General features: G+C 64.5%; 50 protein-coding genes. 19 read left to right on the top strand and 31 right to left on the bottom strand.

Annotated features, from left to right (window positions below; all coding sequences use genetic code 11):
- Positions 1–12 precede the first annotated feature (12 nt).
- Positions 13–792: a putative hydro-lyase gene (locus P0D68_RS25740; protein WP_091802221.1), complete on the bottom strand. Its 780-nt coding sequence runs from the start codon at positions 790–792 to the stop codon at positions 13–15.
- A gap of 186 nt (positions 793–978) precedes the next feature.
- Between P0D68_RS25740 and P0D68_RS25735 the strand changes: the two genes are divergently transcribed.
- The gene (locus P0D68_RS25735) at positions 979–1,917 is read left to right on the top strand and encodes a LysR family transcriptional regulator (RefSeq protein WP_408301451.1); all 939 of its coding nucleotides are present in this window, start codon (positions 979–981) and stop codon (positions 1,915–1,917) included.
- Positions 1,918–1,946: 29 nt separating this feature from the next.
- On the opposite strand, the gene mdcH is transcribed toward P0D68_RS25735, so the two are convergent.
- The 8 genes from mdcH to P0D68_RS25695 all read right to left on the bottom strand — a co-directional run bounded on the left by mdcH (position 1,947) and on the right by P0D68_RS25695 (position 9,101).
- Positions 1,947–2,879, bottom strand: coding sequence for a malonate decarboxylase subunit epsilon (mdcH, locus tag P0D68_RS25730; protein ID WP_408301449.1), 933 nt, complete (start codon positions 2,877–2,879; stop codon positions 1,947–1,949).
- Positions 2,879–3,580, bottom strand: a complete 702-nt coding sequence (locus P0D68_RS25725; protein ID WP_408301483.1) for a malonate decarboxylase holo-ACP synthase — start codon at positions 3,578–3,580, stop codon at positions 2,879–2,881. The genes mdcH and P0D68_RS25725 overlap by 1 nt, the downstream gene beginning before the upstream one ends.
- Positions 3,580–4,398, bottom strand: coding sequence for a biotin-independent malonate decarboxylase subunit gamma (gene mdcE / locus P0D68_RS25720; RefSeq protein WP_408301447.1), 819 nt, complete (start codon positions 4,396–4,398; stop codon positions 3,580–3,582). Before mdcE ends, P0D68_RS25725 begins: the two co-directional genes overlap by 1 nt.
- Positions 4,395–5,288 carry a biotin-independent malonate decarboxylase subunit beta gene (locus tag P0D68_RS25715; protein ID WP_408301445.1) on the bottom strand — a complete coding sequence of 298 codons (894 nt, stop codon included), beginning with the start codon at positions 5,286–5,288 and terminating at the stop codon, positions 4,395–4,397. Before P0D68_RS25715 ends, mdcE begins: the two co-directional genes overlap by 4 nt.
- A complete protein-coding gene (locus P0D68_RS25710; RefSeq protein WP_408301443.1) occupies positions 5,285–5,599 on the bottom strand; it encodes a malonate decarboxylase subunit delta in 315 nt (104 codons plus the stop codon). The genes P0D68_RS25715 and P0D68_RS25710 overlap by 4 nt, the downstream gene beginning before the upstream one ends.
- Positions 5,587–6,522 carry a triphosphoribosyl-dephospho-CoA synthase gene (locus tag P0D68_RS25705; RefSeq protein ID WP_408301441.1) on the bottom strand — a complete coding sequence of 312 codons (936 nt, stop codon included), beginning with the start codon at positions 6,520–6,522 and terminating at the stop codon, positions 5,587–5,589. The genes P0D68_RS25710 and P0D68_RS25705 overlap by 13 nt, the downstream gene beginning before the upstream one ends.
- A gap of 113 nt (positions 6,523–6,635) precedes the next feature.
- Positions 6,636–8,318: a malonate decarboxylase subunit alpha gene (gene mdcA / locus P0D68_RS25700; RefSeq protein WP_408184897.1), complete on the bottom strand. Its 1,683-nt coding sequence runs from the start codon at positions 8,316–8,318 to the stop codon at positions 6,636–6,638.
- A 9-nt stretch (positions 8,319–8,327) separates the two neighbouring features.
- A complete protein-coding gene (locus tag P0D68_RS25695) occupies positions 8,328–9,101 on the bottom strand; it encodes a GntR family transcriptional regulator (protein ID WP_408301439.1) in 774 nt (257 codons plus the stop codon).
- Positions 9,102–9,282: 181 nt separating this feature from the next.
- On the opposite strand from P0D68_RS25695, the gene P0D68_RS25690 reads away from it, so the two are divergent.
- Complete coding sequence (locus P0D68_RS25690; protein ID WP_177205183.1) at positions 9,283–10,581, top strand: MFS transporter; 1,299 nt, start codon at positions 9,283–9,285, stop codon at positions 10,579–10,581.
- A gap of 168 nt (positions 10,582–10,749) precedes the next feature.
- Here the strand turns inward: P0D68_RS25690 and P0D68_RS25685 are convergent, their stop codons facing one another.
- Positions 10,750–11,673 carry a DMT family transporter gene (locus P0D68_RS25685; RefSeq protein ID WP_408184899.1) on the bottom strand — a complete coding sequence of 308 codons (924 nt, stop codon included), beginning with the start codon at positions 11,671–11,673 and terminating at the stop codon, positions 10,750–10,752.
- Positions 11,674–11,775: 102 nt separating this feature from the next.
- On the opposite strand from P0D68_RS25685, the gene P0D68_RS25680 reads away from it, so the two are divergent.
- Entirely contained in the window at positions 11,776–12,657 is an 882-nt protein-coding gene (locus tag P0D68_RS25680; RefSeq protein ID WP_408301437.1) for a LysR family transcriptional regulator, read from the top strand.
- Positions 12,658–12,748: 91 nt separating this feature from the next.
- Here P0D68_RS25680 and P0D68_RS25675 read toward each other — a convergent pair whose 3' ends face one another.
- The 6 genes from P0D68_RS25675 to P0D68_RS25650 form a co-directional block, all read right to left on the bottom strand.
- Positions 12,749–13,807, bottom strand: coding sequence for an ABC transporter ATP-binding protein (locus P0D68_RS25675; RefSeq protein WP_408301435.1), 1,059 nt, complete (start codon positions 13,805–13,807; stop codon positions 12,749–12,751).
- Positions 13,808–13,835: 28 nt separating this feature from the next.
- Entirely contained in the window at positions 13,836–15,440 is a 1,605-nt protein-coding gene (locus tag P0D68_RS25670; protein WP_408301433.1) for an ABC transporter permease, read from the bottom strand.
- Positions 15,441–16,472, bottom strand: a complete 1,032-nt coding sequence (locus P0D68_RS25665) for an iron ABC transporter substrate-binding protein (protein ID WP_091802179.1) — start codon at positions 16,470–16,472, stop codon at positions 15,441–15,443. It lies immediately after the preceding gene.
- A gap of 61 nt (positions 16,473–16,533) precedes the next feature.
- On the bottom strand, positions 16,534–17,841 hold the full coding sequence (gene efeB / locus P0D68_RS25660) for an iron uptake transporter deferrochelatase/peroxidase subunit (RefSeq protein ID WP_408301431.1): 1,308 nt from the start codon (positions 17,839–17,841) through the stop codon (positions 16,534–16,536).
- A 37-nt stretch (positions 17,842–17,878) separates the two neighbouring features.
- Positions 17,879–19,054, bottom strand: coding sequence for an NHL repeat-containing protein (locus tag P0D68_RS25655; RefSeq protein ID WP_408301429.1), 1,176 nt, complete (start codon positions 19,052–19,054; stop codon positions 17,879–17,881).
- 100 nt (positions 19,055–19,154) lie between these two features.
- Positions 19,155–20,678, bottom strand: a complete 1,524-nt coding sequence (locus P0D68_RS25650; RefSeq protein ID WP_408301427.1) for a carbohydrate porin — start codon at positions 20,676–20,678, stop codon at positions 19,155–19,157.
- Between P0D68_RS25650 and P0D68_RS25645 the strand changes: the two genes are divergently transcribed.
- The 10 genes from P0D68_RS25645 to hutC (P0D68_RS25600) all read left to right on the top strand — a co-directional run bounded on the left by P0D68_RS25645 (position 20,578) and on the right by hutC (P0D68_RS25600) (position 29,611).
- Positions 20,578–20,850 carry a hypothetical protein gene (locus P0D68_RS25645; RefSeq protein WP_408301485.1) on the top strand — a complete coding sequence of 91 codons (273 nt, stop codon included), beginning with the start codon at positions 20,578–20,580 and terminating at the stop codon, positions 20,848–20,850. The two genes, P0D68_RS25650 and P0D68_RS25645, sit on opposite strands and share 101 nt — an antisense overlap.
- Positions 20,851–21,014: 164 nt before the next feature.
- Positions 21,015–21,698, top strand: a complete 684-nt coding sequence (locus tag P0D68_RS25640) for a hypothetical protein (RefSeq protein WP_408301425.1) — start codon at positions 21,015–21,017, stop codon at positions 21,696–21,698.
- Positions 21,699–21,925: 227 nt separating this feature from the next.
- On the top strand, positions 21,926–22,762 hold the full coding sequence (locus P0D68_RS25635; RefSeq protein WP_408301423.1) for an arylamine N-acetyltransferase family protein: 837 nt from the start codon (positions 21,926–21,928) through the stop codon (positions 22,760–22,762).
- 12 nt (positions 22,763–22,774) lie between these two features.
- Positions 22,775–23,455 carry a methyltransferase family protein gene (locus tag P0D68_RS25630; RefSeq protein ID WP_408184907.1) on the top strand — a complete coding sequence of 227 codons (681 nt, stop codon included), beginning with the start codon at positions 22,775–22,777 and terminating at the stop codon, positions 23,453–23,455.
- 273 nt (positions 23,456–23,728) lie between these two features.
- Positions 23,729–24,589, top strand: coding sequence for a transporter substrate-binding domain-containing protein (locus P0D68_RS25625; RefSeq protein WP_091802157.1), 861 nt, complete (start codon positions 23,729–23,731; stop codon positions 24,587–24,589).
- 161 nt (positions 24,590–24,750) lie between these two features.
- Positions 24,751–25,473, top strand: coding sequence for an ABC transporter permease (locus tag P0D68_RS25620; protein WP_091802154.1), 723 nt, complete (start codon positions 24,751–24,753; stop codon positions 25,471–25,473).
- Positions 25,474–25,487: 14 nt separating this feature from the next.
- Entirely contained in the window at positions 25,488–26,243 is a 756-nt protein-coding gene (locus P0D68_RS25615) for an ABC transporter permease (protein ID WP_091802150.1), read from the top strand.
- 35 nt (positions 26,244–26,278) lie between these two features.
- On the top strand, positions 26,279–27,070 hold the full coding sequence (locus tag P0D68_RS25610) for an ABC transporter ATP-binding protein (protein WP_091802147.1): 792 nt from the start codon (positions 26,279–26,281) through the stop codon (positions 27,068–27,070).
- Between the two features lie 37 nt (positions 27,071–27,107).
- Positions 27,108–28,757, top strand: coding sequence for an HAL/PAL/TAL family ammonia-lyase (locus tag P0D68_RS25605; RefSeq protein ID WP_408301420.1), 1,650 nt, complete (start codon positions 27,108–27,110; stop codon positions 28,755–28,757).
- A gap of 170 nt (positions 28,758–28,927) precedes the next feature.
- Positions 28,928–29,611 carry a histidine utilization transcriptional repressor HutC gene (gene hutC / locus P0D68_RS25600; RefSeq protein WP_408301418.1) on the top strand — a complete coding sequence of 228 codons (684 nt, stop codon included), beginning with the start codon at positions 28,928–28,930 and terminating at the stop codon, positions 29,609–29,611.
- A 24-nt stretch (positions 29,612–29,635) separates the two neighbouring features.
- On the opposite strand, the gene hutC (P0D68_RS25595) is transcribed toward hutC (P0D68_RS25600), so the two are convergent.
- The 5 genes from hutC (P0D68_RS25595) to P0D68_RS25575 all read right to left on the bottom strand — a co-directional run bounded on the left by hutC (P0D68_RS25595) (position 29,636) and on the right by P0D68_RS25575 (position 33,669).
- Positions 29,636–30,439, bottom strand: coding sequence for a histidine utilization transcriptional repressor HutC (gene hutC, locus P0D68_RS25595; RefSeq protein WP_408301416.1), 804 nt, complete (start codon positions 30,437–30,439; stop codon positions 29,636–29,638).
- Positions 30,440–30,491: 52 nt separating this feature from the next.
- On the bottom strand, positions 30,492–31,361 hold the full coding sequence (locus tag P0D68_RS25590; RefSeq protein WP_408468766.1) for an amino acid ABC transporter ATP-binding protein: 870 nt from the start codon (positions 31,359–31,361) through the stop codon (positions 30,492–30,494).
- Between the two features lie 19 nt (positions 31,362–31,380).
- Positions 31,381–32,043, bottom strand: a complete 663-nt coding sequence (locus P0D68_RS25585) for an amino acid ABC transporter permease (RefSeq protein WP_408301412.1) — start codon at positions 32,041–32,043, stop codon at positions 31,381–31,383.
- A 31-nt stretch (positions 32,044–32,074) separates the two neighbouring features.
- Entirely contained in the window at positions 32,075–32,725 is a 651-nt protein-coding gene (locus P0D68_RS25580; RefSeq protein ID WP_091802129.1) for an amino acid ABC transporter permease, read from the bottom strand.
- 116 nt (positions 32,726–32,841) lie between these two features.
- Positions 32,842–33,669: a transporter substrate-binding domain-containing protein gene (locus tag P0D68_RS25575; protein WP_091802126.1), complete on the bottom strand. Its 828-nt coding sequence runs from the start codon at positions 33,667–33,669 to the stop codon at positions 32,842–32,844.
- 287 nt (positions 33,670–33,956) lie between these two features.
- Between P0D68_RS25575 and P0D68_RS25570 the strand changes: the two genes are divergently transcribed.
- Positions 33,957–34,946, top strand: coding sequence for an isopenicillin N synthase family dioxygenase (locus tag P0D68_RS25570; protein WP_091802123.1), 990 nt, complete (start codon positions 33,957–33,959; stop codon positions 34,944–34,946).
- Positions 34,943–36,355 (top strand): FAD-binding oxidoreductase, encoded by a 1,413-nt coding sequence (locus tag P0D68_RS25565; RefSeq protein ID WP_408301408.1) that lies wholly within the window; start codon positions 34,943–34,945, stop codon positions 36,353–36,355. The genes P0D68_RS25570 and P0D68_RS25565 overlap by 4 nt, the downstream gene beginning before the upstream one ends.
- 73 nt (positions 36,356–36,428) lie before the next feature.
- Here the strand turns inward: P0D68_RS25565 and P0D68_RS25560 are convergent, their stop codons facing one another.
- Positions 36,429–39,887, bottom strand: a complete 3,459-nt coding sequence (locus P0D68_RS25560) for a GMC family oxidoreductase N-terminal domain-containing protein (RefSeq protein ID WP_408301481.1) — start codon at positions 39,885–39,887, stop codon at positions 36,429–36,431.
- 203 nt (positions 39,888–40,090) lie between these two features.
- A complete protein-coding gene (locus tag P0D68_RS25555; RefSeq protein WP_408301406.1) occupies positions 40,091–40,882 on the bottom strand; it encodes a hypothetical protein in 792 nt (263 codons plus the stop codon).
- Positions 40,883–41,324: 442 nt separating this feature from the next.
- Between P0D68_RS25555 and P0D68_RS25550 the strand changes: the two genes are divergently transcribed.
- On the top strand, positions 41,325–43,364 hold the full coding sequence (locus tag P0D68_RS25550; protein WP_408301404.1) for an ATP-binding protein: 2,040 nt from the start codon (positions 41,325–41,327) through the stop codon (positions 43,362–43,364).
- A gap of 82 nt (positions 43,365–43,446) precedes the next feature.
- Here the strand turns inward: P0D68_RS25550 and P0D68_RS25545 are convergent, their stop codons facing one another.
- The 4 genes from P0D68_RS25545 to P0D68_RS25530 form a co-directional block, all read right to left on the bottom strand.
- Positions 43,447–44,217, bottom strand: coding sequence for a response regulator (locus tag P0D68_RS25545; RefSeq protein ID WP_408184915.1), 771 nt, complete (start codon positions 44,215–44,217; stop codon positions 43,447–43,449).
- Positions 44,218–44,547: 330 nt separating this feature from the next.
- Positions 44,548–44,745, bottom strand: coding sequence for a hypothetical protein (locus tag P0D68_RS25540; protein WP_408301402.1), 198 nt, complete (start codon positions 44,743–44,745; stop codon positions 44,548–44,550).
- A complete protein-coding gene (gene cydB, locus P0D68_RS25535; protein ID WP_408301400.1) occupies positions 44,720–45,724 on the bottom strand; it encodes a cytochrome d ubiquinol oxidase subunit II in 1,005 nt (334 codons plus the stop codon). The genes P0D68_RS25540 and cydB overlap by 26 nt, the downstream gene beginning before the upstream one ends.
- Before the next feature lie 40 nt (positions 45,725–45,764).
- On the bottom strand, positions 45,765–47,180 hold the full coding sequence (locus P0D68_RS25530; protein WP_408301398.1) for a cytochrome ubiquinol oxidase subunit I: 1,416 nt from the start codon (positions 47,178–47,180) through the stop codon (positions 45,765–45,767).
- A 635-nt stretch (positions 47,181–47,815) separates the two neighbouring features.
- On the opposite strand from P0D68_RS25530, the gene P0D68_RS25525 reads away from it, so the two are divergent.
- On the top strand, positions 47,816–48,652 hold the full coding sequence (locus P0D68_RS25525) for an NAD-dependent epimerase/dehydratase family protein (RefSeq protein ID WP_091802096.1): 837 nt from the start codon (positions 47,816–47,818) through the stop codon (positions 48,650–48,652).
- 29 nt (positions 48,653–48,681) lie between these two features.
- A complete protein-coding gene (locus tag P0D68_RS25520) occupies positions 48,682–49,974 on the top strand; it encodes an MFS transporter (protein WP_091802094.1) in 1,293 nt (430 codons plus the stop codon).
- A gap of 170 nt (positions 49,975–50,144) precedes the next feature.
- Here P0D68_RS25520 and P0D68_RS25515 read toward each other — a convergent pair whose 3' ends face one another.
- The 3 genes from P0D68_RS25515 to garL form a co-directional block, all read right to left on the bottom strand.
- Positions 50,145–52,160: a glycoside hydrolase family 28 protein gene (locus P0D68_RS25515; RefSeq protein WP_408301396.1), complete on the bottom strand. Its 2,016-nt coding sequence runs from the start codon at positions 52,158–52,160 to the stop codon at positions 50,145–50,147.
- Positions 52,161–52,403: 243 nt separating this feature from the next.
- Entirely contained in the window at positions 52,404–53,297 is an 894-nt protein-coding gene (locus P0D68_RS25510; RefSeq protein ID WP_408301394.1) for a 2-hydroxy-3-oxopropionate reductase, read from the bottom strand.
- A 31-nt stretch (positions 53,298–53,328) separates the two neighbouring features.
- Entirely contained in the window at positions 53,329–54,129 is an 801-nt protein-coding gene (gene garL / locus P0D68_RS25505) for a 2-dehydro-3-deoxyglucarate aldolase (RefSeq protein ID WP_408184920.1), read from the bottom strand.
- A 223-nt stretch (positions 54,130–54,352) separates the two neighbouring features.
- Here garL and P0D68_RS25500 point away from each other — a divergent pair, with 223 nt between their 5' ends.
- Positions 54,353–55,936, top strand: a complete 1,584-nt coding sequence (locus P0D68_RS25500) for an aldehyde dehydrogenase (NADP(+)) (RefSeq protein WP_091802081.1) — start codon at positions 54,353–54,355, stop codon at positions 55,934–55,936.
- A gap of 127 nt (positions 55,937–56,063) precedes the next feature.
- Here P0D68_RS25500 and P0D68_RS25495 read toward each other — a convergent pair whose 3' ends face one another.
- On the bottom strand, positions 56,064–56,807 hold the full coding sequence (locus P0D68_RS25495; protein WP_091802078.1) for a FadR/GntR family transcriptional regulator: 744 nt from the start codon (positions 56,805–56,807) through the stop codon (positions 56,064–56,066).
- Positions 56,808–56,923 lie beyond the last annotated feature (116 nt).

Raw genomic sequence — 56,923 nt, 5'->3', positions numbered from 1 at the left:
TGAACGTGTTGTCTACAGCACCGCGAGCGTGGTGTTGGGAATGTCGGTGACGAGCATGTGTCCCGGCTTGTGAGCGATCGCGAACGGCAGACGCGCGCTTTCGATGGCGGCTTGCGGTGTGACGCCGCAAGCCCAGAACACCGGCAGTTCGTCGCTGCGCACTTCGACAGCGTCGCCGAAATCGGGACGCGCCAGATCGCGAATGCCGATCAGCGACGGATCGCCGATATGAACCGGCGCGCCGTGCACGGCGGGAAAGCGGCTGGTGATCTGGATCGCGCGGATGGCGTCGGCGGCCTTCATGGGCCGCATCGACACGACGCGGTTGCCGCCGAATACGCCGGCCGCCACGTTGCGCTCGCGCGTGCGATACATCGGCACGTTGACCTGCTGTTCGATATGACGTAACGCGATGCCTTCGCGCCGCAGCATTTCTTCGAAGGAAAACGAGCAGCCGATCGCGAACACCACCAGGTCGTCGCGCCACAGTTCGTCGAGACTGCGCACTTCCTCGGCGCGCTCGCCATGCCGGTACACGTAAAACGCCGGCACATCGTTGCGGATGTCGAGATCGGCGCCGAGCGCGGGCACGCGCCAGTCGCCCGGTTCGCCGATACCCAGCAGCGGACACGCTTTCGGGTTGAGCGTGCAGAAGCGCAGAAAATCGTCGGCGTATTGATGGGGCAGGATGGCGAGGTTGGCTTGCGCATAATCTCCGCAGTAGCCGGCGGTGGGACCGGACAATCGGCGAGCGCGAATCTGCTGACGAAACTCGGATGGCGTGTAGGACATGAACTGCTCGGCTCCAGGTAGACCGGTGTGGCTGAAAACACTTCAGCGTTGCGACCCAGATTAGTAACGTCAAAAATATCCATCCAGCGAGTTTTTATTGCGTTTCGTTAAATTAAACTTAACAGCGCCGCAGCCGGTTTGCGGCGATGATCGCGTGCATTCCGCCGTTGTTGAGAGAGCTCCGCAATGAATACCCGCTTTGTCGAAACCTTTCTGACGCTCGCCCGCCTGGGCAGTTTTCGCGCGACCGCCACCGCCATGCACGCGACGCCCGCCGCGATTTCGTTGCGCATCAAAACGCTCGAAGCCGAGTTGGGCGTCGAGTTGATCGAGCGCGATGCCGCTGACTTTCAGCTCACCGCGAATGGCGAGCGGCTGCTCGCGCATGCGCGCTCGGTGGTGCAGGCCACGCGCTCGCTGCAACTGGCCGCTCAGGACGAGACGCAAGTGGCGACGCGTTTGCGCCTCGGCGTGATCGAGACGGTGGTGCATAGCTGGCTGCCGGACTACATCCGGATGCTGAACCTCGAATACAACCGCATCGTCGTGGACCTCACCGTCGATTCGAGCGCGATACTCGGACCGCGTTTGCGGGCGGGCGAACTGGATCTGGTGATTCAGGTGGACGAAACCGCGGAGCACGAGGCGTCGATCGTCTCGACCTTGCTGGCGAGCTATCCCGTGCGCTGGATCGCGCGCAGCGATCTGATACCGGCCAGCCGCGCGAAACATGTGCAGACGGTATTGAGCAAGCCCGTGCTGACGTTCGGCCGTGGCACCGCGCCTCAAATCGCGGTCGAAGGGATCGTGCAGGCGCTCGCAAAGCGCGCCGGCGTGCCGCTCGCGCAGACGCAGGTGACCTGCATGCCGTCGGTCGCGGTGATCGTGAAACTGCTGCGCGACGGTTATGGGGTGGCGGCCGTGCCCGCGTTATTCGTCGAGCCTTATCTGACCCGTGGCGAACTGGGCCAATTGCAGGTACGGCCATTGCCGCCACCGATCGACGTCGCGATGTACTACCGCGACGATGCCGACGTCGGTGTGCTCGCGGCATCCCGTGTCGCGCGCAACGCTTGCGATCAGTATGCGAAGGCGATGGGACGGCAGTTGATCGGGAAACGCTGAGGCATGCTGACGAACACGCCGTGGCTCATTCAGCGCGCGTCCAGACGCCGTCGCACAGTGGCCACGAGCCGATCGAACGAGAACGTGCTGGCGGCGAGCGCGGCGGTATCCGGAAAGTGCTCTCGCGCAATGTCGGTCAATACCTGTCCCGGCGGCGCTTCGATCAGCACGCGCGCGCCCATTTCCTGCATCACGGTGAGCGCGTCGAACCAGCGCACGGTGTAGCGCATGTTGGTCGCGAGATCGTTGCGGATCGCGTCCGCCGTGTACAAAGGACGTCCGCCGCGATTGCCGACATACGTGCTGTGCGGCGCGTGAAAAGGCACGTCCTTAGCGTAAGCGGCCAATTCGTCCGTGGCCTGCGCGAGCAGTTCGCAATGCGACGGCACGCTCACCGCGAGGCGCGTGGCCTTGCGCGCGCCGGCGGCCAGCGCGCGTGCGATGAAGGCGTCGAGCGCTTCGTTCGCGCCCGCTATCACGATCTGGCGCGGCGCATTCACGTTGCCGATGTAGACATGCTGGTGGTCTTCATCGGCATGCCGTACGGCGAGTGTTTCCACTTGATATTCGGTCAAACCGGATATGGCGGCGAGACCGTAGCCGGATGGGTAGGCCGTTTCCATCAGCTCGGCGCGGCGGCGAACCATCTTCAGCGTATCGTCGAAATGAATCGCGCCGCAGCTTACCGCCGCTGCATAGGCGCCGACCGATAAGCCCGCGCTGATCTCCGGCACGAGCTGTTCATCGGCCAGCGCGCGCGTGAGCGCCACGCCTGCCACCGTCAAGCCGATCTGCACGGCGACGGTCGAGCGCAGTGCGTCCGGCGTGTCCAGTGTGAGCACGTCGACGCCGAGCACCTGCGAAGCTTCCTCGAGCGTGTCGCGCACTGCATGATGCCGAGGCAGGCGATGCAGGAACCCATCGGTCTGCGCGCCTTGTCCGGGGAAAAGCAGGGCGAGCATCAGGCGTGGCTACCGTAAGTCGCGGTGGCCCACGGATCGGTAATCAGGCGCGGGCCGCTCGCATGGCGTGCCATCACGCGCGATTTTCCCGCGGCCCATTCGGCCAGCGCCACGCCACCCGCGGGTGTTTCGAGTTGCGCGTCCACGCGAACGCCCACACGTTGCGCCAGTACCTGCAGGTGATCCAGCAATTCAATCGCGTGGTTTCGCGCGAGCGGTTTTTCGTCCATTCGGATGAGCAGATCGAGATCGCTCGACGCCGTCACCGTCGCCACGCGTGTGGCCAGTTCAAAGCCGGCGCTGCCGCTCGGGCCCCACGTCAACGCGGCTAACGGGCCGGCCGCGTCGTCCTGCAACGCGGCGAGCGCGGCGAACGCGGGCAATGCGCCGCGCCCTTCGAGCGGGGTGCTTGACGCCAGCGCTTCCGGCGACACGGCGCTCACTACATCCGCCGACGACGCCCACGTCCCGTAGCGTTGCGAGCGCCCGGCACCGCGCATACCGATTGCAACGAACCCCTCAGCCGCCAGTGCGCGTCTTACGACCGCATACGGCGCGCGTCCGAAAGCCTCGCGCACCCACGCCGGTTCGCCCTCGAAAGCCTGCAAATGTCGCAAGCGCAGCAAGTCATGCGGCCGCCACCGCGCACTGCACGACAACGCGTGGTCGATTGCAAACGGCGGCGCGGCGCACACCTGCATCACGCGGCATCCCATTGTTCGGCGAGACGGCGGCGCACTTCGATCGACGCCGCGCGGTTCTTCTGCGCCGCCGCCGATTCCAGCCGATGCGCGAGGTTGCGGCGACCATCGTCGCGCACGCTGCGAATCTGTTCGCTCAGAACTTCGCGCACGCGCTCGATCTGCGCGGCGTCGGGCGCGTCGGCATCGATGCCGTCGATCAACTGGTCCAGCAGGCCGAGCTTGGCGAACGACGCCATCGAGTACGACATCGGCACGATGGTTTCGCCGAGCGCGTCGAGTGCTTCGACCGTGCGGCGCGTGACGCGCGCGGCGGCTTCCTTGCCCATGGCGTGAACCATGGTGCCGGGCGCGTCGAGCGCGACGATGCGGTTGGCCTGATAACCGTGCGCGAGGAAGGCGCCCGACATCGCCGGTCCGACGATCAGCGCGATCACGGGATGACCCGCGTCGCGCGCGGCCGCGTAGGCGTCGACGGCCGCCGCACACGCGAGGTGAATGCCGAGCATTTCCTCGCGATAGCCGTAAGCCTGACTTTTCACGTCGACGATCGCGACGATCGGGCGGCGCGTGCCGCTCGCTTCGTCTCGTGCAATGACGTCGCGCACGGCGCGAGCGAGCCGCCAGCCCTGTTCGAGGCCGACCACGTTGTCGGTGGCGCGAGGAAAGCGGTTTGATGGATCGGGCACCACCGAGAAGAAGTGGGCGGTTTCGTCGCCGAGTTGCGCGTCGCCGCTCCACACGGGCGCCTGGCTGGCCGATTCGCCGGCGAGCGCCTGGAACCAGCGCGCGCCGCGGCTGAGTTGTACGTCGCTCATGCTTGCTCCTTGCGCAATGCGTTCTGCTCGTTCTGCGCCTGACGGTTGAACACGTCGCGCATGGTTTCCGGCGTGACGCTGGCGGGATCGATCCGCGCGAGCCGGTTCAGAAAAAGGTCGACCTGTTCGGTGCGATGCGCGGCCGGCACACCTTGCGTGAACGCGGTACGCACGGCGGCGCGCACCGCGTCGGCATCGTCGTCGACCAGTTGATCGGCGAGCGCGGTTGCCGTTCGCTGTTCGCCGCCGATCAGTTGCCACACGCGGCGGCGATCGCTGGCGTCGAGTTCTTCGATGCCGGCTTCCTGTTCGATCACTTCGGGGCCGTTCATGCCAAGCCGCCCCTGCTTCGTGACGACCAGATACGAGCACAGCGCAGCCGCCAGCGACATGCCGCCAAAGCAGCCGACCATGCCCGCGATCACGCCGACCACCGGCACATGCCGGCGCAGCGCGACGATCGCGGCCTGAATCTCGGAGATCACCGCGAGGCCGAGGTTGGCTTCCTGAAGCCGCACGCCACCGGTTTCGAACAGCACGACCGGCCGCACGATCTTGCCGTTTTCGCAGTCGCGCAGGGCCAGTTCGAGCGCCGCGGCGATCTTGCTGCCCGACACTTCGCCGATGCTGCCGCCCTGGAACGCGGATTCGATCGCGGCGACCACGGCGGGCTCGCCGTCGATGGTGCCGCGCGCGATCACGCAACCGTCATCCGCCTGGCAGACGACGCCTTGCAGCGGCAGCCACGGCGACTCGATCCGGTCGAATGGACCGAGCAGTTCGCGGAAGGTGCCCGCGTCCAGCAGTGAGCGGGCGCGTTCGCGCGCCGGCAGTTCGATGAAACTTTCGCGCAGCATCGGCGCGGGATGGGTGCTCGCAACCGTATTCATGCGTCGTCTCCCTGTTCGGCGGCTTCGACGGCTTCCGCGAGCCGCAATGCGACCACGCCGGGCGTCGCGCCGAAGTCGTTGATTTCGATTTGCGCGGCGCCGTCGTAGCGAGTGAAGAAGCGGTCGAGCACGCTTTTCCAGATGTGGCTGTAGCCGTCCACGCTGGTGCGCACGACCACATGCGCGCTCAGCGCGCCGGCCGGATCGGCGGGCGAGAGCAATACTTCAAGGTCGCCCGAACCCACCACGCCGACATGCGCGCGGGTCGTGACGACGCGTTGCGCCGGATAGTCGAAGGTCAGATGTTCCATGAGTCCTGGCTCCCGCTGGCGTCGTGATGCGCCAGCATGTCGAGAAAGAGAGTGGCGGCGAGCAGATCGGCTGCGCCGCCGGGCGATGCATTGAGCGACAGCAATTCGCGTTCGAGCACAGCGAGGGCGGCGCGGCCCGCGGGCGTCGAGCTGCCGCCCGCGTCCAGTACGCGTTGCGCGCCGTGCTGTCCGGCGTGCAGGCCGGGCAACCCCGCGCGATGCAACAGGCAGGTGTCGTCCAGCAACGCCATGATCGAGAGCAGGGCGTCGACGCGCGCTTCGTTTTCGTCGATGCCTCGCGCGCGTGCCGCGAGCAAAGCGGGCAGCCCGACGTCGATGACGTGCGGGAAGCCGTCTTGCGCTTCGCGGCGCGCGCCACCGACGTGGTAGCGCTGACGCGCGCGCTCGCCATGACTGTCTGACGGTGCGGCAAAGCGATCCGGGAAGCACGCGATCTGCGCGGCCCCCGTGCAGATTCGCGATGCGTTCAGACCCATGGCGCCTCCAGGCAGCGACGCGCCCGCGACCAGCAGCCCGACGATCCAGATCGCGCCGCGATGCGCGTTGCTGCCGCCTGTGGCGTGCAGCATGTCCAGTTCGCCGGCGCGGCCGATCTGCGCGAGCTCGGTGCGCAGCAACGCGGACGGTTCGCACCGGCGGCGCGCTGCGCGTGCGAGTGCGGCAAAGGTCGGCTCGAGTGCGTTGGCCGAACGCAGCATGGTGGCGAGATCGAGGTCGCGATGCGCGCCGCTGCCGCGCCGGTCGACCAGCGCGGGCTTTGGCGTGAGTTGCGCTTCGTCGATTAGCGCGGAGACTGCGTAATGGGCGAGTTGCGCGTCGGAGGGCGCGGGCGCGAGGCGGGCGGTGCGCGGAGCGGTGTGCAGAACGGTCGTGCGGTCAGCGGCGCCGGCAAGTGCAGCCACTCCAGCCACTCCGGCAGGTCCGGCGCGAAGATCGGCCTGCGTCGCGCGTACGGCGCGAGCGCTCGGAGTCGACGCTTGCGCCGTACGCGCGAGCAAAGCAGCGGGCGCCATGCTTACCAGCTCCTGAAGCGCGCCGGCGGTTCGTACAACCCCCCCGACCACGTCACCAGATCGTCGATGCTGCGCGCCGCCAGCAGCGAGCGCTTGGCCTCGCCGCGACGAATGCCGAGATCCTCGGGATACGCGACGATGCCGCGCCGGCGCAGCTCCGCGGTCTTCTCCGGTTTGGCGCGCAGCCCGATCGGCGTCACGCCGGCCACGGCGGCGATCGCCGCGCGCCGCTCGTCGATACCTTCGGCCTTATGCAGATGCGCGATGCCTTCCTCGGTGACGACATGGCTGACGTCGTCGCCGTAGATCATCACGGGCGCGATCGGCATGCCGCTTTTCGCGCCGACCGCGACGGCGTCGAGTTCATCGACGAAGGTCGGCTCGCCGCCTTTCTTGTAGGTCTCGGCCATTTGCACGACGAGCTTGTGGCCACGCGACACCGGGCCCTGATCGCGCAGCAGCTTGAGCCACGCTTCGCTCGAATGACGCCGGCCGCGCGGATCGTGGCCCATGTTCGGCGCGCCGCCGAACCCGGCCAGACGCCCCCGCGTGACGGTGGACGAATTCGCGTCCGCATCGATCTGCAAGGTCGAGCCGATGAACAGATCGACGCCGTATTGCCCGGCCAGTTGGCAGAGCACGCGGTTCGAGCGCAGGCTGCCGTCGTTACCGGTAAAGAAAACGTCGGGACGCGCCTCGATATACGCCTCCATGCCGACTTCGCTGCCGAAACAATGAATGCTGTCGACCCAGCCCGATTCGATCGCGGGAATCATGGTGGGATGTGGATTGAGCGTCCAGTTACGGCAGATCTTGCCTTTCAGGCCGAGCGACTCGCCGTAAGTGGGCAGCAGCAATTCGATCGCGGCGGTGTCGAAACCAATACCGTGATTCAGCGATGTCACACCGTACGGTTCGTAGATGCCGCGAATCACCATCATTGCGGTGAGCACCTGCAGGTCGCCGATATGGCGAGGATCGCGCGTGAACAGCGGCTCGACGGCGAACGGCCGGTCCGCCTGCACGACCACGTCGACCCATGAGCCCGGAATGTCGACGCGCGGCAATTCGTCGACGATCTCGTTGACCTGAACGATCACGATGCCATGACGGAAGGCGGCTGCCTCGGCAATGGTCGGCGTGTCTTCGGTATTCGCGCCGGTGTACAGATTGCCGTGACGGTCGGCCTTTTCCGCGCACAGCAGCGCGACGTGCGGCGTCAGATCCACGAACATGCGCGCGTACAACTCGACATACGTATAGATCGCGCCGATTTCCAGCTGACCGTCTTCGAGCAGTTGCGCGACCCGCAGGCTTTGCGGCCCGGCGAACGAGAAGTCGACTTTATGCGCGATGCCGCGCTCGAACAGCGTCAGATGCTCAGGACGGCCAATGCTCGAAATTAGCAGATGCACGTCGTGAATCTTTTGCGGATCGACCTTGGCGAACGAGCGCGACAGGAAGTCGGCCTGTTTCTGGTTGTCGCCTTCGAGGGCGACGCGGTCACCTGGCTGAATCAGCGTTTCGAGGGCATCGACGATACGGTTCGACGGCAGCACGCCGTCTTCCAGCCAGGGTGCAATGGCGGCGAGGCGGCGGTTCTTTTCGTCGCGGCGCGTGGTCCACGAACGGGCGGCGGTAGGGGGCGACACTGCGGACGCAGCGGCTTGGGCGGGTCGGTTCATCGGCTTCTCTCAGCTCCCGGTGGCGGCGCGCGGGCGTCTGCCGCGCGGCTTGGGTTGATTCGCTAGCGCGGCTTCAGCCTGCGCGCGCTCGGTCAAAAAACGATAAAGCAGGTCGCCCGTGCCCAGCAGATGCGCGACAACCAACGCCTGCGCGGTGGGCACGTCGCGGCGTTGCACGGCGTCGAGCAGGGCGGCGTGTTCATTGTCGGACTCGCCCTTGTACGACGGCAAGCCGAACTTCAGGCGTAGATATCGTTCGCCGCGCCGGTGCAGCGTACCGATCATGTCGGCAAGCTGCGGACGCGCCGCGGGCGCGTACAGGCTCATGTGAAACGCCACATTGCGCTCGACATACAGCCAAGGGTCGGCTTCGCGTTCGGCGGCGCGGCACAGACCGGCGCTTTCGCGCAGCGTGGCGGCGGTGTGATGGGGAATCGCAAGACCGATCGCAAGGCTTTCCAGCGCCGAGCGGATCTCGTAGATCTCGCGCGCTTCTTCCGCCGACAAAGGGGCGACGGTCGCGCCTTTGTGTACAGCGGCTTTGGCCCATCCCTCGCTCTCCAACTGCCGCAAGGCCTCGCGCACGGGAATTGCGCTGACTGAGAAATGCCGCGCGATCGCGTCTTGCCGCAGCGGGGCGCCAGGCGCCAGCGTGCCGTTGACTATCGCCGCACGCAGCGCCTCCGCGATCAGGTGGGACGTGCTCTCACGCGGCGCGGCCGCAGGTAAAAGCGGGCTTTGCGCCGAAGCGTCCAGGGGAAAACCATCTATTGCATCGCTCATAATATTAAATATTATATATGAAAAGACGCGAATTACAGGCGGGCAAACCCGCAAAAGATTTTTGCCGTTCTGCTCGCCAATGCTCCTGACCCGTCGTGCATGGACGCCGTCAGGTCATCACAACCGCGCCATCTCTCGTCATTGCCGTTACGTACATTAACCGTTGGGCCGGAGGAGCATGATGAATTCACTAACCGACCGCACGTCGGTCACGCGGCGTCGCACGCCGCTCAATCGTTCGCAGATCGCAGGCTTCTGGGGAGCGTGGGCAGGCTGGACGCTCGACGGGATGGACTCGTTCATCTATGCGCTCGTGCTGACGCCGGCGTTGACCGAACTGCTGCCGCGCTCGGGTTATGCCGCGACGCCGGCGAACGTCGGCCTCGCCGGTTCGATCCTGTTCGCGCTGTTTCTGGTCGGCTGGGGCCTGTCGTTCATCTGGGGGCCGCTCGCCGACCGCTACGGCCGCACCAAGGTATTGGCCGGCACGATCTTCACGTTCGCGATTTTCACGGGCCTCGCGGCGACCTCGCACAACGTGTGGGAACTCGGCATCTATCGTTTCATTGCCGGTGTCGGTATTGGCGGCGAGTGGGCGCTGGCCGGGACGTATGTGGCGGAGGCGTGGCCGGAGGATCGCCGCAAGATGGGCGCCGGTTATCTGCAGACGGGTTACTACGCCGGCTTCTTCCTCGCTGCGGCGCTGAATTACACGGTCGGCGTGCATTACGGCTGGCGCGCGATGTTCCTGACCGGCGCGGTGCCCGTGGTGGTCGCGATTCTGATCCTGCTGCGCGTGAAAGAGTCGGAGAAGTGGCAGAAGGCCGAGGCGCGCACGGTGCGCACCAAACCGCTGCGCGAGATCATGGGACCGGCGTATCGGCGCCGCACCTGGGTGGCCTGCATTCTGCTGACGATCGCCATCATCGGGTTGTGGGCCGGCGCGGTGTACGAGCCGTCCGCCGTGATTCAACTGGCGACCAAGGCCGGCATGGCCAAGAACGACGCGATCAGAACGGCCTCGCTGGCCACGGGCTTGTTGTCCATCGCGACGATCCTCGGCTGTCTCGCGTTGCCGCCGCTAGCCGAGCGCATCGGCCGCAAGAAGACGCTGGCGATCTACTTCCTCGGCATGGCGATCGCGATCGTCGGCAGTTTCGGCTGGGCATTTTATTTGCCTAACGGTCTCGCGCCGTTCATTGCGTGGCTGTTCGTGCTGGGATTCTTCGGTGGCAATTTCGCGCTGTTCAGCTTGTGGCTGCCGGAGCAGTTCGAAACACGGGTGCGAGCGACGGCGTTTGCGTTCTGCACGTCGTTCGGGCGGTTCGTCGGCGCGGGCGTCAATTTTCTGCTCGGCGCGGCAGTGCTGCATATGCATACGCTCGGCGTGCCGGTGGCGCTGACGGCGCTGGCATTTATCGTCGGCCTGTTCGTGATTCCGTTTGCGCCGGAGACGAAGGGCGAGGTGTTGCCGCAGTGAGCTGGCGGCTTGGCTGAGTGGGGTGAGGCTGACCTCGCGCATGATTGCGTGCCGTCAGCCTTCGCAAGGGCGGTTCAATCGTCGGATCGTCGGCATGCATCTCATTCTGTGAAACTAATTCGGCATCCAGATGAAGTGGGTTGCGAACCTCTGCCAGGTTACCGGCGATTAATCGCACGAATGCCGTCGCGCCCGTCCACCCGGCCGCAGCAACGAAAGCAGCGGCCACCCGAGATTGACCCCCAGACTCGCGACCACGATCAACGCCATGCCGGCAAGCTGCGGCATCGATAACGCCCGCCCGTACACAACGGCATCCACCAGGATCGCCGTCAACGGGTACACGAACAGCAACACGGCAATGATCGGCGTGCTCAGCTTGGGCAACGCGCCGTAAATCAGCACATACGACAGTCCCGTATGCAGCACGCCCATGCCGACCAGCCAGAACCACTGCATCGGGCCGATATGCTCAGCGGTGAGCGGCGCAATGAACGGCAGGCACACGACGCCCACGGCACACTGCGCGAGCGTCAGCAGATGCGGCCGTAAATCGCCGAGCCCCTTGGCGATCACCGTAACGCTCGCATACAGCACCGAACCCGCGAGCGCTTCACCAATGCCGATCAGATAGCTCGTGTGGCCTTGCAGATGCTCAGTGGCCGCAACGCCCGACGCGAGCACGAGTCCCACGAAGGCAGTCGCAATCCATCCGAGCCGGTCCACGCCGAGTCGCTCGTTGAACAACGCCGCGCCCATCAGCACGACCCAGAACGGCTGCACGTGAAATACCACGGTAGCGACCGCGATGCTGGTGCGATGAATCGCATCGAAGAACCCGACCCACTGCGTGACCATCAGCACGCCCGAGATCAGCGCGAGCGCGACGGTGCGTCGCGTGAAATGCGCGTGCGTGAAGAAGCCTTTCCAGGCGCAATACGCGGCGAGCGCGAGAAAGCCGAACAGGCAGCGAAAGAACACCAGCGTCAGCGCGCCGAGCCGCGCTTCCTCGACGAAGATCCCGATGGTGCCCATCAACAGCCCGCCGCTGGCCAGCGTGATGGCGCCTTGTTGACGTTGGGTGAGGGACATGCGCAGCGGTCTCCGTGATGGGATGTCGCGAGTATTGCGCGGCTTGCACGGTACCGACAAACGAATTAAATTGAGCAATTCCATAAGCTGAATTGATAAATCATGCACCCGGAATTCGACGTCGATCTGTTGCGCACTTTCGTCGCGGTGGTGGAAACGGGCAGCTTCACGAAGGCGTCGGCGACCGTGCATCGTTCGCAGGCGGCCGTCAGCATGCAGATCAAGCGGCTCGAAACCATGCTCGGCACGACGCTGTTCGCCCGCAATACGCGCAATCTGTCGCTCACGCGGCCGGGCAATACGCTGCTCGAATACGCGCGGCGCGTGCTGGCGCTGCATGAGGAAGCGTGGTCGGCGATCGTGCGGCCCGAGGTCACCGGGCGCGTGGTGCTCGGTGCGCCGGACGATTACGTATCCTCGTTGCTGTCGCCCGTATTGCGGCGTTTTTCGAATCTGTATCCGCATGTGGAGATCGAAATCGTCTGCGCGCAGAGCACCTCGCTCGCGCCGATGCTGGCCGACAACAAGATCGACCTCGCCTTCGTCACGCGCGACCGCAAGTTGCGCGGCGAATTCGTGCGCAGCGAGCCGATGGTGTGGGTGGGGGCGTCGGTGGATACACCGGTGCTGGCGGCGTCGCCGCTACCGGTGGGACTTTACGAGCCGGGCTGCGTGGCGCGCCAGCATACGCTGGCCGCGCTGGACGGCGCGCGTGTCCGCTATCGCGCGGCGTTCAGCAGCGCGAGCCTGATGGGGCTGGTGGCGACCGTGGATGCGGGGTTGTCGGTGATTGCGCTCACGCGTTGCAGCGTGCCGCCGCGCTTCGCGATTCTCGGTGAAGCGCAGGGCTTGCCGAGCATCGCGCCGCTGGAAATCGTGGTGGCGCGCAGCGCCAAGTCGGACCGGCCGACGTGTGATTACCTGGCCGCGCAGATGGTGCAGGATTTGTCGGTGCGGCCTCAGTCGCGCGGGGCGGCCGCTTAACGGCGAGACGAGGTGACGGCGAGTCGAGTTGCCGAAGGCGGCTAAGTCCGCTAAGTCCGCCTTCGTACCTTCTGATGTTCAAACGCGGCGACTAGGCACGCGCGTAGGCCGTCACCTCGCCATCTACCGCGAGCCGGACCTGTTCGCCTGGCCGCGGGGAAAGATAACCAGGCACGCGCGCGCGGATCAGGGTTCGCGTGCCGGAACGCAGTTGCAGCGCGACGCCTGCGTCCTGTCCCTGGAAGACCACTTCCGTGACGACCGCGTCATGCACCGTTGCGCCGTTGTGCAGCGTGTCCTCGGCGCGCAGCAGCCGGATCTGCTCGGGCCGCACCATTACATCGACAGCGCCTTCGCCTATCGGCCCGGACAGCGGCAATTCGCCCAGTTCGCAACTCACGCGGTTCTGACTGACCATGCCCGGCAACAACACCGCCTCGCCGACGAACGACGCCAGCTCGCGCGTCACGGGCCGACGGTAGAGGTTTTCCGGCGTCGCCGTCTGGATCAGCCGGCCGTTCCACAACACGGCCACCTCATGCCCGAGCGACAACGCCTCGGATTGATCGTGCGTGACCAGCACGGCCGTCGCGCCGGTCGCGGCCAGCGCGCTTGCCACGGCTTGCCGGGTTTCGAGCCGCAACGCGGCATCGAGCGAGGAGAAAGGTTCGTCGAGCATCACCAGCGTGGGCGACGGCGCGAGCGCGCGCGCCAGCGCGACGCGTTGCTGCTGGCCGCCCGATAGCTGCTGCGGCGCGCGTTCGCCGAAGTTCGCCGGCAAGCCGACCAGCTCCAGCAACTCGGCCACGCGATGCCGCGCGCGGCGTTGCGCGCGCGGCAAGCCGAACACGATGTTCTCCGCCACGGACAGATGCGGAAACAGCGCGCCTTCCTGCGGCACGTAGCCGATATGGCGCTGTTCCGACGGCACATGCAGACCGTCGCCGGCCACGCGGCGGCCGTCGATTTCGACACTGCCGCCATCCGCGCGTTCGAAACCGCACAAGAGGCGCAGCAGCGTGGTCTTGCCGCTGCCCGACGGACCCAGCAGCGCGAGCAGCGTGCCGCGCTCGACGGAAAGATCGATGCCGTGCAGCACCGGTTGGCCGTCGAAAGATTTTTGCAGCCCGCGGATACGAAGTTCGCTCATGACAATCCGATGGTAAAAGCGCGGCGCGTCAGCCGCGTTCGCCGAGTAGCGCCGACTTGCCGAGCAGCGTGAACAGCAGGCCCGAGGCGAATAGCGAAATGCCGGTGAGCAGCGCCGCGTACGGCGCGGCGGCGGCGAACGCCATGGTCGAGGTGTCGGCCCAGACCTGGGTGGCGAGCGTTTGCGTGTCGAGCGGGGAGAGCAGCAGCGTCGCGTTCAGTTCGGTGACGACCGAGATGAACACCATCGCTGCGGCCGCGCCGAGTCCGGGCGCCGCCAGCGGCAACACCACGCGAAACAGCGTTTGCGACCAGTTCAGGCCGAGTGCGCGTGCGGTCTCTTCGAGGCGCGGTTGTGCCTGCATGAAGGCGGCGCGCACGCTGACCAGCGCCACCGGCATGAACAGCATCGCGTAAGCGATCACCAGCAATGTCGCGCTCTGATAGAGCGGTTGCAGCACGTGCACCGCGAGCGACACGATCGCCAGTGCGATCACGAGACCCGGCACGCCTTGCGCGAGAAACACCGTGCGTTCGAACAGCGTCGCGAAACGGGTCGGATAGCGCACCAGCAGGAACGCGAGCGGCACGACCAGCAGCGTGGTCAGAAACGCGGCGGCCAGACCGAAACCGAGCGACGAGAGCGTCGCATTGAACAGCAGTTCGGGCGACACGTCGGCCGGCGTGACGGCGGCCGCGCCCGGTTGTGTGAGCCAGTAGCCGATCATGCCGAGCGGCACGCCGAGCGTGGTGAGCGACAGCAACGCAAAGCCGCCGACGACGATCCAGCGCCACACGCCGAGGTCGTAGCGCAACACCGCGCGGCGGGTGCCGCGATCGACGCGTTCATAACGCGCCGCGCCGCGCACGCGGAACTCGAATGCCAGCGCGATCAGGCAGATCACGATCAGCAGGCACGCGAGCAGCGACGCGCCGCCGCCATCGAAACTGGTGCGGAATTCCGCGTAGATCTGCGTGGTGAACGTGTGAAAACGCAACAGCGTGAACGCACCGAACTCGGACAGCACGCCGAGCGCGACCAGCAGCATGCCGCCGAGCAACGCGGGACGCAGTTGCGGCAGCACCACGCGAATGAAGGTGGTCCAACGGTTGCAGCCGAGTGCGCGCGCGCTTTCTTCGAGCGCGGGATCCATGCTGCGCAGCGCCGCGGCGACCGGCAGATAGACGAGCGGAAAATACGCGCAGGTGAGCACGAGCAGCGCGCCCGCGAAGTCCTGCAAATCCAGGCTCAGCGACACCCATGCATAGCTCGAGATAAAGGCCGGCATGGCGAGCGGCGCGGCGCTCAACACGGCCCACGCGCGGCGTCCCGGCAAGTGCGTGCGTTCGACGAACCACGCGGCAGCCGTGCCGACCACCGCGCAGACCAGCGTGGTCGAGACTGTGATCATCAGCGTGTTGATCAGCAGTTCGCCGACCAGCGGACGGAAGATCAGATCGATCGCCTCGCCGGCGCCAAAGCTCGCGGCGCGCCAGAACGTCAACGCGATCGGCAGCAATACCAGCAAAGCGCTCAGTGCCGCCGCCGCGAACAGGCCACGCGGCGCGCGCGGACGGGCGCGCGCCGGCGCAGTGGGGACAACCGGCGGGCCGGCTGACAATGCTTCGCTCATTTACAGGAGGCCTGCCTGGCGCAGCAGCTTGCCGGCCTGGCTGTCGTCGCCGAGTTGCTGGATGGTCAGCGGCGGCGGGCTCAGTTCAGCGAACGGTTTGAGAATCGGGTCAGGCGCGACACCTGCGTGCAGCGGATATTCGAACATGACGTGGCTATTCGCCATCAACTGCTGCGCGCGGTCGCTGACCAGGTACGCGAGAAACTTCTGGGCGCCGTCCGTGTTGTGCGCGGACTTCAGCACCGCGGCGCCCGACACGTTCACGGCCGCGCCGGCGTCGCCGTTGCCGAAGTGATAGATCGCGCTGCGGGTTTTGCCGTCGCCGAGTTCGGCATGCAGGCGCGCCCAGTAGTAGTTGTTGATCAGTCCGGTCGCGACACCGCCGCGGTTCACTGCGGCGACCACGCCTTCGTCGTCGTCGAAAATCTGCGCGTTGGCTTTCAGGCCCTTGAGCCACTGCACCGTTTGCGCCTCGCCCTTCAACGCGAGCACCGCGGAGACGAGCGGCAGGAAGTCACCGTCGCTCGGGGCAATGCCGATCTTGCCTTTCCATTCCGGCTTGGCGAGATCGAACAGCGATTGCGGCAGTTGCGATGCCTGCACCTTGGTGGTGTTATAGGCGAGCACGTTTTCACGCGCGGTCACCGCCACCCATGCGCCGCTCGGCGAACTGAAGCGCGCCGGCACGGTGGCGAGCGTCGAGGCGTCCACCTTGTTCAGCAGGCCTTTCTCTTCGAGCAGCATGAGCTCGGGCGAGTTTTCCGTGAAGTACACGTCGGCGGGCGTGGCGGCGCCTTCGGCGACGATCTGCGCGGCCATGGCCGGCCCTTCGCCGTTGCGGATCTTCACCGAAATGCCCGACTGTTTTTCGAAGTCCTTGGCGAGCAGATTGACGACCTGCTCGTGCTGCGCGTTATACAGCGTGATCGACGCGGCGTGCGCCGCCGACGGCACCGTCGCGAAAGCGGCCAGCGTGAGCGCGGCCGCGCTGCTCAGAACACGCAGACGAGTGCCAAACCAGTTGTAAGCCATGATCCAGAAATCCGTTGTGATGTGATAGTTGATTTGTGTTTTGCCGACTGCGCGGCTCGCATTACGCCTCGAACAATCCCGCGCCGATATACGAACCCGGCTTCGCGCCCGGCGGCACGGCGAAAATCGCGCTGCCTACGTGCGTCGTGAACTGGTTCATCATGTCGAACTTCGCGAGCTTGTCGTTGATCGGAATGAAGCCGGTGCGCGGGTCGCCCTGATGCGCGATGAAAATGAGGCCCGCGTCGTATTCGGTTTCCTGGCGCCATGGCGGCCAGCGTTCGATGTAGAAGTTCGTGCCGTCGTTATACGAGTACGATCGCCGCAGAATCTGCGCGCCGTTGTTGCTCGCCTGATTCGACAGACGCACGTGCGAGTTCTCCGGAATCACCGGATTGCCGTCCTTGTCCTCTTCCTTCAGGTCCACGGCGTCGAATTCGTTCTTCTTGCCGATCGGCGCGCCGCTGTACTTGTGGCGCCCGAATACCTGTTCCTGGAAGTCCAGCTCGGTGTTGTCCCAGTGCTCCAGCGTGATGCGGATGCGTCGCACGACGGTGTAGGTGCCGCCTTCCATCCACGGCGCGTCGGCGCTGGCGCCGGCCCACACGAATTCGTTCATCAACTGCGGCTTCGCGGTGGACGGATTGTTGGTGCCGTCCTTGAAGCCCATCAGATTGCGCGGCGTCTGACCGCGCGGACCCGACAGGAAACCGGACTGGCCCCAGCGCATCGCCGCCGTGCCGTAAGCGAGACGCGCCAACTGCCGGACCGCGTGAAACGCGACCTGCTGATCGTTCGCGCAGGCCTGAATGAACAGATCGCCGCCGGTTTTTTCCTTGATCAACTGGTCGCCGTTAAAACGCGGCAGATCGACGAGCGCGGCGGGGCGGCGCGCGGCGAGGCCGTAGCGATCCTTGCCTTCGTGCGTGAAAAGACCGGGGCCGAAGCCGAAGGTGATCGTCAGGCCGCAGGGGCCGAGGCCGAGCACATCGCCGGAATCGGGCGCGGCCTTGTTGTCGCCGGCGTCGCCGGTCGCCAGCGGCGCGGCCGTGCCGCCTTGCGTGAGACGCGCGGCCGCGTCGGTCCACGCGCGCAGCAGCGCGATCACGTCGTCACGTTTCTCCGTGGTCAGATCGAGCGCGGCGACGTAGGTGTGGCTTTGCTGCGGTGTGACGATGCCGCCCTGATGCGCGCCGTAGAACGGCTCGACGGCAAGTTGCGGATCGACGGGTGCATGCGCCTGCGTTCTGGCGAGCGCGCTCTGCGACGTAGCCAGCCCCGCGCCGAGGCTCGCGCCTGCTGCGACCGCGGCGCCGCCCGCCTTGAGAAACCCGCGCCGTGAAGGCCGCGGGGGGTGATCGTTTGCCATGGTTACTTCACCTTCATTTGGCGTTGGAACATTGAAATCACTTCGCGAGCACGAGCGTGTTCACGTCGTCCTGCACGTAGTAGAAACCGTCGCCTTCAGGCGTCATTGCGAGGCCGAACAGATCGCCGTTGCCCGGCGGCGATTGCGCCTTGTCGGTGTCGATCCAGCGCGCGTAAATCTGCTTGCCGCTCGCCGGATCGATTTCGACGATCTGGCCGTTCAGCGCATTGGTCACGAGCAGGTGGCCGTTCGGCGCGGTAACCATGGCGAGCGGGCGGTGCAGCAGGCCGTCGGCGGTCAGTTGACGGCCGACGCCCGCGCTCGTGTCGCGCGTCATCGGTTCGTCGATTTCGGTGATGCGGTTGCCGATCGCGTCGGACACGTAGAGCAGTTTCTGATCGGCCGAAAGCGCGAGGCCGGTGGGGCCGACGAGGAACACGCCCTTATCCGCCTGCGCGCCGAAGTTGCTGCCCACCACCGTTTCTTTCTTGACGACGGGCGGTTTGCCGGCCGGCACGTCGAGATCCAGGCGCAGCACGGTGGCCTGCTTGAATACCGGCGGATTGCCGTCCGCGCCGCCCACGCCGAAGCCGGCGTTGCTGACGAACAGCGTCGCGCTGGTGCCGTCGTCGACGACCGCCATGTTGCCCCACGGGTCATTGATGTTCGGGCTCGTGATGGTCGAGGCGACCTTGCCTTGCGGATCGAGCACGATCAGGCAGCCGGCGCCCTTGGTGCCCGTGGTGCCGTCGTTGCTCGGCGTGCTGCCGACGATTACGTAGCCGGACTTGAGCATCGTCATCGCGGTCGACAGGCCGATACCGCCCGGGCATTCCTTCAGATCGCGCGGCACCGTGGCGAACACCGTCATCTCTTTGGTGTCCGGGTGATAGTTGATGATCGTGCTGCCGGTGCCCTGCAGATTGGTCGAGTTGTTGAAGTTGCCGACCAGCACGTCACCTTGTTTGACGGTGCCCGCCGTGACCGGCGCGACCACCACGGCGTACGGATTCTGGTCGCCGTTGCCCGGCACGGTATTGATCAGCGTGGTGTGATGCTTGACGGTTTCGAGGAAGCCTTGCGGCTCGGCCTGCGCGCTGCCGGCCGTCGCGAATGCGGCCACGCTGACAGCGGCGGCGATCAAAGGCCGTGCGAGCGGCCATGCGAGGGCCCGCGCGGCGCGCGGCGAAAACTTGCGCGTGGGGTTGTTCACGATTGAGCCTCCGTGCCTGCGCACAAAGCGGTGATTGCGGTCATGATCGAAAGCATGGAATTCGATGGGTCGGTAGCGTGTGAGTTGGGCGCGAACGTCATCAGAAATTGATGTTGGTTCGCACGCCGATAACGAACGTGTTGCGTAGCGGCTGGGTCGGATCGTTCGGATTCTGGCCGGCGCCGGCGTTGAACGTGTATTGCGCGTCAGCTTGCAGTTGCCACCACGGATTGACCTGATACTGATAGGTCGCCTCGAGCGTGGTTTCACTGGTCCGTATGCCGTACGGGCTATTGCTGAATGCGCGCGCATCCGTATCGAGCCCGTTCACGTGATTGCCGACCTTGATGTACGTGAGCGCGAGGCCGACGCTATCGTTGTCGCGGCCGGCGAACGGCGCTTTCATGACTATGCCGAGGTTGGCGGCGAGGCTCACCAGGTTGCGGTCGCCGGGCGCGCCCATCACGCGGGCAAATACGCCGATGCTGCGCGCTTCGTCCGGGTCCGGACGCCAGATCATCTGATCGGCCACGGCGTAGAAGCTGTAGTCGCCGTGGTGATTCTGCGCGACGCCGCTCGTCGCCGGATTCGCAAGCGACAAGCCGGTGTTGTCGTAGCGCTGATCCGCGAAGCTGCCGTTGTTGTACCAGACACCGAGCTTGTAGGTGCCCGGCAAACCGCCGCCGCCCGCGCCGACCATTTCGCCGTCGGCCGGCTGGTTGATCGCGTACTGCAATTCGCCGATGAACAGCGTGCCGTTGTGCAGATTGAAGTTGGTGCCGCTCTTGTTGTCCGGGTTGTTGCCGAGCGGATCGCCGTCGAACACGCCGGCTAACGCGGTCAATGAAGGCGTGATCTGGCCGCGCACGCGCACGCCCAGATCGGACAACGGATACGCCGGGCCGCCGGACGGCATGTCGTACGAGGGCAGGGCGGGCCAGCCGAACATCGTGTTGACGAACAGCGCCGAGTACTGGCTCGTGATGAATTCCTGGTCGATACTTTGCTGACCGATCTTCACGTCGAGGCGCTTGTTCAGGAACGACTGCTGGTACCACAGTTCCCACAGGCGGGTGGCGTCATCCGCTTCGATGCCGCTCGCCGTATTCAGTGTGCCGAGCTTGTTGGCGCTGAGATTGGCGCCGTGAATCTGCAACGCGCTGACGTTGAAGAGGCCGCCCGGCAAGCCGAAGGCTTTTTGCGTGTCCAGTTGCACGGTGCCGGTCGTCAGGCCGTCGTAGTCGGCGCCACGCGCGAGACCGCCGCGCAGGTTGGCGAGCACTTCGCTGGTTTCGGTAAGCGTGAAGGTCACACCGTATTTGCCGAGCCACGGGCGCAAGCCGCCAATGTCGCCGAGCATCTGCTGTCGATTCCAGAAGCCGGTCCACTGGTTCGTCTGCGTCGCCTGAATCTTCAGGTCGGCCTCGGGCGCTTCCGGCGTGGCGTCGGGATTGGCTTCGGCCATCGCGGCGCCGGCAGTCAGCGACGCCCAGGCGAATGCCGTGCAAAGCGCGGCGCGCCGCATGGAAGGCAACCGTGAACGGCACGCCGCCTTGGCGCGCGGCTCGGAATCGCGAAACGGACGCGCCTTCGCGCCAGGTCCGTTGAATTGGGCGAACTTCATCGAAATCCTTATTGGTGTTGTATCGACTGATTTGAACCATCGCGGCGCGTTGGCGCGTGCCCGCGATTTTGCCGCATGGTTCGCGACACCCGTTGCAGCAGATGGCGAGATCGTACGCATGCGAAATGGGTGCGTCAACACAAATGAGAACGATTCGCATCAATATTACTGACTTATAACTTTGTTCTTTACGGGCTGCTATTGAACGGCATTTGCATGTAATTCGCCGTCAATGAAAGCGTAATGAAACCGTATGGATCTGGACATATCGAACGCGTTCCGGGGTGTCGTGTCGAACTCGCACGAATACCCGAAACGCCCATTCAGGAGAGGGATATGAACAAACGCAAGATGTTGATTTCGCTGCTGGCGAGCAGCGGTTTGCTGGTGAGTGGCGCGTCGAATGCGCAATTGAATCTCAAACAGTTCGGCATAGGCGGCGGCGACAGTTCGGCGGGCGCCGGGGCGACGGCTTCGTCGGGCGGTGTCTCGCAGTTGTTGCAGACCTATGTGGGGGCGAACCAGCAGGTGCTCAGCGGCCAGTCGAGTCTTGCCTCCGCGATGGGCATGAGCAGCGCGGCGGGGCAGGCGCAGCAGGCGGCGGGATTGCTGAGCGGCGGCACGCCCTCGGTGAGTCAACTGACTCAGGTGGGCAGCACGCAGCAGTCGCTGTCGCAAACGCTGACGCAAGCCTTTGCGAGCCGGGCGAGCGGCAGTGCGTCGGCTACGCCCATCAACAAGGAGGCCTTCACGGACGGGTTGTCGTCGCTGGGTAAAGGCGTGAGCCAATATTCCAGCTTGCAGTCGGGGCTCGGCAGTATCGGCCAGATGAGTCCGTCGTCACTGCTGCAGTCCGGCATGAATCCGCAGACGGCGCAAAGCGCCTCGTACATCGCGCAATCGGCGCCGGGCCAGTTGCAATCGTTGATGTCCACGCTGAGTTCGGCCGTGCAGTTCGCGTCGAGCCACGGCATCAGCGTGCCGTCTATTGCCACCTCGGCGTTGAAGGGCGGGCAGTAAGGGGAAGTAGGCAGGCGGCAGGCAACATACGGCCTCGGCAAAGCGCGCCGCCCTCGCACGGGCGGCGCGGGCCGCTGCCTACGAAAACAGGTAAGCAGCACGGCAGCGAGCGGGCCCTGAAAGCGGCTATGATCGATTTCCGAAACCGCCCGGCCGCAAATCACCGCACACAGCCGCACGCTGTTGCATAAGCGTCCGGCGCCCAAAACCATACCGGAACCCTGCCGATGCCGCACACAGTGAATCTGGAAAACTACTTCGCCCGCATAGGCTACGACGGTCCGCGCGCGGCCACGCTGGAAGTCTTGCAGGCGCTTCACCGGCTGCATCCGCGCGCGATCCCGTTCGAGAATCTGAACCCGCTCACGCGGCGCCCGGTGAAACTGGATCTTGAGGCGGTCGAGCGCAAACTCATCACCGAACGCCGCGGCGGCTACTGTTTCGAACAGAACGCGCTGTTCGCCGACGTGCTGCTTCAGTTGGGCTTCACGGTCACGCCGTTGCTCGGGCGCGTGCTGTGGGGTCGCGAGTCGGACGCCGTTCCGCCGCGCACGCATATGGTGTTGCGCGTCGACATAAGCGGCGAAGCCTGGATCGCGGACGTCGGCTTCGGCAGCGTGACGCTGACCGCGCCGCTGCGGCTCGCCGCGGGCCTCGCGCAGTCCACCGAACTCGGTACGTTCCGTCTTGCCGACGCATCGCGCGAGGCGCTCTATCTCGAAGTGCAGGCACGCGACGAAAGTTGGGCGCGCGTCTATCGCTTCGATCTGCATCCGGTCGAGTGGATCGATTACGAAACCTCGAACTGGTATACGTCGACATCGCCGGAAGCGATTTTTGCGAGCACGCTGATCGTGTGCCGTGTGCTGCCCGAAGCGCGGCTCGCGCTGCTCAACGATCAATTAAGCGAGCGCGCCGCGGACGGCCGGCTCATCAGCGAGCGGCAGCTCGGGAGCGCCGCCGAACTCGCCGCGTGTCTGCGCGATCAGTTCGGCCTGGATACCGGTGAGATCGACATCGCCGAGATATTCGAGCGCGTGCGCACGCCGGCGAAAACCGCGTAGCGACGAACGGCCATGGTCGCGCGCCTCATTTTTCAAACCGTGGTGTGGCTGCTCGGCATGGGCGCGCTGCTGTTCGGCGCGGCGGGCACCTTTGCGTGGCCGGCCGCGTGGTGGTACGTGATCGAGTTGGGCGTGCTGAGTCTATGGATCGGCTTGTGGCTCGCGCGTCATGATCCCGGTCTGCTCGCCGAGCGTCTGTCGCCTTTCGTGCAGGAGCAGCAAAGCCGCTGGGACCGCATATTCATGGTGGCCGTCGCGGTGGTGTGGTGCGGCTGGCTGGTTCTGATGGCGTTCGACGCGATACGCTTTCGTTGGACCGCGCCGCTGCCGGTCGCGCTGGTCAGCCTCGGCTCGCTGTGCGTGTTCCTTTGCCTATTCATGTGCCGCTTCGTGTTCCAGGCCAATAGTTATGCCGCGCCGGTCGTGAAGATCCAGGCAAGCCGGGGGCATAAGGTGATCGACACCGGCCTCTACGCGCATGTGCGTCACCCCATGTACGCCGCCGCGTTGCTGATGTTCGTCGGCACGCCTTTGCTGCTCGGGTCGTTGTGGGGACTCGCCCTCGTGCCGGTCATGGTGATCGGCATCGGCTGGCGCGCGGTGCGCGAAGAGCGCGTGCTGGCCGCGCAACTCGACGGTTACACCGACTACATGGCGCGCGTGCGTTATCGGTTCGTGCCGTTTATCTGGTGAGGCGCACCGCGACACCATCGCTGCGCATCAACCTGTCTAGACAAAACAAAAGGTGCGCTTGCATGCGACGACACGCGCCATCCCCCTCACGCACGTAAAGACTCCCCGAAAAGTCCCGTCGCACGGCATCGTCTAGGGGCTTACCCGATGATCCGGCCAATTTCCCGCAAATTGTCTTGCAGCGGCTTTTTGACTCATGCAGACTTGTCTATACAAATTAAGCAGCGGTTAAACACTCGGTTCGACGGTTTCCTCAATCAAAGGAGTTTCGACGTGAAAGTGAAGCGCACGACGGCAGCAAAAGCATTGATCGGCGCCGTTATCGGCGCCGTGGCAATTTTCGCGGCACCGGTGCAGGCCAAAGACTGGAAGACAGTGACGATCGCGCTCGAAGGCGGCTACGCCCCGTGGAACCTGACCTTGCCAGGCGGCAAACTGGGCGGCTTCGAGCCTGAACTGGTCGCCAACCTGTGCGAGCGCATCAAGCTGCAATGCAACCTCGTGGCGCAAGACTGGGACGGCATGATTCCCGGCCTGCAGGCTGGCAAGTTCGATGTCCTGATGGATGCGATTTCGATTACGCCGGAGCGCGAAAAGATTATCGCCTTTTCGAAGCCGTACGCCGCCACGCCCGCCACGTTCGCCGTGGCCGACGCGAAGATTTTGCCCAAGGCCGCGCCGGGTGCCGGCGTCGTGAAGCTGTCGGGCGATCCGAAGGCCGACCAGCCGACTGTCGACGCGTTGCGCAAGCAGCTGAAGGGTAAGACCATCGGCATCCAGTCGGGCACGGTCTACACCAAGTTCATCAACGACGGCTTCAAGGACATCGCCACGATCCGCGTCTACAAGACTTCGCCCGAGCGCGATCTGGATCTGGCCAACGGCCGCATCGACGCCTCGTTCGACGACGTGACTTACTACGCTGCCAATATCGACAAGAAAGAAACCGCGTCGATCGCGATGGCCGGCCCGAAGATCGGCGGCCCGATCTGGGGCCCGGGTGAAGGCCTGGCGTTCCGCAAACAGGACGCCGATCTGAAAGCGAAGTTCGACACCGCGATCAGCGCCGCGCTTGCCGACGGCACCGTCAAGAAGCTCTCCAACAAGTGGTTCAAGACCGACGTCACGCCTTGATTTGGCGGGCGCCCCGAGCCTGTTGCTTCGCGCGAGGCAACAGCTGTGGGCGGCCCGGCGTTTTCCTGAGCGCGTTCGGAAGATGCGGCGCGCGCGACGGCCTCACTGCGCGAGCCGGCTGGTTCGGATCCGCCGCAGTGGATGAAGATGAGAGGTAGGGAATGGCTCTGATACAGATGCTCGGCTTCGGGCCGGAAGGCTGGGGCGGCGTACTACTGCTCGCGGCATTGATGACGGTCGCGCTCACGCTCGCGGCGCTCGCGGTCGGCGCCGTGTTCGGCGCGCTGGTGGCGGCGGCCAAGCTGTCGCGTTTGCGCACGTTGCGCGTAATCGGCGATATCTACACCACCGTGTTTCGCGGCGTGCCTGAACTGCTCGTCATCTATCTGTTCTATTTCGGCGGCTCGACGCTTGTCACGACCATCGGCCAGTGGTTCGGCGCGGACGGTTTTGTCGGCGTGCCGCCGTTCGTGATCGGCGCGCTTGCCGTGGGCATGATTTCAGGTGCCTATCAGGCCGAGGTGTACCGCTCGGCGGTGCTGGCGGTGTCGCGTGGCGAACTCGAAGCCGCGCGCTCGATCGGCATGCCGACGCTGACCATGGCGCGCCGCATCCTGATTCCGCAAGTGTTGCGTTTCGCGCTGCCCGGCATCGGCAACGTGTGGCAGCTCAGCCTGAAGGACTCGGCGCTGATCTCGGTGACGGGGCTCGCCGAATTGCTGCGCACGAGCCAGGTGGCGGCGGGGTCCACGCACCAATACTTCACGTTCTTCGTGGTGGGCGGCGCGCTCTACCTGCTCATGACCAGCATCTCGAACCGCGTCTTCAACCGCGCCGAAGCGCGCGTGGGCCGGTCCTTCAAGCGCAACTTCGCGCGTAACTGACGAGGGCGGCCATCATGCATTTCGACTTCGACTTTCTGTTCGACACGCTCAAGCAACTGCTCGCGGCTGTGCCGACCACGCTTGGCCTGTTCTTCTGTTCGCTGATTCTCGGCGGCCTGCTCTCGCTCGTGATCGTCACAATGCGCGTGTCGCCGCACTGGCTGCCGAATCGCTTCGCGCGCGCTTATATCCTCGTGTTCCGCGGCTCGCCGCTCCTGATCCAGATGTTCCTCGTGTACTACGGCATGGGCCAGTTCGGCGTGATACGCGAGAGCTTCCTGTGGCCGGTACTGCGCGAGCCCTACATGTGCGCGGTGTTGTCGCTCGCGTTATGCACGGCCGGCTATACCGCCGAGATCATTCGCGGCGGCTTGATGGCCGTGCCGGTCGGTCAGATCGAGGCCGGTTATTCGATCGGCCTGTCGGGCTTCGCGCTGCTGCGCCGCGTGATCGGCCCGATCGCCTTGCGCCAGTGCCTGCCGGCGTATTCGACCGAAGCCGTGTTGCTCGTCAAGTCGACCGCGCTCGCGAGTCTCGTCACCGTGTGGGAAGTGACCGGCGTCGCGCAGCAGATCATTCAGCAAACCTATCGCACGACGGAAGTCTTCATCTGCGCCGCGCTGATCTACCTGTTCCTGAATTTTGTCATCGTGCGGCTGCTCGGCCTGCTCGAAACGCGTCTGTCGCGCCACCTGCGAGCTGCGCGCCCGCAGGCCGCCGTGAGCCGCAAAGTTTCCAGCACCACCGAAGCGCGTCGCGCCGCGCCTTGAACGGCCGCCCATCCTGGATGAATCTGGAGAATCCCATGAACGCTACGGCACCCGTTGCACTGTCGGTCAAGAACATTCATAAATCGTTCGGCGATCACCATGTGCTCAAGGGCATTTCACTCGACGCCCACCAGGGCGATGTGATCTCGATTCTCGGCGCGAGCGGCTCGGGCAAAAGCACCTTTCTGCGCTGCCTGAATCTGCTCGAAACACCCGATGACGGCTCGGTCGCCCTCGCCGGCGAAGAATTGAAAATGAAGCGCCGCAGCGACGGCAAGCTGCAGCCGAGCGACCGCCGCCAGGTGGACCGGGTGCGCTCACAGCTGGGCATGGTGTTCCAGAATTTCAATCTCTGGTCGCATATGACGGTGCTGGAAAATCTGATCGAAGGGCCGATGCGCGTGCAAAAGCGCAGCCGTGCCGAGTCGGTGGAAGAGGCGGAGGCCCTGCTGGCGAAAGTTGGCCTTGCGGAAAAGCGCGGCCACTATCCCGCGCATCTTTCAGGCGGGCAGCAGCAGCGCGTGGCGATTGCGCGCGCGTTGGCGATGCATCCGAAAGTCATGCTGTTCGACGAGCCGACCTCGGCGCTCGATCCCGAACTGGTGGGCGAGGTGCTGCGCGTGATGCGCTCGCTGGCTGAAGAGGGCCGCACCATGCTGGTCGTCACGCACGAGATGGGTTTCGCGCGCCATGTGTCCAATCGCGTGATGTTCCTGCATCAGGGGCAAGTTGAAGCCGACGGCACGCCCGACGAAGTGTTCGTCGAATGCAAGTCGGATCGCTTCAGGCAATTCGTTTCGAGCCATCAGGACCGCACCACGAACTGATCAGTATCACCAGGTAATTTCCAAGTAGAGCGCTGACATGGCCGTAATCCGTTCCAATCGTCCTCTCGACTGGGCTCAGGTGGCAGCGGTTGCCGCCGGCGAGCCGCTCGAGCTTTCCGCCGACGCCCGCGCGCGCATCGCGGCGGCGCGCGTGCTCGTCGAACAGATCGTCGAGCGCGGGATTCGCGCGTATGGCGTGAATACCGGCGTAGGCGCGTTGTGCGACGTGATCGTCTCGCCGTCCGAACAACGCACGTTGTCGCGCAACATTCTGATGAGCCACGCGGTCGGCGTCGGCGCGCCGCTCGGTGTCGCCGAAACGCGCGCGATCATGGCCGCGGCCGTCAACAACTTCGCGCACGGCCATTCGGGGATTCGGCTCGAAGTCGCGGACCAGCTGGTGGCGCTGCTCGACGCGGATTGCTTGCCGGAAGTGCCCGCGTTCGGCTCGGTCGGTTATCTGAGCCACATGGCGCATATCGCACTTGTTTGCATCGGCGAGGGTTACGCGCGTTTTCGCGGCGAGCGGCTCAAAGGACGCGATGCGCTGCAGCGGCTCGGGCTCGAACCGCTGGTGCTCGAAGCTAAGGAAGGCTTGAGCCTGATCAACGGCACGCCGTGCGTCACGGGCCTTGCGGCATTGGCGCTCGCGCGGGCCGAACGCCTGCTCGACTGGACCGACATGGTCGCCGCGATGAGCTTCGAGAATTTGCGCGGCCAGCTCGCGGCTTTCGATGAAGATTCGCTGGCATTGCGTATTTCGCCGGGCTTGAACCTGGTCGGCGAGCGGATGCGCACCGCACTGGCCGACAGCGGCATTCTCGCGGCGGTGGTCGGCCACCGCACGCAGGACCCGCTGAGCATGCGGACCATTCCGCACGTGCATGGCGCCGCGCGCGATGTGCTCACCGCGACCGCCGACGTGGTCAATCGTGAACTCGCATCGATTACCGACAACCCGATTGTCGCCGGCACGCCGGAAGACCCGCGCGTGTATTCGCAGGCGCACGCGGTGGGCGCTTCGATCGCGCTGGCGATGGACAGTCTCGCCACCGCGATCGCGCAAGTCGCCGCGATGGCCGAGCGGCGCCTCGACCGCCTCGTCAATCCGCTGGTCAGCGGTCTGCCGGCGTTTCTCGCCGAGCCGGGCGGCACCTGTTCCGGCTTCATGATCGCGCAGTACACCGCGGCCTCGCTGGTCGCGCAGAACCGGCGTCTCGCGCTGCCCGCAAGTCTCGACGGCGGCATCACCTCGGGCTTGCAGGAAGACCACCTGTGCCACGCCACGCCGGCCGCGCTGAAAGCGCTGGAAATCATCGACAACGCCGGGCGCATCCTCGCGATCGAATTGCTGGCGGCGGCGCAGGCCTACGACCTGCAAAGTATCGACGCGCCGCGCGCGCCGCACACCGAAGCGCTCTGGCAGCGCGTGCGCCGTGTCGTGCCGGCGTACCGCGACGACCGTCCGCTCGCGGACGACATGAGCATCGCCTTTCGCATGATCGCCGATGAGGCGCCGCCGCCGTTGCCGAACCCTGGTAACATTGGCCCTCGGCCGGATACGTCCGTCGACGGCACCGAGCTGGCGAGGCCTGCAACGGTCACGAGTCAGGCGGGCGCGGGCCACGTTCGCGCCGCCGCGAATATCGCCGTCAACGACGGGCACGCCGCCGCGCACATGGCATGATGGAAACAGTGCCGGTGCGCGGGCTTACCCGCCGGCGCGCCGGTCGAGGTGTACCAACCAGGTAGAACCCGCGTACCACCCACGAGGTCGGAGTGAACACAACTACAAACGCGCGAAGCGCAGAGACGCAGGGCTGCCCTGATAGCAAACGGGAGACCCCAGCGAAAGCGATGCCCGCTTACGAGCAGATCAAACGCTATGTGATCCGCCGCATCAGCGAAGGGGACTGGAAGCCCGGCGGACTGATTCCTTCTGAAACGGAACTGGTCAAGGAATTCGGCGTCGCGCGCATGACGGTGTCGCGCGCGCTGCGCGAATTGACCACCGAACGCGTGCTCACGCGCGTGCAAGGCTCGGGCACCTTCGTCGCGCCGCAGCGCTACGAATCGACCGTGCTGGAAATCCGCAATATCGCCGACGAAATCGCCGCACGCGGCCACCGCCATTCGGCGCGTGTGCTGACGCTCGAACCGAGCGACGACCCGCACGCGCTCGAAGCGCTCGGTATCGCCAGCGGGCCGGCGTTTCACTCGTGCATCGTGCATAGCGAGGAGGGCGAGCCGATCCAGTACGAGGACCGCTACGTCAACCCGAAGGTGTTTCCCGACTACCTGCAGCAGGACTTCACGATCGAGACGCCGAATCACTACATGGTGCGGCTCGCGCCGATCCAGCGCGCGGAGTTCCGCATTTACGCGCAGAAGCCCGACGCCCATGTGCGGCGGCATCTGATGATGGATATCGGCGAGCCGTGCCTGCAACTCTGGCGTCGCACATGGGTAGGTGACGATGTGGCGACGTCGGTGCGTTTGTGGCACCCGGCGTCGCGTTTTCATCTGGCGGGCAACGTCTAGCGCGGCTCGACGCAGGGCGCGGTTTCAACCCTGGCGTTGCGACAGATCCGGCGAGAAACGGCAGCCCAGCCGGTAGCGCGAGCCGGGGTGCACGAAACGCGCGAACGTGACCGCCACACCGCTCGTCCACGTGCGGCGCATTAGCGTGAGACACGGTTCCTCGGCGCGGATTTCGAGCAGGTCGGCTTCGGCGCGCGTGGGCAGCCCCGCGTCGACTACGTGTTCGACGTCGTGCGCGGGCACGATCTCGAACAGATATTCCGACGGCCTGATCGCCGAAAAATCCTGCTGTAGAAAATCCGGCGCGATAGCCGGGTTCACATAGCGATCCTCCAGTTGCACCGGCGAGCCGTTCTCCCGATGCACGCAGATCACATGAAACACCGACGAACCCGGCGCCAGCCCCAGCGCATTCGACACCATCACCGAAGCCGTTTCGCGTTGCAGCAGCACCGTGTCGTAGCGATATTCGTGGCCGCGTGAGCGGATCTCGTCGCCGATATGGGCGATCATCAGCAGCGTGGATTGCGGCTTGCTTTGCGCGACGAAGGTGCCGACACCGGAAACGCGCGTCACCAGTCCCTCTTCGGCGAGCTCGCGCAGCGCGCGATTGACCGTCATGCGCGACACGCCAAGTGTGGCGACGAGATCGAGTTCGGACGGCAGGCGGTCGCCCGCCTGGCGTTCGCCCGATTCGATGATGTGGCGGATATGGCTCTTGACCTGTTCGTAGCGCGCGGCGGGTGCCTCGGCCGCGGCGCGCGCGGCTTTCGGCGCCGCGGCGGAAAGCGGCTTGTCGTGAGCGCGGCTGCGAACGGTGGAGGACATTGGCGGCGCTTGCGTCAGTGTCCGCGTGAGGCACGCGGAAAGCGGTGGGCGCTCATAGCGGCTGCGCCTCGTCGGCGCCGCGCGTCCAGAAAGCGTTGCGATCGAAGTAGTTTTGCAGGAACTGCCGCAAGCGCGGCTGTCCGACATCGTGAAAGACATCGCGGGGTTTGCCTTGCACGGCGATACGGCCTTGATCGATAAACATGACTTTGTCCGCCACCTGCGCGGCGAAACCCATTTCGTGCGTGACCACGGCCATCGTCATGCCGTCGCGCGCGAGCTGTTTCATCACTTGCAGCACTTCGCCGACCAGTTCCGGATCGAGCGCCGAGGTCGGCTCGTCGAACAGCATGATGTGCGGCTCCATGGCGAGCGCTCGCGCAATCGCCACGCGCTGCTGCTGGCCGCCCGAGAGTTTGGCCGGATACGCGTCGCCCTTGTGCGCGAGGCCGACTGTTTCGAGCATGGCGTTGGCGCGGCGGCGCGCTTCGTCGCGTGACAGATGGCGAACGCGCAGCAGGGATTCCATCACATTGCCGAGCGCCGTCATGTGCGGCCACAGATTGAACTGCTGAAACACCATGCCGACGTTGCGCCGCACGCGATTGATCTCGCTTTGCGACGCGCGCACGCGTTTGCCGTTGCGCTCGCTGTAACCGAGCAGCTCGCCTTCGATGCGTACGTCGCCCTGATCGTAGGTTTCGAGCGCGGCGAGGCAGCGCAACAGCGTGCTCTTGCCCGAGCCGGACGGACCGATGATGCACACCACTTCCGAGCGCGCGATCTCGAGATCGACACCGCGCAGCACTTCGACTTCGCCAAAGCGTTTGCGCAGGTCGCGCACTTCGATCAACGGCGCACCGGGCGATGCTTCGATGTTGGCAGTAGGCGCGGAGGAGGGCATGTCGGCGATGGCGTTCATAGGAGGGTTCCGGTTCCGTTCATGCCATGAAGCGTGCGATGCGGGTTTCAGCCCACATGCCCGCGCGCGAAGTCAGTTCGACCAGCGCGAGATAGCACACGCACAGCACGAGCAGCGTTTCGACGAAGGCAAAGGTCGCCGAGCCGATACCGGTCAGCACGAACGTGAGCTCAGGCACGGTGACGATGGACAGCACGGCCGTTTCCTTGCTCAGCACGATGATCAGATTGGTCAATGCAGGCACGATCAGCACGAGCATTTGCGGCACCTGAATACGGATGACCGCCTGCCAGCGCGTGAGGCCCAGACACGACGCCGCTTCGAGATGGCCCGGCGGCACCGATTGAAAGCCGGAGCGGAAAGCCTCGGCGAAATAGGCGCTGCCGTACAGGCCGAGACCGAGCACACCGGCGGTCATCGGTTCCAGCGTGAGGCCGAAGGACGGGCCACCGTAGTACAGCAAAAAGAGTTGCACGAGGAACGGCGTGCCGCGAAACAGTTCGATGTAGACGCGCAATACGCCGCGCACCCAGCGCCCGCAGAAGAGTTGCAGCACGGCGATCAGAAAGCCGATCACGATGCCGATCGCGACGCCCGCAGCCCAGGTGCCGAGCGTCGTGGCGAGGCCCGCGGCGATCGGCTGGAGGTTGTGTGTGATGACGGTGGGATCGAGCTTTTGCATGGCGTGGATTCGAGGTCGAACGCTGGGCCGCTCAGGCGTGCTGCAAGCGGTATTCGGCGGCGTGTGCGACGAGCGCGAGCGCACCGCAGATCACGAAGTAAATCAGCCCGGCGGCAAGATAGGCTTCCAGCGGCCGATACGTGCTGGCCGCGATGTTCTGCGCGGTGCGCGTCAGTTCGGCCACGCCCACTACCGAGATCAGCGAGGAAGCCTTGATGAGCAGCACCATTTCATTGACGAGCGACGGCAGCGTCAAGCGGAACGCTTGCGGCACGAGAATGCGCCGCAGCATGTCGAATGGCGAGAGGCCGAGCATGCGGGCGGCTTCGAGATGGCCCGGCGGAATGCTGAGAAAACCGCCGCGCAGAATCTCGGCGATATAGGACGCGGAGCACAGCGACACAGCGCTGATCGCCGCGACGACGGGCGACACGTTGATACCCGCGAATGGCAACAGGTAGTACACCAGCAGCAATTGCACCAGCATCGGCACGCCGCGAAAGAAGAACACATAGGCGCCGCCGAACATGCGCGCCGCGCGATTCGGCGAGAGGCGCGCCGCGCACACGCCGATCGCCACGAAGAAGCCGATCAGCAGACCCGTCAGCGAAATGCCGATGGTGGCGAGCGCCGCATGCAGCAGCAGCGGCAAGCCCTGGAGGAAGACGGTCGTGCTGAACATAAGCGTCGCACTCGCTAGAACGGGAAACGCGATGCGGCCCGGGGCGCGGTCCGCATCGCTTGCATCACGACACGTGCATCGAAATCGGCACGTGAGCCAGGCAAAGCGTGAGCCGATCAATAGTTCGGCGCGGGCATGGTTGTCGGCGCATCCATGGCGACGCCGAACCATTTTTTCTGCAAGGTGGCGAGGCGTCCGTCGTTGTGCATTTTTACTAGCGCGGCGTTGAACGCATCGGCGAGCGGCTTGCTGTCCGCGTCTTTACGCAGGCAGTACGCGAAATACACCTTGGCGCCGAACGGGGGCTGCACCACGGCGAACGTTTCCGGGCGCTGCTTGGCCACATACGCAATGTTGGTCATGGAGTTCGCGACCGCCACGATCCGGCCCGCGGCGAGATCGGCGTAAGCCTGATTGTTGTCGACGTATTCGCGGATTTCAGGCGGTTTGGGCAGCGTGGCGACGTAGGCCTTCAACTGGTCGAGCTGCGCCGAGCCCTTGCCGGCGCCCACCGTCTTGCCCGCGATATCCGACGATTGCTTGAGCGACGAATCGTTCGCGCGTTTGAGCAGCGCATCCGTTGCGTCCGCGATCGGCAGCGTGTAGGTGTAGCGCTCCATGCGCGCCTTGGTGACGGTCAGCGGGCCGCCCACCATGTCGAACTTGCCCGCTTCAAGACCCGGCAGCACGCTCGGCCAGGGCAAGTCGATAAAGCGCACCTTCACGCCCATTTCCTTGCCGACCTCGGCGAACAGATCCTTGTTGAAGCCCGCTTGCTGACCGTTTTCGAGGAAGTCGAAGGGCGCGAACTGCATCTCGGTGCCGACCACCAGTTCGCCGGCTTTCTTCACTTTGGCGAGTTGGTCTTCCGCGTGGGCGGTGACGCTTGCCGCGCACAACGCCAGCATGACCAAACGACACTTCCAGCCTGCAAGGATGCTCATGGGATTCTCCGGTTGGCAAAGCGGTGTCGCGCGAAGGTGGTGCACGAAACGGGTTCGGCGCGAGTCATGCGAGGCAGTATATACCGCAGTTTTCGCGCGAAAAAAATAAACACGCGAGTAGAGAAAAGCCCTTATATGAAGCGGTGCGAAGCAGCTTGCGGGTGTGCTTTTGGCGGTATATACAACTGCAATGCGTGAGGCGGAACGAGGTCTTCCCATAGACGATTCATGCGCCTTCATGTGGTTCTTTCATCAGTCGATTCGACCCGCCCATCAGGAGCAGCGCGATGCCCGTGACCCGCATTCCGATCATCGATCTCGCCGGCGTTCGCGCGGGCGACCCGCAGGCTTTGCAGCGCGTCGCGCAGGAAATCCGTGAAGCGTGCACGACGATCGGCTTCTTCTACATCGTCAATCATGGCGTGCCGCAAGACTCGATCGATGCCGCCGCGCAGGCGGCGCGCCGCTTTTTCGCGTTTCCGGTGGAGACCAAGCGGCGCGCGGCGGTCAACCAACGGCATCGCGGCTTCAATGCGCTCGGTGACGCGACCATGTACGAGGCCAAACGTCCCGACTACAAGGAGTTCTTCAGCATCGGCCTCGAATTGCCGGAAGACGACCCGGACGTGCTGGCAGGTCAGGCACTGCGTGGGCCGAATAACTGGCCGGACTTCATGCCGGAGCTGCGTCCCGCGCTATATGGCTACTACGAAGCGGTCGCGGCGTGCGGCGCGGATCTGCTGCGCGCGGTGGCGGTGAGCCTCGGCGTCGACGAACATTTTTTCGCGCCGCGATATACCAAGCGGATGCAGCGCACGCAGATGGTCTACTATCCGCCGCAGCCGCCCCAATCGGACGACGATCAGTTCGGCGTCGCGCCGCATACCGACTACGGCTGCATCACCTTGTTGTGGCAGGATCAGGTGGGCGGCCTGCAGGTGCGCGAAATCGCCAACAATACGTGGGTGGACGCGCCGCCAGTCGAAGGCAGCTTCGTGGTCAACGTGGGCGATCTGCTCGCGCGCTGGACCAACGACCGCTTCCGTTCCACGCTGCACCGCGTGATCAATGCGTCGGGTCGCGAGCGCTATTCGATCGCGACGTTTTATGATCCGACTTACGGCGCGATGGTCGATCCGCGCGATCTCGGTACGAACGAAGCCGACCTCAAGTATCAGCCGGTCGCCGCGGGCGACTACATTCTCGGGCGTATCAACGACTCGATGGGCTATCGGAAGAAACGCGCCGCTGAAGGCGCGCAAGGAACCACTGCATGACAGACAACAGCACGGCGGGTCACACAGCGCCGCTTTCCGCGACACTCGCCGCGCTGCGCGCCGCGCTCGGTGAAGACAGCGTGCGCGTGGGCGAGCAGATCGGCGAACGCGCGATGACCGACTGGACACGCCACGATCCAACGCGCCCCGCGGCGTTGCTCCTGCCGCGCACCACCGAGCAGGTTGCGCGTGCGCTGTCGATCTGTCACGCGGCTCACCAGCCGGTGGTGCCGCAAGGTGGCATGACCGGCCTTGCGGGCGGCGCGATTGCGCGTGCCACGGATATTGCGTTGTCGCTCGAACGGATGGCCGGCGTCGAGGAAGTGGATGCCGCGTCGGCCACGCTGACCGTGCGCGCCGGCACGACCTTGCAAGCCGCGCAGGAAGCCGCCGCGCAAGCCGGCTTCGAACTCGCGCTCGATCTCGGTGCGCGCGGGTCCTGCCAGATCGGCGGCAATCTCGCGACCAACGCGGGCGGCAACCGGGTGATCCAGTCGGGCACCGCGCGCGACCAGGTGCTCGGCCTCGAAGTCGTGCTGGCCAATGGCGACGTGCTGACGTCACTTGGCAAGATGGTGAAGAACAACACCGGCTATGACCTCAAGCACTGGTTCATCGGCTCGGAGGGTACGCTCGGCGTGATCACGCGTGCGGTGCTGCGGCTTCATCCGCCCCGCGCCGCGCGCCACACCGCGCTGGTCGCACTCGATGGCTACGATGCCGCCGTGAATCTGCTGCGCCGCTTGTCCACGCGATTTGGCAACGATATTGGCGCGTTTGAAATCATGTGGCCGGACTTCTACGACTTCGGCGTGAAGCTGACCGGCACGCGTTCGCCGTTCGCCGAAGCGCACCCGCTCTATGCATTGATCGAACACGCGAGCTTCGATGCGGGCGATGGCGGCGAACGGTTTTCCGCCGCGCTGACAGAAGCGCTCGAAGCGGGCGCGATCCGCGACGCCGTGATCGCGCAGTCGGTGGCCGACGTGCGCGCGCTATGGGCAATTCGCGAATGCACCGCGGAGTTTCCGGTGCGGCTCGACGCGATCAACTTCGACGTGAGCTTGCCGATCGGGGAGATCGGCGTTTTCGTCGACCGCTGCCGCGCGGCGCTCGATCAGCGCTGGCCGGGCAATGCGTCGTATTTCTTCGGGCATATCGGCGATTCGAATCTGCATGTCACGGTGGACGGCCATTCGATCCCCGGTGTCGATCATCACGCGGTGTACGCGTTCGTCTACGACATGCTCGGGCCGCTGCATGGTTCGGTGTCGGCCGAACACGGCATTGGTCTGCTCAAGCGCGAGTTCCTGCCGATCTCGCGCTCGCCGGCAGAGTTGGCCGCGATGGCCGCGATCAAGCATGCGCTTGACCCACACGGTATTCTGAATCCGGGCAAGCTGTTCTGAGCGGGCTGCGCCGTCACGCGCGAGAAGCGTGACGGCGCGTGAGACGCGTGAGTGCAGGCGTGCTCGCCCTGAGTCAATGCGCGCCCAGGTACTTCGCGATCACCGGATAGACATCCGCGGCGGCGTTCTTGCCGAAGATACAGTCGATGTGCCCATAGCCCGGAATGATGTGCCGCTCGTAAGGCTGCTCGGGGAAGTGCCCGGTCAGCATTTCGTACGTGAGCAGCGTGCTTTTCGGCAGATAGGTTTCGTTTCTATCGCCGTGAATGAAGCCGATCGGCCGGCGCATGCCTTCCAGTCCTTTCATGCCGTCCGCGCCTGTCAGATAGACATCCTTGCCGGCGGCATCGACCACTTTGCCGGCCCGCACCATGGTGGCAAGGTGCTTGAATACCTCGACGTCATGCACACCAAGCAATTCCTGCAGATTCGCATGCAGCGTCTCGTTCAGTTGTGCATGTTCGTAGAGCAGGCCGTACAGGAAGGTCGCGCGGTGGCAGATCGGATTGCCGCAACCCTCGTCGTGATCGAGCGGGTAGAACCTGAGCGCCTCATCGAGCAGATTGTGGGGCCACGACTTGTGTTCCGTATAGGCGGTCAGGTCGAGCACGCCGAGGTGTTTCATGATGTCGGGGATATGCAGGCCGGCCTTGATCTTCTGTAGCGTGCCCGGCACCGGGTGAGTCGACACCTGCGAGATGACCGCCGAACGCACTCCTTCGAGTCCATACAGCAGCGACATGCTCAACGCCAATCCGCCCAGGCAGTGTCCCAGTGCCTGAATCTCCGGGGCGCCGGTCAACTCGCGGATTCTGGCGACCGCGGCCGGAATGTCCTCGCGCGCCACCTTGTCGACGTTGGTCGGCACGAGCACACTCGGCATTTCGATGCTGACGCGCAGATCGACGAGCCACACGTCGTAGCCTGATGCGCAAAGATATTCGACCATGTTGGTCGCGATCAGGTCGGTGGAATAGATGCGGCTCGATACACCCGAACCGTGAATCAGCAGCACCGGGCGCGCCGTTTTGTTCGCGGGGTCGAGGTAACGCGTGAGTCTCAGCTTCGTTCCATCGGGCGTGTCGAAGAAGAAGACCTGCGGCACCGGCGCGCGCAACGCACGCTTCAGGCGCGGTTCTGCATTCGGGTTGAAGTACTGCAAGGGCGCGGCCACGCCGCCATATTCGGTGAACAGCACACCCGCGAAAAACTTGCCGAATTTCAGGGTCCATTCGAGGCGGGTCTTCAGATCGGGCGCATGGGTGACTTCCAGCGTGCGTTGCTGCTTGAGGAAATTTTCGGGCGTGATGATCAGTGTTGCCTTGCCGATCAGCGGCGCGTCCGCTTGCGCCGATTCGCGAATCTCCGCGTATAGCGTGTTGGTCTGCTCCCACAAATTGATCGGCGAGGTACGGGTGATGATCTTTTGTCCGCTCAGATAATACGTCTTGCCTTCGGTGGAATTGAGCGTCATGCGGTAATTCATGTTGCGCTCGTCCACGTCGGACGCGTCGACCACGAACAGATTGAAGGTGCCGTTGGAGATCGTCATCGGCTGCGCGGAGAGCGCAGGGCAGGTCAGCGTACCCGCGGTTCGCGCCAGATGCTGCGGATTGCTGAGCATATCGGCGAGATCTTCCGATTCGACGGTCAGCGTGAACTCCATCGGACTCGTGGCGGCTTCGCCCGCCACGACCGGCGTGTAGGTGCCGATCATCGTTTCGGTGAATTGCAGGCCGATCTTCTGCGGCGAGGAGGGCGTCAACGACGAGGACGCGAGTTCGGGTGTCGGTGCAGGCGGTAAGCTCGGCGTCGCCGCTGCACCGGCAGACGAGGCGGCCGTCACCGGATGCGTAGCCAGCAGCAGTTCGCAATTGCGTTCGGCCAGCGCGGAAATGGTGAGGAGCGGATTGACGCCGAGCGACATCGGCATGACGGCGCCGTCCATTACGTAGAGACCGTCGTGCACCGCGTTGCCCGTCGCTCCGCTGAACACGCGGCCCATATGGTCGACCACGCCGCGCTCCGCATCCTCGCCCATGCCGCAGCCGCCGAGCGGATGCACGGTAACGGTGCGGTTGCCGACAATTTCAGTGGAAATCGGATTGCGCAGGTATTTGCCGCCGAGCGGCACGGTCGCCTGCTTGAGCGCTGCCTCGACCACCTGGAAGATCGGCTGCTTGCCGGCGTTCTCCCACACGATGCGCGGCTGGCCTTTGTCGTCCACGTCGATCTGGCCGTTTTCGTCGTCATGCGCCATGACGAGGTAGCTTTGCGTGTGATTGAGCGCGCCGTGATAGGGGCCGCGCAGAAAGCTTTCGGACACGCGGGCGTCGTAGGCGAGTTGGTCCGCGAGCGAGCGCGGCGCGACATCCACACCCTCCAGCGGCGCGGCGGCGCCGAGCAGGCCGACGAGCGCCGCGCCCACCGGTCCGGCCAGCGAGCCTTCCTCGATCACGTAGCCGTCCTTGACGTTGCCCGTATTGCGATGATCGATGAGGCCGGTAATGGTCGGCCCGACCGGCGGGATTTCGCCCTTCTCGTGCGCGCCCCAGCCCACGCCGTTGATCACGGGGTCGGTGTTGTACGCAAAGGCGAGCACGTCGCCATTGCCGGTGAAGTGTTTGCCGAGCATGCCGGAGACGCTCAACCCCTGATTGCGCGAGCGCAGCAGCAACGCGGTCGAACCGATCGTGCCGGCCGACACGATGACGATATCGGCGCTCACGAACAGGTCCGGGGCGCCATAGCTTTCGCGGCCGAGGCTCACCAGTTGATAGCCGACGATCCATTTTTGCGTGGCCGCGTCGCGCCGAACGGAGTGGACGGCGGCTCCGGTGAAAATCTGCGCGCCGTGCGCCACGGCGTCGGGCAGATAGTTCATGTGGGTGGAATTCTTCGCGTCGTAGTTGCAACCCGAATTGCAATCGCCGCAGCCGACGCACGCCTTCTGCTCGACGCCCGCGGCATTCACGCGGTCCTCGAAGGTGACGGTGATATCCGGGCGCGTAAAGCGGTCTTCCATGCCGAGCGCCTGCGCCGACGTTTCGAGCGCCTGCAGTTTCGGCAGCGTCGGGTAATCCTTCGGCACGGGCGACGGTTGCAGCATCGCGCGGGCGAGCGCGTAGCCCTTGTCGCGGGCCGCCTTGTCGGCGCGCAGCGCGGCCGGCCAGCGTTCGTCGTCCCACAGGCGCGGGTCGGCTTCGAGCGCGACATTCGCGTTGATCAGCGAGGTGCCGCCCAGACCGCAGCCGACTACCGCGTTCACGTCTTCGTTCACGTGCACTTCGAGCAGTGCCAGCGGGGAGCCGATATGGGCTACCGCCGTGTTGTATTGCACTTGCGCGGCGCCCTGAAACGGCGTGCGAGGGAATTCGCCCGCCATGAATTCGCGCCCGCGTTCGAGCACGCACACGCGGCGTCCGGCGCGCGCCATGCGGCATGCGGCGATCGCGCCGCCGTAGCCGGAACCCACCACGACCACGTCGTAGTGCGATTGAATAGCGGTCACGGCGCTCGATAAGCGGTTCATCACGACCACCTCGTCTGGAATGAGTGCGGGGAAAGACAACCAGGACTTCGGAAGCAAGACGGCGTGCGGCGACGGCTTTTTTATCCTAGGCGGTGCGCGCTCACAAAAAAAGGCGCATCGTGTGGGGCGCACGGCTCCGGTGTGCCACGTCCGCGGCATCGCGAGCCGGTGCGAGTGGCCGGGACTCGCCTGAGCGTTCGCTGTTAGGCGGCTGCTTCATTCATTTCGCTGTCGCTCGATTCGGCGGCGAGCAGGTTCAGCGCAAGCAGAATGGCCGGGCGATTATCGATGTCGATGTCAATGCCGAGTTCGTCCGTGAGCCAGCGGCCGATCTTGGTGTTGGAAAAATCCTCGGCGCCCGCCGTCTTCTTCATGGTGACGCCGAGTTTGACGGCGCGATAGTGATACGAGGGCACCCGATGCTGCGCAGCGACTGCCGACAACCCGCCTTTTCCTTCCGAGCACCAGCCGAGGCTGCCGGCCAGCACGATTCGCTCCGGCTCGTCGAGGCTCTCGATAAAGGCACGCGCCGAGAGCCGCACGCGCTGCTCGTCGAGGCCGTATTGCAGCAGCACGCTTTCCACCGGGTCTTCCAGCGCTTGCGCATGAAGATCGATTTCCTGCGCCATGCCTTCGTTTTCCATCGATACGTTGCGCTGGTGGCCGGCGCTGCGCAGGCAGTCGATCAGGTAGCGGCGGAAATACGCGCACAGGGCGTAGCCGTTGGACGGCGCGCTGTCGGCGCAGGCGCGGGTTTCCGTATGGCCTGGCGCGAGGCGCAGGACTTTCGCGTAGATGAACTGGGCGACCAGTTCTTCCTTGTCCTCGCCGAGCGCCTGCAATTCGAGCGGGTGATAGGTTCGCAACGCCCGCTTGACCAGTTCGACCATCGACACCATTTCGTCGCCGGACAACCGGGTACGCCGGCGCCACAAATCCGGCAGGATGGCATCGTCGAGATTGCGGACGAACTCGTGGCTCGGAACTGCGCCCATGAAAAACCTCCAGAAGGGGTAAGGCCAAGGAGCGCGGTGAGCCTGAACTGCAGGCGGGGTGTGGATGGTGAAGCTTTGAAGCCGCGCTGGAGAATGTGATTTAAGTATGGTTTCCAACGGCGGCTTCGCCTATATGGATTAAGTGGTAGCTGATGGGTAAACTGCCGGGTAAACCATCCGGCAAAGCGCATCTTATTCGTCTGAAGAGAAGCCGCTTGCACGGGAAGATCGCATCGCACTGCCGCAGCGCAGTTGCATCGCGCACGCAAAGCCACGCCGTACCCAATGCGGTCGCAGCCAGGTCCGCGCCACCCGCGTCGCCGCGCTTTCAGGCGACCTCACCGAACGTGCCGTGCCCGGTACTGTGCATGGACCAGAGTAGGCGCTAAAGCGCCGGCTCCGTTCGATAAGATCGATACGATCGACACAAGGAGACCGCGGAATGCGGGCTGACCCGATCCAGCGTGCCATCGACGAAGATCTGGTGCGCGTGTTATACGCGCAAGATCCGATCGCTTTCTTTTCGCACTGGTTTTCGATCGCGGTGCTGGTGGCGATCTACTGGCCGAAGATACCGTCGCCGCCGCTGTTTATCGCGTGTTTCGGTTTCTATGCGGCAGCCAATTGCGGCAGCCTCGCGCTATGGATTTGCAACCGCCGCTATCCGTCGCTCGTCTCGCCGCGCGGCTGGATCTATCTGCATGCGCTCCGCGGCGTGTTGCTGTACAGCGCGCCGGGCATCGCGGTGTGGTTCGCGTTCCAGAGCCCGCAAACCGACTTGCCGCTGCTGCACACAGTCATGCTCGTGACGCTCGCCGCGGGCGTGTTCATGTCGAATGGCTTCGACCTGCTGAATTTCTCGACCGCGATTCCTTTTCTGCTGTTTCCGTCGATCGTCATGCATTTCGGCACGCACACGTTCGACCGCACGATTCTCGCGATCGTCCTCGCGTTTTTCTTTTGCGCGATCAACGTCTATGCGCTGAGTTATCGCAAGCTGTTCCAGCAGGTCGTGCAGGCGCGCGTCGACCAGCAATATCTGGCGGAGTCGCTGGCCGCGCAAAAACGCGTGGCCGAAGAAGCGAGCCTAGCCAAGACACGTTTTTTTGCGGCTGCCAGTCACGACTTGCGTCAGCCGCTGCATGCCATCGGCCTGCTCGCGGCATCGCTCAACGATGCGGCGGCAACCCCCGCGCAGCACGCGAAGACCGCCGAGCACATCGTCTACAACGTCGAGGCGCTGAACCAGCTGTTCAACCAGGTGCTCGATCTGGCGCGGCTCGAAAGCGGCGTGACGCAGGTGATCCGGCTGCATTTCCGGCTCTCCGAGCTGTTCGAACGGGTCGGCAGCCAGTATCGTCCGCAGGCCGCCGCCAAAGGGCTGGCGCTGCGTATCGCGCCGACCACGATGGTCGTGCACGACGACCCCGTGCTGCTCGAACGCGTACTGAGCAATCTGCTTTCGAACGCGGTCCGTTATACCGAAGAAGGCGCGATCTGGCTGGGCGTTCGCCGCGCGGGGCGGCCGGCGGGCGGCTATGTCGAAGTGCGCGACTCGGGCATCGGCATTCCTGTCGAGGAGCACGAACGCATCTTCGAGGAGTTCTATCAGGTCGCCAATCCGCAACGCGACGCGCGCCAGGGCCACGGTCTCGGCTTGCCGACGGTGAAGCGGCTGGTCGAGATGCTCGGCGGCAAGCTGCAACTGCGTTCGGCCCCGGGCCGCGGTTCGGTGTTTCGCTTCCCGGTGCAGGCGGGCGATGCCGGCGGCATTGTCGCTAGCCTGAACGAAGCCGTGGCCGGCGGTCCGTCGGCGCAAGGGCGGCGCGTGCTGTGCATCGACGACGATCCGTCGATTCTCGAAGGCCTCGTCAGTCTGCTGGGCCGCTGGGGTTGCAGCGTGCTCGGCGCGCGCGACGAGGCCGACGCGCTCGCGGCGCTCGAAGGCGGCTTCGTGCCCGATGCCGTGCTGTGCGATTACCAGTTGGCGAATCACCGTACCGGCGCGCAGGCGCTGACTGCGGTGCGCAACGCGCTCTCGCGCGCGGGGCACGACAACGTGGTGACGCTGCTCATCACGGGCGACATGGCGTCGGCGGAACTGGCGGCGCTCGCGTTGCAGGGGATTCCGGTGCTTCATAAGCCGGTCACGCCGGCGCGCCTGCGGCGCACGCTGGAGATGCTGTGGCAGCAAGCGGAGATGGATAAGGGGCGGGCGTCGGCCGCGCTGGAATTGCGCGGGGATCGGCCGGGCAAAGAAGCGGGAAAGGAGCCGGGTAAAGAGGCGGGTAAAGAGGCGGGAAAAGAAGCGGGCAAAGAAGCGGGCAAAGAGCTCGGCAAAGAAGCGGCCGGCCGACCGGCGAACGGTGTGATGCGGGCCGGCGAGAATCTGCCGCAAGGCGAACCGAGAATAGGCTCGCAAAGCCAGCCCCAGAACACCCGGTATCAAAGCACCCCGTCGCAAAGCGAACCGCAGAAATAGAAGCGAACAGACGGCGAGAACAGACGACGAGAACAGACGACGAGAACAGACGACGAGAACGCCGTCTGCCCCGCATCTCGTTCTACAGGGTTTTCCCGGCTTCCAGCCAGCCGTTGATGACGGCGATCGCCGTTGATCGGTTATGCACACCGAGGGCCCGGAAAATCACCGACAGATGCACCTTCACCGTCCCCTCCGCGACGCCCAGCTCGCGCGCGATCATCTTGTTGGTCCAGCCGCGATGGACGAGCCGCATGATGTCCTGCTGGCGCGGCGACAGATTTTCCAATAGATGCTGCTGGTGCGGCTGCAACGCCTGAATCTGCGCGAGCGGCTCCGTGAGTGCGGCGCTGCTCTGGCCGGGCGCGCGTGCGCCAGACGGCGCCGCGCCTGGCAGCGACGGATCCGCGGCAGCTTCGGCGTGCGCGGGCGCCGCCTGCGCTTCCCGGCAGCCCAGCAAGCTCAGCGCTTCCATGGGTACGTAGGCGCCGCCCGAGAGCACCAGTTCGATTGCCTTGAGCATGACGCTGGCGGGCTGGCGCTTCGGCACGAAGCCGAGCGCGCCGGCGGCCAGCACCGCGCGCATTTCATCCGGTGATTCTTCGGCGGAGAGGACGACGAGCGGGAGCGCGGGGTTCGCTTTCAGCAGCACTTCGAGCGACGAAGCACCGCTCATGCCCGGCATGTGCAGATCGACGATGGCAAGATCGTGATCGGCGTCGGGACGCGCGAGGGTCGCGAGCGTCTCCCAGTTATCGGCTTCGTCGAACTGGGCGTCGGGATCAAGGCCGCGCAGCATACCCTTGACGCCCTCGCGGATCAGTTCATGGTCGTCGGCTACAAGAAACTTCATGATGGCTCCGCGAGTCGGGCCTGCCCGATGTGGGCCGCCGCGGTTATAGGGTCTCGTTTTACTTCTAGCCTCGTGAATCGCATCATTGCCGCCCACCCCGCGATCATATGCCTGACCGGTGGCGCGGCGCGCCTTCCGGCTTGCCGCTCGAGTAACCGTTTATTTGTCAAATCGCCATGGGGTCCGATGCACTGCATGATGTTTAAGGCAGGTCTCCCGCGCATAGGTTCCGGCTTGCATGGTAGACGAGCCGAACGGCCCTTTTTTGAAGCTGCCCATGCAGGATTCCGAAGGTTATGCGCACCGGATCGAATCACGTCAAAGCAGTCTCTATTTGACTGCAAATAACGTCGCATTCATCAGAATCTTGAATGCGAAACCGAGCGACATGGCCGAGCCTACGCCGAAACACCATAGCGCGATGAACCAGAGCCAGCCGGGCAGCTTGCGCGCCGGCGCCGGCGCGGACGATGCGCGATGACTTGCCCCGGCGTTTGTCTGCTTAGTGATAGTGATGTTGGTCGCCATGACGCACCTTGCCACGAAATACCCAATAACCCATCGTCGTATAAGCGATGATGATCGGCAGAATGACCGCTGCGCCGACCAACGTGAACATCTGGCTCGAACGCGGCGCGGCGGCTTCCCAGAGCGTCATGCTCGACGGAATCGCGTACGGCCACAGGCTCACCAGCAGCCCCGCATAACCCAGCAGCACCAGCAGCAGCGCGAGTCCGAACGGCGTGTTGTGATGCCGCTCACGCACCGCGCGATGCATGAAGAACGCGCAGACCGCCACGAGGAACGGCACGGGCAGCAAACGGTAGAAGAGGCCGTCATGGAACCAGCGTTGCGCGATGTTCGGATCCTGCAGCGGCGTCCACACGCTCACCATCGCGATGAGGCCGAGCAGCACGATCGTCAGCGGCCAGACCACGCGATGCAGGCGGCGTTGCAGATCGCCTTCGGTCTTCGCCACCAGCCAGCAGCAGCCGAGCAGCGCATAGGTGACGACAAGTCCGAGACCCGTCAGCAGACTGAACGGCGTGAGCCAACCGAAGGCGTCGCCCGCATAGGCGCCGTCGATCACGGGAATGCCTTGCAGGAACGCGCCCAGCGCGATGCCCTGAAAGAACGTCGCACCCGCCGAGCCGCCGATGAAAGCCAGGTCCCACAGATGCTTCGTACGATTGGCCTTGGCGCGAATCTCGAACGACACGCCGCGAAAGATCAGGCAGATGAGCATGAAGATCAACGGCAGATACAGCGCGGACAGCACGGTCGAGTAGACCGCCGGAAACACCGCGAACAGACCGGCGCCGCCGAGCACCAGCCAGGTTTCGTTGCCGTCCCACACCGGCGCGACCGTGTTCATCATCAGGTCGCGTTCCTTCTCGTCGGGGAAGAACGGGAAGACGATGCCGATGCCCAGATCGAAGCCGTCCAGCACCACATACATGAAAAGGCCCAGCGCGATGATCGCGGCCCACACTACGGTTACGTCCATGTTCTTTCTCTATCGCAAGTCGTTGCTAAAGCGGGGCGGGTCAGGCGGCGTCGATCATGTGATCGGCGGCGGAGAGCGGGCGGCGCGCGGTCTGGTTCGGTGAGCGTTGCTCCGGCGCACCGTGCGGCGTATGACCCGGTAGAGCGGGCCCCATGCGCATGAGCTTGAGCATGTAGTAGATACCGGTGCCGAACACGAGGAAGTAGACGACCACGAAGGCCATCAGCGAAATGCCGACCTGCTGCGTGGTCAGCGGCGACACAGCCTGCGAGGTGCGCATCACGCCGTACACCACCCACGGCTGACGTCCCGCTTCGGTCGTGACCCAGCCGGCCAGCAGCGTGATGAAGCCGGTCGGCCCCATCGCCACGGCCACGCGCTGGAACCACTTCGATTCGAACAGGCGCTCACGGCGGCGCAGCACCCACGCGGCGACCGACATCAGGATCATCAGCACGCCGAGGCCCGCCATGATGCGGAAGCTCCAGAACACCACCGTCGAGTTCGGCCGGTCTTGCGGCGGGAATTCCTTGAGGCCGCGAATCTCGCCGTCCCAGCTATGCGTAAGGATCAGGCTGCCCAGGTGCGGAATCGACACGGCGTAGCGCGTGGTTTCCGCCTGCATGTCGGGAATGCCGAACAGGTTCAGCGCGGTGCCGCCTTTTTCGGTGTCCCACAGACCTTCGATCGCCGCGATCTTGGCCGGCTGATATTCGCGGGTGTTCAAACCATGCTGATCGCCGACGAAAGCCTGGATCGGCGTGAGAATCAGCAGCAGCCACAGCGCCATCGAGAACATCTTCTTGACGGCAGGATCGCGCCGGCCGCGCAGCAGATGCCACGCGCCCACCGCCGCCACTACCAGCGCCGCGACGATGAACGCCGCGAGCGCCATATGCGCGAGCCGGTACGGGAACGACGGATTGAACACGATCTTGAACCAGTCGAGCGGCACGACGCGGCCGTTCACGACTTCGAAGCCTTGCGGCGTTTGCATCCAGCTATTGGAGGCGAGAATCCAGAAGGTCGAGATCAGCGTGCCGATCGCCACCATCAGCGTGGCGCCGAAGTGGGCGCGCGGGCTCACGCGCTGCCAGCCGAACAGCATGATGCCGAGGAAGCCCGCTTCGAGGAAGAACGCCGTCATGACCTCGTACATGAGAAGCGGTCCGGTGACGGGGCCGGCGAAACTGGAGAAGCCCGACCAGTTGGTGCCGAACTGATAGCTCATCACGACGCCGGAGACGACGCCCATGCCGAAGGCGACCGCGAAGATCTTCGACCAGAACAGGCAAAGATCTTTGTAGTACGCCTTGCCGGTTTTCAGCCAGCGCCACTCGAGGACGGCAATGAAACTGGCGAGACCGATGCTGAGCGCCGGAAAAACGATGTGGAAGGAGACAGTGAACGCAAACTGGATGCGGGCGAGATCAAATGCCGATAAAGCGGAGTTCATGAGCGTGAAGTGCGTGATGACCGCGGGGGCGGACTACGCGCGTCGACCGGTGTCGGTGCGCACTGCGCTGGGCAGATGACGCAAGCGTAGGGGATCGACGAAAACTTTGCTGCGGTGCGGTGTGCGTCAAAAAACCACGTTGTTTTATGACGATTTTCTTTTTGAGACGCCAAACCGTTGATGGATATCAAGTTTTCCTGAATGCCCTCTTGCCATGACCGGCGCGCGACGCTGCGCAACTGCGGCAATCGACCGCGCTGCAACAGCGTCGCAGGAAGAGGGTTGCGCATAGGGAACCGCAGGCCGCCATACTTGCTCAAGTGTCCGCGCTCGCGTTTCGAATCGCCGAGACAGTCGGCTGTCCGCCGCGCGTCACGCTGAAGAATTTGCCGCTGAAAACGCACTTCAAGTTATACGATGTCACATAAATGAGTTGAAGCTAGACGTTTGTTTATCCAAGGAAATTTGCTGGAAGATCAAATCGAATAAGGGTAAGTGCCTAATTGAAATCCGGTTCGCCATCGCGGATAGTACGTTATCGTACAACTATCGCTAAATCGGCAAGCGGTTCATCCGGTGACCGGGCGATTGCGGTACCCCGAGTTCGATCGCGCAAGGCGCAGTAAAGGAACCCTATGAAGAAGATTGCTCTCAGTGGAGCCGGTGGCCAGCTAGGCTCGGTGGTACGCGCCGCGTTGATCGCGCGCGGCACGCCGTTGCGCTCGGCCGCGGGCTCGAAAGCCCTCGTGCCGCTCGTGGAAGGCGAGGACGTGATGCACGGCGACCTGCGCGACCCGGCAGTCGTGGACCGGCTGCTGGCGGGTGTCGATGTGCTGATCCATTTCGCGGGTACGAGCGTGGAGCGGCCGCTGCCGGAGATCATCGAGAACAATCTGCGCGGGCTGGTCGAAGTCTATGAAGGTGCGCGCCGCCAGGGTGTGCGGCGTATCGTGTTCGCGAGTTCGAATCACGCCATCGGCATGTATCCCGTCACCGAACATCTCAGCCTCGACTGCGAGCTGCGCCCGGACGGTTTCTACGGTCTGAGCAAGGTGTGGGGCGAAGCGCTGGCCAGAATGTACTGGGACAAGCACGGTATCGAGAGTGTGTGCGTGCGCATCGGCAGCTGCCTCGAGCGGCCCACCGAGCCCCGGCATCTGAGCACCTGGTTCGGGCATCGCGATCTGCTGCATTTCCTCGACCGCTGTGTCGAGGCCGAGGACGTGGGTTTCCTGACCATCTGGGGTGTGTCGGCCAACACGCGAAGCTGGTGGGACAACAGCGCCGCCGCACGTCTGGGCTATCAGCCGACGCAAAACGCCGAAACCTACGCCGAAGAAATTCTTGCACGGCCGAATCCACTCGACGCGCTGGGCCAGCGTTTCCAGGGCGGCAGCTTTGTGGGTATCGACTATTCGCGCGATGATGCGGGCCCGGACGGCTCGGCCCATCCCGCAACGCGGCGCGTTTGAGCCGACGAGGATTACGAGGAGACGCAGCAATGAAAATCAAGGGCATCCGCTGGTGGATGGTCAGCCTGGTCGCGGCCGGGCTCATCATCAATTACCTCGCGCGCAATACGCTCTCAGTGGCGGCGCCGACGTTGATGAAGGACCTCCACATCACCACCGAGCAGTATTCGCACGTGGTCGTGGCGTGGCAACTTTGCTATGCCTTCATGCAGCCGGTCGCCGGCTTTGTGCTCGATACCGTTGGCACCAAGATCGGCTTTGCGGTGTTCGCGCTGGCCTGGTCGCTGGCGTGCGCCGCGGCGGCGTGGTCGACGGGCTGGCGCAGCCTCGCGTTCTTCCGCGGCCTGCTCGGCATTGCGGAAGCGGCCGGCATTCCTGCCGGCGTCAAGGCGACGAGCGAGTGGTTCCCCGCCAAGGAGCGTTCGGTGGCGATCGGCTGGTTCAACATCGGCTCGTCGATCGGCGCGCTGCTGGCGCCGCCGCTGGTGGTCTGGGCGTTGTTGCGCGGAGAGTGGCAACTTGCGTTCGTGATCGTCGGCGTTGCCGGCATTGTCTGGAGCGTGCTATGGATGGCGCTCTACAAGCATCCGCGCAAGCAGAAGCTGTTGGGCGACGCCGAGCGCGACTACATTCTCAGCGGCCAGGAAGCGAAGCACAGCGACGCCGGCGCCGCCAGGCGCAGCTGGTTCGCCATGCTCGGCAGCCGCGACTTCTGGGCGATCGGCATTCCGCGCATTCTTTCCGAACCGGCCTGGCAGACCTTCAACGCGTGGATTCCGCTGTACATGATGACCGAACGTCACATGAACCTGAAGGAAGTCGCGCTGTATGCGTGGATGCCGTTTCTGGCCGCGGATATCGGCTGCGTGCTGGGCGGCTATCTCAGTCCGCTGTTTCACAAGTACGCGAAGGTGTCGCTGTTCACGTCGCGCAAGATGGTGTTCGTGGTCGGCGCGCTGTGCATGATCGGGCCGGCCTGCGTCGGTCTGGTGGCGAGTCCTTATGTGGCGGTGGCGCTGCTGTGCGTCGGCGGGTTTGCGCATCAGACCTTGTCGGGCGCGCTTTACGCGATCACGTCCGATATGTTCGGCAAGAATGAAGTCGCCACCGCGACCGGCATGGGCGGCATGGCGGGCTATCTGGGTGCTGCGGCGTTCACGGCGCTGTTCGGCGTGCTGGTGACGCAGGTCGGCTACAGCCCGCTGTTCGTCGTGCTGGCGGTGTTCGACATCATCGCGGCCGCTGTGGTGTGCCTGCTGGCGAAGAGTGCCGACAAGACGCCCGAGCCGCGCTGGACGCCGGTGAGCGCGGTCGCGAAGTGATTCTGGCCATGTTGGGATGACTAACACCCGGCGCTGATCGAGCGCGCCGGTCAATAGAAAAATGGCGGCGCTTTCTGGCGCCGCCATTTTTGCTTGTGCTCACTGCGTTTCTTCAACGTTCACGGCTGGACGACGCTCGCGCTTCGCCCAGCCGTTCAACCCTCTACCGCTCAGCGTTTATCGACGACCGTCGTGTTGTATGTCGTCGCGCCGATCACCACGTTGTTCAACGTAATGCCGTTGACGTTGTACGCGTAGATCGGCCCGGGCGTCGTTGCGCTAGCGGGTCCGGCCGAGACCGCCGTACCCAGATTGCAGTTCGAGATCGTCACGCCGGTGATCGGCGGAATGGTCGGTGTCGGCGCCGCGCCGTTGTAGTCGAACGCGACAGGCCCTTGAGCGACGATCGCCTGGAAGCACGAGCCGGTCACGCCGCCCACCGTCACGTTGCTCGCCGTCACGTTCGAAATGTTCACGTTCTGCACGATTGCCGGACGGATGCGAATCGCGTCGTTGGCCGGTTGATAGTCGCAGTCGAACGTGATCAGCCCGCCCTGTGCCGCCGACGGATTGGCGGCAGTCGCCGTCACGACGCCGAGCGGCACCGTGGCATTGATCGGGCTGCCGCTCAGCAACGCGCTGCCGTAGCCGCCGCCCTTGAGGCTGACGCCGTTGGGCAGCGTGACCGTATCGACGTAGAAGTTCTTCACGAAGCCGCCGCGATTCATGTTCGTCTTGATACGAATCGCGATGTTCAGCGGGTTGGTAGCCCAATTCTGGTTCAGCATCTTCAGATTGCGCGCATAGATGTTCTGCACGCCGCCGCCCATTTCACTGCCGAGCGTGATGCCGCCGTGGCCGCTATTCATCGTGCAGTTCTGGATCACGTGATTCTGCGCGGGACCGTATTGCGTATCGAGATCCTTGCCCGACTTGATCGCGATGCAGTCGTCGCCGGTGTTGAACGTCACGCTGTCGCAGAGCACGTTGTTGCACGCGTCCGGGTCGAAGCCGTCGTTATTCGGGCCAATGCTGTTGGTCGTCACGCCGCGAATCACGACGTTCTTGCAATCGGTCGGATGATGCTGCCAGAACGGTGTGTTGTTGGTGGTGTAGTTCTCCATCAACACATTCGTGCAGCCGAGGAACTCGACCATGCATGGACGCAGATAGTGGCCGACGCCGAACACGCGCTGCGCGATCGGCACGCCTGCCTCCGAGAGGGCTGGCAGATAGTTCTGGTCCTCCTGCCAGGGTGTCGTGGGGCTGGTCAGTTGCGCGTAGAGCGCGTCGGAAATGCCGGGTGCGGCAGTTTTCAGGTCGACGTTCTTCGGATTGAGATAGGCCTGCGACGGTGTCGACGAATTCACGCACCCGTACGCACCGTTCGATCCCTTGAAGGTCCACCAGCACGTCGCGGTGTTGCCGCTGCCGGCGAACGGCGTCATGGCCTGTCCGTTGAGCACCGAGCTCGCGTCTTCGCCGGTCAGTGCAATGTTGGTCTGGTTGCGCGCGTAGACGGGGGAGCCGTAATTCAGGCAGTCGTTCGCCTGCCAGCGGCTATAGAACAGGTTGCCGTTGGCGCCGCAGGCGACCGGGCCGTCCTTCGCGTAGTCCGCCGGGTTCGGGCTGAAGTAGATCGTGCAATTCGCGCTGAGGTGGAAGTTCACGTTGCTGAGCAGGACGATCGGTCCGGCGCAATACCACGTACCGGCCGGCACGACCACGCGTCCGCCGCCGGCGGCGTTGCAGGCCTGGATGGCGGCGAGAAAGGCAGGACGGGAGTCGAACGAAGCAGCGGCGTTGGTGAGATTCGAACCCGGACTCGCAACGGACGCCGAGCCGGTGTACGGATTGGTCGCGGCGGCGACGGCGCACGGCGCGGCACCGTATTGCGTGACGACGAAGTCGCGTGCCGGGAACATCGACTGGGTAATGCCCTGCAAGGACGCGATGATCTGTGTCGCGGCGCCCGAGGTGCCCCAGATCGGATCCTGTACGACAGGCGGCGTGGTCGTGCCGCCGTTGACCGAGCCGCCGCAGGCGGATAGGCCGCCGAGCAGGGTCGCGCCCGCGGACGCTCCCGCCAGCACGATAAAGGCACGGCGAGCGGGCGAATTCGGTTCGGTCCGGCCGGGCGTTCCTGATATCGCACGCTTGCCGCTGTTTTTATCGATGATTGCCACGGTTGTCTCCTTGCCCTTTGCGGGCGTTGTTAAAAGTCGTTGCTATTCGGGTGGATACGACTTGTCGAAGGCGTTGTGTTAACGTAAGGTATCCTTAATATTCGTAAGAAAATTTTCCTGGTGGGAAATGGCGCAGCTTTGCTGACGCGTAGCGAAAAAGAAAGCGAACGCACGCATGCGCCGCTGCGGCTTGCCTATTTGCATAAGGCAAGCGCAGCGGCGCCTGAAAGACAGACGTGCGGTTTAGGCCGGTTTTTGCCCGATCTCGTGATTGGCGAGGATTTCGAGCGCGCGCACCATCGCCGAGTGATCCCATGCCTTGCCGCCATGCGCGACGCAGGCATTGAACAGCGCCTGGCAGGTAGCGGTATTCGGCAGCGACACGCCCAGCGATTGCGCGGTCGAGAGCGCGAGGTTCAGATCCTTCTGGTGCAGTTCGATGCGAAAGCCCGGGTCGAAGGTGCGCTTGGTCATGCGCTCGCCGTGCACTTCGAGAATGCGCGAGGACGCGAAACCGCCCATCAGCGCTTCACGCACGCGCGCCGGATCGACGCCGGCTTTGGACGCGAGCAGCAGCGCTTCGCCGACAGCCTCGATCGTCGCGGCAACGATCACCTGGTTGGCCACCTTGCACACCTGACCCGCGCCGACGCCGCCGATCAGCGTAACGTTCTTGCCCATCATGTCGAAAAGCGGCTTGACGCTCTCGAAGGTCGCCGATTCGCCGCCCACCATGATGGTCAGCGAACCGGCCTTGGCGCCGACTTCGCCGCCGGACACCGGCGCATCCATATAGTCCGCCCCGTGCTCGCGCACGCGCGCCGCGAACTCGCGCGTGGCCATCGGCGAAATGGAGCTCATGTCGACGACGGTTTGCCCCGCGCGCAGCGCGCCGGCGAGCCCCTGTTCGCCGAACAGTACGCGTTCCACATCGGGCGTATCCGGCACCATGATGAAAATCACGTCGGCATGCGCGGCGACAGCGGCCGGACTGTCGCACGCGACGGCGCCCGCCTGGATGAGATCGTCGGGCACGCCGCTGCGCGTGAACGCGGCCAGCGCGACGCCGTTCTTGAGAAGGTTGGCGGCCATGGGCTTGCCCATGATGCCGAGTCCGATAAAGCCTGCTTTTTGCATGGAATGCTCCGGAGATGTCGCGGCGGCTGGCTTACTGCTGGCCCGCCTGTTTCTGCATGAAGTGTTTTTGAACTGTCTGCGCGGCGCCTTTCAGCAGCCCCATGTCCGCGCACACCGCGACGACGCGGCAGCCCATCGCGATGTAGCGCTCCGCGTCGGCCTGGACCGGGGCGAGGATGCCGCTCGGCTTGCCCGCGGCGTGCGCGCGTTCGAACACGTGCGCGATGGCCTGCTGCACGTCGGGGTGACTCGGGTTGCCGATATGGCCATAGGCGGCCGCGAGGTCGGATGGTCCGACGAACACGGCGTCCACGCCGTCCACGGCGAGAATGTCGTCGATCGCTTCGACCGCTTTGCGGCTTTCGATCTGCACGATGACGCAGACGTTGTCGTTGGCAATGTCGAAGTAATCGGCCACGGTCGCATAGCGATTGCCGCGCTGGCTCACCGAGACGCCGCGAATGCCCTGCGGCGGGTAGCGTGTGGCGGCGACGGCGCGAGCCGCGTCTTCGGCGCTGTCGACGAACGGCACCAGGAAATTCGAGAAGCCGCTATCGAGCAGACGCTTGATGAACACGCTGTCGTTGGCCGGCGGCCGGACGACCGGCGCGCTCGCGCTGTCCTTGAGCGCCATCAGTTGGGGAATCAGCGTCAACACGTCGTTCGGCGCGTGCTCCGCATCCAGCAGCATCCAGTCGAAGCCGATCACGCCGAGCAGTTCGGTCACGATCGGACTGGCGAGCGACGCCCAGCAGCCGATCAGGGTTTCGCCGCCGCGCACCGCGCGGCGAAAACTATTAGGTAGGGGCTGGTAGGGCGTGACGGCAGGCATGGGCTGATTTCCTCGAACGACGATGGATCGGGCAAGCTGCGACGACGGCAAAACGATAGTTATAGGTCGTCGTATGTCTAGGTTTCAGATTAGCACCGACCTCGCCGGTTGTAACGGCCACGTAAACCCGAATTCCTTGCGGGGCAAGCGTTTCCGGTTGCGCGTGTACCCCGCAATGTTGTAGGATGACCTATATCTTAGGTCTTTATCCAAGGAAAGCGAAATGTCTATTACCGGCGAAATGCTGATCGGCCGCAAAACGGTGCGCGGCGAGGAAAAACCATTGCATGCGTTCAATCCTGCCACGGGATCGGACATCGCGGAGCCGGTTTTCGGCAGCGGCTCGGTTGCCCACGTCGGCGAGGCCTGTGAACTCGCGCGGCAGGCCTTCGATCCGTACCGCCAGTTGCCGCTCACGGTGCGCGCCGAATTTCTCGAGCGCATCGCCGACGGCATCACGGCATTGGGCGATGCGCTGATCGAGCGCGCGCAACAGGAGTCGGGCTTGCCCAAGGCGCGTCTCGAAGGCGAACGCGGCCGCACCACGGGGCAGCTCAAACTGTTTGCGCAAGTCGTGCGCGCCGGTCAGTGGCTCGCCGCCACGCTCGATTCGCCGCTGCCGGAGCGCAAGCCGTTGCCGCGTTCCGACCTGCGTATGCAAAAGATCCCGCTCGGCCCGGTCGCGGTGTTCGGCGCCAGCAATTTCCCGCTCGCGTTTTCGGTGGCCGGCGGCGACACGGCGGCGGCGCTCGCTGCCGGTTGTCCGGTAGTGGTGAAGGCGCACCGCGCTCACCTTGGCACCTCGGAGATGGTCGGCCGTGTGATCCAGCGTGTCGCGCAAGAGATGGATTTGCCTGAAGGCGTGTTCTCGCTGATCGTCGGCGCGGGGAATTCCGTTGGCGAAGCATTGGTCGCGCATCCGGCGATCAAGGCGGTCGGTTTCACCGGTTCGCGCGCGGGCGGCACCTCGCTGATGCGCGTGGCGGCGGCGCGTGCCGAACCGATTCCCGTCTATGCGGAAATGAGCAGCATCAATCCGGTGTTCCTTCTGCCGAACGCGCTGGCTCAGCGCGGCGAGAGCATTGCGCGCGGCTTCGTCGATTCGCTGGTGCTCGGCGCCGGTCAGTTCTGTACCAATCCGGGTCTCGCGATTGCCGTGGACAGCGACGCGCTCAAGGGCTTTGTCGCAACCGCGTCCGACGCACTGAGCGGCAAGCCCGCGCAAACCATGCTGACGTCCGGCATCCACGCTGCTTATGAAGAGGGCGAAGGCAAGCTGGCTGCGATCAAAGGCGTGGAAGCCGTGGCGCACGGCGTGGAAGCAAGCGGCCCGACGCAGGCTCGCGCGGCGTTGTTCGTAACCGATGCACAGACGTTCCTCGCCACGCCGGCGCTGGAAGACGAAGTGTTCGGCCCGGCCTCGACCATCGTGCGTTGCAAGGACGAGCAGGAGTTGCTGGCGGTCGCCGAGCATTTTGCCGGTCAGTTGACCGCCACGGTGCAGATGGATAGCGCCGACCTTCCGGCGGCAAGGAAGCTGGTGCCGATTCTCGAGCGCAAGGCCGGCCGGATTCTGGTCAACGGGTTCCCGACGGGCGTCGAGGTGTCGCACGCGATGGTGCACGGCGGCCCGTTCCCGGCCACGTCCGATAGCCGAGCGACTTCGGTCGGCACGACCTCGATCGAGCGCTTCCTGCGCCCGGTGTGCTACCAGGATTTCCCGGCCGATCTGTTGCCCGAGGCGCTGACCGACAGCAACCCGCTGAACCTGTGGCGCCGCCGCGATGGCGAGATCACGCGCAGCTGAGTGCCGGGTGAGCCGCGATCAGTGATCGCGTGAAATGAAAAATGGCCGGGGTCAGTTCGATCCCCGGCCATTTCTCTTTGCGTTCGCGGCGACTGTCTGCGCCATGACTTCGCGGCGACGAAGCGGATCAGCTATTCGCCTCGGCGGCTTCGTTCGCACGCCGCAAGCGCTCGCGGCTGTTGGACAGATGCATGCGCATGGCCGCGCGCGCACCTTCCGCGTCATGCCGCGTGATCGCTTCGAGAATGCTTTCGTGTTCCAGGTTCACGAGCGACAGATACGCGTCCGGTTCCGCGCGCGCAATGCCCGCCGAATCGAGCCGGTTACGCGGAATCAGCGCGCTGCCCATTTGCGTGAGGATGTCGACGAAATAACGGTTGCCGGTCGCGCGCGCCACCGAAATATGAAATTGCAGATCGGCGTCGACGCTATCCAGCCCGTTGTGGCGCGTGGCTTCGATCGCGTCGAGCGCGGTGCGCATGCGCGCGAGGTCATCCGGCTTGGCGCGCTGGGCGGCGAGCCCCGCGCATTCCGTTTCGAGGCTGATGCGCAATTCCAGGATCGACAACACGTCGCGCAAGGTGGTGGCGGGCACCATGTCGATACCCAGTTTTTCGCGCTGCGGCTCCAGCACGAAACTGCCGATGCCATGCCGCGTCTCGATGATCTTGCCTGCCTGCAAGCGCGAAATCGCTTCACGAATGACGGTGCGGCTCACGCTCAGCGTGACCATGAGCTGTGACTCGGTCGGCAGCTTGTCACCGGGTTTCAGGGCGTTGGAGGCAATCTGCTCGGTGACGTAGCTGACGACGAACTCGGCAAGATTACGAGCGCGTCGTGGCGGTGCTGCGGATGCCAGTGGTGTAGCCATCGAAAACGCCCCTTGAATCAGATAGTTGCGAACACTTCATGCGTTTCATTATACCGTCGTCTGACGACTGATTATATAGAGGCCGAATCATTTTGCGTGGCGACGCCCGGCGTGGC

This window comes from Paraburkholderia sp. RL17-380-BIE-A (assembly GCF_046028085.1).
Taxonomy (GTDB): Bacteria; Pseudomonadota; Gammaproteobacteria; order Burkholderiales; family Burkholderiaceae; genus Paraburkholderia.
The sequence above is the reverse complement of the archived record's forward strand: the minus strand, read 5'-3'. Positions and strand labels throughout refer to the sequence as shown.

Coding starts and splice junctions, on each gene's coding strand:
- P0D68_RS25740 (WP_091802221.1), bottom strand. CDS start 792: ATGTCCTACACGCCATCCGAGTTTCGTCAGCAGATTCGCGCTCGCCGA.
- P0D68_RS25735 (WP_408301451.1), top strand. CDS start 979: ATGAATACCCGCTTTGTCGAAACCTTTCTGACGCTCGCCCGCCTGGGC.
- mdcH (WP_408301449.1), bottom strand. CDS start 2,879: ATGCTCGCCCTGCTTTTCCCCGGACAAGGCGCGCAGACCGATGGGTTC.
- P0D68_RS25725 (WP_408301483.1), bottom strand. CDS start 3,580: ATGCAGGTGTGCGCCGCGCCGCCGTTTGCAATCGACCACGCGTTGTCG.
- mdcE (WP_408301447.1), bottom strand. CDS start 4,398: ATGAGCGACGTACAACTCAGCCGCGGCGCGCGCTGGTTCCAGGCGCTC.
- P0D68_RS25715 (WP_408301445.1), bottom strand. CDS start 5,288: ATGAATACGGTTGCGAGCACCCATCCCGCGCCGATGCTGCGCGAAAGT.
- P0D68_RS25710 (WP_408301443.1), bottom strand. CDS start 5,599: ATGGAACATCTGACCTTCGACTATCCGGCGCAACGCGTCGTCACGACC.
- mdcA (WP_408184897.1), bottom strand. CDS start 8,318: ATGAACCGACCCGCCCAAGCCGCTGCGTCCGCAGTGTCGCCCCCTACC.
- P0D68_RS25695 (WP_408301439.1), bottom strand. CDS start 9,101: ATGAGCGATGCAATAGATGGTTTTCCCCTGGACGCTTCGGCGCAAAGC.
- P0D68_RS25690 (WP_177205183.1), top strand. CDS start 9,283: ATGAATTCACTAACCGACCGCACGTCGGTCACGCGGCGTCGCACGCCG.
- P0D68_RS25685 (WP_408184899.1), bottom strand. CDS start 11,673: ATGTCCCTCACCCAACGTCAACAAGGCGCCATCACGCTGGCCAGCGGC.
- P0D68_RS25680 (WP_408301437.1), top strand. CDS start 11,776: ATGCACCCGGAATTCGACGTCGATCTGTTGCGCACTTTCGTCGCGGTG.
- P0D68_RS25675 (WP_408301435.1), bottom strand. CDS start 13,807: ATGAGCGAACTTCGTATCCGCGGGCTGCAAAAATCTTTCGACGGCCAA.
- P0D68_RS25670 (WP_408301433.1), bottom strand. CDS start 15,440: ATGAGCGAAGCATTGTCAGCCGGCCCGCCGGTTGTCCCCACTGCGCCG.
- P0D68_RS25665 (WP_091802179.1), bottom strand. CDS start 16,472: ATGGCTTACAACTGGTTTGGCACTCGTCTGCGTGTTCTGAGCAGCGCG.
- efeB (WP_408301431.1), bottom strand. CDS start 17,841: ATGGCAAACGATCACCCCCCGCGGCCTTCACGGCGCGGGTTTCTCAAG.
- P0D68_RS25645 (WP_408301485.1), top strand. CDS start 20,578: ATGGAAGGCAACCGTGAACGGCACGCCGCCTTGGCGCGCGGCTCGGAA.
- P0D68_RS25650 (WP_408301427.1), bottom strand. CDS start 20,678: ATGAAGTTCGCCCAATTCAACGGACCTGGCGCGAAGGCGCGTCCGTTT.
- P0D68_RS25640 (WP_408301425.1), top strand. CDS start 21,015: ATGAACAAACGCAAGATGTTGATTTCGCTGCTGGCGAGCAGCGGTTTG.
- P0D68_RS25635 (WP_408301423.1), top strand. CDS start 21,926: ATGCCGCACACAGTGAATCTGGAAAACTACTTCGCCCGCATAGGCTAC.
- P0D68_RS25630 (WP_408184907.1), top strand. CDS start 22,775: ATGGTCGCGCGCCTCATTTTTCAAACCGTGGTGTGGCTGCTCGGCATG.
- P0D68_RS25620 (WP_091802154.1), top strand. CDS start 24,751: ATGGCTCTGATACAGATGCTCGGCTTCGGGCCGGAAGGCTGGGGCGGC.
- P0D68_RS25615 (WP_091802150.1), top strand. CDS start 25,488: ATGCATTTCGACTTCGACTTTCTGTTCGACACGCTCAAGCAACTGCTC.
- P0D68_RS25610 (WP_091802147.1), top strand. CDS start 26,279: ATGAACGCTACGGCACCCGTTGCACTGTCGGTCAAGAACATTCATAAA.
- P0D68_RS25605 (WP_408301420.1), top strand. CDS start 27,108: ATGGCCGTAATCCGTTCCAATCGTCCTCTCGACTGGGCTCAGGTGGCA.
- hutC (WP_408301418.1), top strand. CDS start 28,928: ATGCCCGCTTACGAGCAGATCAAACGCTATGTGATCCGCCGCATCAGC.
- hutC (WP_408301416.1), bottom strand. CDS start 30,439: ATGTCCTCCACCGTTCGCAGCCGCGCTCACGACAAGCCGCTTTCCGCC.
- P0D68_RS25590 (WP_408468766.1), bottom strand. CDS start 31,361: ATGAACGCCATCGCCGACATGCCCTCCTCCGCGCCTACTGCCAACATC.
- P0D68_RS25585 (WP_408301412.1), bottom strand. CDS start 32,043: ATGCAAAAGCTCGATCCCACCGTCATCACACACAACCTCCAGCCGATC.
- P0D68_RS25580 (WP_091802129.1), bottom strand. CDS start 32,725: ATGTTCAGCACGACCGTCTTCCTCCAGGGCTTGCCGCTGCTGCTGCAT.
- P0D68_RS25575 (WP_091802126.1), bottom strand. CDS start 33,669: ATGAGCATCCTTGCAGGCTGGAAGTGTCGTTTGGTCATGCTGGCGTTG.
- P0D68_RS25570 (WP_091802123.1), top strand. CDS start 33,957: ATGCCCGTGACCCGCATTCCGATCATCGATCTCGCCGGCGTTCGCGCG.
- P0D68_RS25565 (WP_408301408.1), top strand. CDS start 34,943: ATGACAGACAACAGCACGGCGGGTCACACAGCGCCGCTTTCCGCGACA.
- P0D68_RS25560 (WP_408301481.1), bottom strand. CDS start 39,887: ATGAACCGCTTATCGAGCGCCGTGACCGCTATTCAATCGCACTACGAC.
- P0D68_RS25555 (WP_408301406.1), bottom strand. CDS start 40,882: ATGGGCGCAGTTCCGAGCCACGAGTTCGTCCGCAATCTCGACGATGCC.
- P0D68_RS25550 (WP_408301404.1), top strand. CDS start 41,325: ATGCGGGCTGACCCGATCCAGCGTGCCATCGACGAAGATCTGGTGCGC.
- P0D68_RS25545 (WP_408184915.1), bottom strand. CDS start 44,217: ATGAAGTTTCTTGTAGCCGACGACCATGAACTGATCCGCGAGGGCGTC.
- P0D68_RS25540 (WP_408301402.1), bottom strand. CDS start 44,745: ATGGCGACCAACATCACTATCACTAAGCAGACAAACGCCGGGGCAAGT.
- cydB (WP_408301400.1), bottom strand. CDS start 45,724: ATGGACGTAACCGTAGTGTGGGCCGCGATCATCGCGCTGGGCCTTTTC.
- P0D68_RS25530 (WP_408301398.1), bottom strand. CDS start 47,180: ATGAACTCCGCTTTATCGGCATTTGATCTCGCCCGCATCCAGTTTGCG.
- P0D68_RS25525 (WP_091802096.1), top strand. CDS start 47,816: ATGAAGAAGATTGCTCTCAGTGGAGCCGGTGGCCAGCTAGGCTCGGTG.
- P0D68_RS25520 (WP_091802094.1), top strand. CDS start 48,682: ATGAAAATCAAGGGCATCCGCTGGTGGATGGTCAGCCTGGTCGCGGCC.
- P0D68_RS25510 (WP_408301394.1), bottom strand. CDS start 53,297: ATGCAAAAAGCAGGCTTTATCGGACTCGGCATCATGGGCAAGCCCATG.
- garL (WP_408184920.1), bottom strand. CDS start 54,129: ATGCCTGCCGTCACGCCCTACCAGCCCCTACCTAATAGTTTTCGCCGC.
- P0D68_RS25500 (WP_091802081.1), top strand. CDS start 54,353: ATGTCTATTACCGGCGAAATGCTGATCGGCCGCAAAACGGTGCGCGGC.
- P0D68_RS25495 (WP_091802078.1), bottom strand. CDS start 56,807: ATGGCTACACCACTGGCATCCGCAGCACCGCCACGACGCGCTCGTAAT.